Consider the following 57,671-nt stretch of genomic DNA (forward strand, 5'->3'; position numbering starts at 1 on the left):
GAAGCTTTCAAGAGCAGTAAACTGTTGTTTGTTCTTCCTAACTTAACTTCTTTCAATAATATGTCATTTGTTTAGTGTAACAGCATGCAAGGCGAAAGCTGCGCAATAAAGCGAAAAGATATATACTAAATCATTAAAAATATTTAGGTGCCTATATCGGTGGTGTCCACCTCTTCCCATTCCGAACAGAGAAGTTAAGCCCACCAGAGCCGATGGTACTGCGGTAACACGTGGGAGAGTAGGTCGGTGCCAAATCTTAAAGAAAGCCGGTAGTCAGAAGACTATCGGCTTTTCTTGTTTATAGGAATTTTACAGCTCCCGATTCTGCTGGGAATTATTTACCCTATACCTTCCCGACTTTGTAGGATTTTTTATACCCAGGTTCATCTGGAAATGAAACGTTTTAGCCTGATATTAGATTATGCTTAATAGCGTTTATGGAGTTTTGAGAATCGGTACTTGGTAACTGTTTGGTGTCATTAGACAGCTTAATTTGTAGCTGGTGGGGATAATCTACATTTTTTTGATTTTTTAGCTTCATCATTAGCAAGTATGTTTTGTATTTAAAGAATGGGCTATTTTATGTTAAATAATGACACCTTAATTACCTTTGTGATAGGGCGATTATTACGAATAAAATAGTGCTTATGCAATAAGATTGTACTTTTTTTGGTTATCTTTGATACAAAATTTAAAATATAAAACGAATGAGTTTTTTCGCAGAGAAAAGAAGGGAAGTAATGTTACATATCGAGAACTATATGCTCGATATGATGGACACTTACTTAAAACCGATTGATACTAATTGGCAGCCATCAGATTTTTTGCCCGATTCTACAAGCGAAACATTTTACCAGGATATAAAAGGACTACGTGAAAATGCTAAAGATCTTTCTTATGATCTTGTAGCAGTTTTGATAGGTGATACCATTACTGAGGAGGCTTTGCCTACTTATGAATCATGGTTAAGCATGGTAGATGGTATTTCCAGAAATGAGCAAGGTGGTTGGATGAAATGGGTACGTCACTGGACTGCTGAAGAGAATAGACATGGTGATTTGTTGAATAGATATTTATATCTATCAGGACGTGTTGATATGCGCCAGATGGAGATATCTACACAATATCTGATCGCTGATGGTTTTGACATAGGTACAGGTCATGATCCTTACAGGAACTTTATTTATACCAGCTTCCAGGAGTTAGCTACAAATATTTCACATAGAAGGGTAGCATCATTGGCTAAAAAGGATGGTGATACACTATTGTCTAAAATGTGTGGTGTAATTGCTTCTGATGAGGCCCGTCACGCTAAGGCTTACAAGGATTTTATGAATAAGATTTTTGAAGTGGATCCTAACGAAGCAATGATTGCTTTTGAAGATATGATGCGCCAGAAAATTGTAATGCCTGCACACTTCCTTCGCGAAATGGGCTTGAAAATCGGACAAACTTTCGGACACTTCACTGATGCTGCGCAACGCCTAGGTGTTTATACTGCGGTTGACTATGTTGAGATCATGCAGCAGCTGATTGAAGAGTGGAAAATTGAAAGTATGGGTGAATTAAATGAAGCTGGTGAGAAAGCACGTGATTATATCGTGGCATTACCTTCACGCTTGTTACGTGTAGCAGATCGTATGAAGCAGCCTACAATGGATTATAAATTTAGCTGGATACACGCTTAATTAAAATATACAATAAACAAGAAAGCCTGAATAAATTATTCAGGCTTTCTTGTTTTATACCAATATGCGTGTGCATATTTTGATTACATGTTTCTGCGGTATTGCCCACCTACTTCGTATAATGCTTTAGATATTTGACCCAGGGAGCAGATTTTACATACTTCCATCAATTGATCAAATATATTATCTCCCGCTACTGCTGATTTCTGAAGATTCTTTAATGCCATTTCTGCTTTATCTGCATTCCTATCCTGGAATAACTGAAGGGCTTTAATCTGGTATTGTTTTTCCTCTTCTGTGGCACGTATAACTTCTCCTGGTACAATCGTTGGAGAGCCATTTTTGTTTAAAAATGTGTTAACACCAACAATTGGATATTCACCGGTATGTTTTAGTGTTTCATAGTATAAACTCTCTTCCTGAATTTTACCGCGTTGGTACATGGTTTCCATAGCACCAAGTACACCACCTCTATCATTAATTCGTTTAAATTCGAGCAATACAGCCTCTTCAACAAGATCAGTAAGGTCTTCGATAATGAAAGCACCTTGTAAAGGGTTTTCATTTTTAGCAAGTCCTAGTTCTCTGTTGATGATGAGCTGGATTGCCATCGCCCTGCGTACGGATTCTTCGGTAGGGGTGGTTATCGCTTCATCATAGGCATTGGTGTGAAGAGAATTACAGTTGTCGTATATAGCGTATAAAGCTTGTAGAGTTGTACGGATATCATTGAAGTCAATTTCCTGTGCGTGTAATGAACGACCTGAAGTTTGAATATGATACTTTAGCTTTTGTGACCTGTCATTTCCTTTATACTTGTTTTTAATCGCTTTAGCCCAGATACGACGTGCCACGCGACCAATTACCGAATACTCCGGATCTATGCCGTTAGAGAAGAAGAAAGACAGGTTAGGAGCGAAATCATCGATATTCATCCCTCTGCTCAGGTAGTATTCAACAAATGTGAATCCGTTACTAAGTGTAAAGGCTAGTTGTGAGATTGGATTTGCACCCGCTTCTGCAATATGATAACCTGAAATAGATACAGAATAAAAATTGCGAACCTTCTCACTAATGAAATAACTTTGGATATCGCCCATCATTCTTAAGGCGAACTCCGTAGAGAAGATACAAGTGTTTTGTGCCTGATCTTCCTTTAATATATCAGCTTGAACGGTTCCTCGAACAGTGCTAATGGCATGTGCACGTATTTTAGCATATATATCTGCTGGTAACACCTGATCTCCGGTAACGCCCAACAGCATTAGGCCTAGTCCGTTGTTACCTTCAGGTAATGCACCGCTATAACTGGGTCTTTCCTGTCCTTTAGCTTTATAAATTTTTTTGATTTTTTCATCGACTTCTTTTTCCAGGCCATGTTCAATGATGTGTTTTTCACATTGCTGATCTATTGCAGCATTCATGAAAAAGCCTAATAGCATAGGTGCAGGACCGTTGATAGTCATGGATACTGAAGTGGAAGGTGCACAGAGGTCGAAACCTGAATAGAGTTTTTTAGCATCATCAATAGTTGCTATACTAACTCCTGAGTTACCAATTTTACCATATATATCAGGTCTGATGTGCGGATCTTCACCGTAGAGTGTAACGGAGTCGAATGCGGTAGATAAACGATGTGCGGGTTGGCCTAAGGATACATAGTGGAACCTTTTGTTTGTTCTTTCAGGGCCACCTTCTCCGGCGAACATCCTTGTAGGGTCTTCGCCCTCACGTTTTAGTGGAAATACACCTGCAGCATAAGGAAATTCGCCGGGTACATTTTCGGTTAAAAGCCAACGAAGGATGTCTCCCCAATCTTCGTACCTTGGTAGCGATACTTTTGGAATCTGAAGTTTAGATAAGGATTCATAAAACAATGGTTGTTTAATTTCTTTATCCCTTACTTTATAGACGAAATATTCCTGTTTGTATTTTAGCTTGGTTTCCGGCCACTGACGAAGTAGTTTACGGCATTCACCATCTAATTGTTCTTCAAGGTGTTTATACACGTCCTCAAGTGTCTCCGTTAGGTTTTTGCTTGAAGGAACATCTCTGTTTGTGCTTTCTTCCTGAGATAGTTTAATTACGCCTTGTAACTGGTATAATTTACGGGCAATGGTGCTTTGTTTTTCTACCCATTCATTATAAGTCTGACTGGATTCTGCAATTTCTGCTAAGTATCTGATCCTATCTGGTGGAATGATATAGATTTTTTCTGATTGCTCTGCGGTCAGCTCCATTTGTGCATTAAATTTAACACCTGTTTTCTCTTCGATTTTAGACATTAGAGAAGTAAACAGGTTATTCATGCCGGGATCATTGAACTGCGAAGCCATGGTTCCATATACAGGAATTGTTTCGTCTTTAGCGTCAAAGAGATTGTGGTTGCGTTTATATTGCTTGCGTACATCTCTTAATGCATCCAGGGCACCTCTTTTATCAAATTTGTTGATGGCTACAAGATCGGCAAAGTCGAGCATGTCGATTTTTTCCAATTGAGTTGCTGCTCCAAATTCGGGAGTCATTACGTATAATGATACATCGCAATGTTCTGTGATTTCGGTATCAGACTGTCCAATGCCGGAAGTCTCGACAATGATGAGGTCGTACCCAGCTGCTTTGCAGATATCAATGCTTTCCTGTACATTTTTCGATAATGCAAGATTGGCTTGTCTGGTGGCCAGCGAACGCATATACACCCGTGGGTTATTGATGGCATTCATTCGGATTCTGTCGCCTAATAATGCTCCTCCCGTTTTACGTTTAGAGGGGTCTACAGATATAATGGCCAGTGTTTTATCTTTAACTTCCATTAAAAAGCGCCTCACCAGTTCATCTACCAGGGATGATTTGCCTGAACCGCCGGTTCCTGTGATACCTAATACAGGTGCCTGGCTGGATAATGTTAATTTTTTTAGTTCATTTACAAAATCTTGTGCAGCTTCCGGATCGTTCTCTGCTACTGTAATTGCAGCAGCTATGCTCTTTACTTCTTTTTGTGGTATGGTTTTAAGCTCTCCGTTTAATGATTTTGTGGTGATATAATCAGTTTGCTCCAGCATATTATTGATCATGCCTTGCAAGCCCATTTTACGTCCATCATCAGGTGAGTATATTCTTGTGATGCCGTATTCCTGAAGTTCTGCTATTTCAGAAGGTAATATTACCCCACCTCCACCGCCAAATATTTTAATATGTGTAGCACCTCTTTCCTGAAGGAGGTCGTACATGTATTTAAAGTATTCAATGTGACCACCCTGGTACGAAGTCATGGCGATACCCTGAACATCTTCCTGAATTGCGCAATTTACTACTTCATCAACAGACCGGTTATGGCCTAAGTGTATAACTTCGGCGCCTGAAGATTGCAGGATGCGGCGCATGATATTAATCGTAGCATCGTGGCCATCAAAGAGTGCAGCGGCAGTAACAAAACGGATTTTATGCTTGGGTTTATAGATTTCAATTTGCTCCATAATAGGTTTATAAATAGGTATGCAAAGATAACAAAACTGAACGGAGGCTGGTAGGAATAGCCTGATCAAATACACTAAGCTATAATAACAAAAGGCTGTTCCGGTTTTTGTACCAGAACAGCCTTTGTAAAGTTAAAAATGGCTTATTTTATTGATGGGTAAGCTCTGTAATGGGGGTTCCAATACAGCCGCTTGGCATTTGTATGTGTAACATAGCAGCTAAAGTAGCGGCGATGTCTGTCATGTGATAAGTTTTATTGGTTTTTCCCGGTTTTACGTTCCAGCCCATAAAAACACATGGAATGTGCGCATCGTATGGATTCCAGGAACCATGTGTTGTACCTGTCTTCGCACCGGTGAAATAATTTGGTTTTAAAATGTAATAAATGTCTCCACTTCTTTGGGCATAATAACCATAGGTTAGAGATTTTTTTATTTCTTCGGGTAGAGTAGTTGTGGCAAGCTTGGTCATGTCTACAGCATCAGCGACTTCATCTTTAGTTTTTAGTGTTTCGATTATCAATGATTTTATAGCATCAAGATTTGCATTGGCAGTTTTTATACTTGCATGATCGAGGTAAAATTGACCATTTTCTGAAGCTGCTATAGCTTTCTTTACTTTGAAGGTTTTTTCAATTGTTTCGTTTAAACTTTTAAAAACCTTAGCTTCTTCAAAAGTTCCTCCTGGTAGTCTATTCTCATTCATAAATCCAGGAACATGAGCAGCTCCATGATCGGCTGATAGGAAGAATAAGTAGTTTCCTTTCCCAAATTTTTGATCTAAATAAGTAAAGAATTCTTCAAGATCTTTATCTAACCTTAGGAAAGTATCTTCTGCTTCAACAGAATTCGGACCATACTGATGGCCAACGTAATCTGTAGATGAGCAGCTAACGGCTAGAAAATCGGTCGTGTTATTCTGGCCCATTTTTTCCGCTTCGATAGCAGTTTTTGCAAGATCAAGGGTGATTGTATTTCCGTAAGGTGTACTTTTTATGACCTCATAATTTTTGCCAATGTAAAGTTTTAAAGGATGAGGGAATGTTGGTGTCTGTTCACCTCTTGTTTTCCTTTCATAGTTCTTATCGTCGGCTGTACTTTGTGTATAGGTATCAATTGGGTAAAGTGTATTCCAGTTTTTAGCAAAATATAAATCAGCTTTTTTTTGCTTGTTGTAATCCTGAAGCCAGGTAGGTAGTGATTTCATATAGTAGGTACTGGTAATCCAATCACCTGTTTGTCCATCATACCAATAAGCAGCATTGGCTGAATGCCCGGCAGGTAGGATAGAACCACGGTCTTTAAGTGCGACACCTATTACCTTACTTTTAAAATTTGTAGCCAAACGAAGCTCATCAGTAATGGTGGTGGTAAGCATGTTTTTTGGCGACATTACACCTGCCATGGTACTGCTGCCTACAGTAGTTACACTGGTATCTTCGGCACAATACATGTTTCTTTTTAGCTGAGCATCATACCAGTCGTTTCCTACTATACCATTGATAGCGGGAGTAGTTCCTGTATAGATACTGGAGTGGCCGCAAGCGGTAATAGTTGGTGTGTATGGAATCAATGTGTTTTCGGCTGAGAATCCTTCCTTTACGAGTCTTTTAAAGCCGCCAGTCGTATATCGGTCGTAATATCTATATAAGTAGTCCCATCTCATTTGATCAACGACAAGTCCTACAATAATTTTTGGTCTGTTGATACCATTGGTAGTTTTAGGTGCCGTCTTAATACCCTTTTTTTGAGCAGTCGAGACCTGTGCCTGTGTAATCATGGCAAAGACGGTAAACAATAAATAAATTTTTCTCATTGTGTGTTTTTTGTATTGTTTTATTGGGTTTGAGTAGTATTATCTACTCTTTGGTTGGTTTAATCGGTAAGGGTTTTTGATAAGCTAATTTATTTATTAATTATTAGCTTATCAAGGTATTTACTTTGTAGATTTTGAGCCGCAAATATAGAATGTTGATGATAAGTGTACTTTATGTCTATGTAAAGATTTACATCACTTCAGCTACGACAAAAGTACTTCCACCAATGAAAATGAGATCATTAGCTGTAGCACCGTTCTTGGCGGCCTGAACTGCCTCGCCAACTGTATTAAAAACCTGTCCGTGTAAAGAAAATGATTTTGCTTTAGTTGCCAATTCAATTGCAGAGAGTGCCCTTTCTAATTGAGGCTGACAGAAATAATAATAAGCATCGACAGGGAGCAGTGCTAAAACTCCGCTAATGTCTTTGTCTTTTACCATTCCGATAACAATATGTAATCTTTCATAGTCAGTTTTACTGATGTTTTGCATAACTTCAGTAATACCGGCAATGTTGTGTCCGGTATCACAAATGACCAGTGGGTTTTCACTTAATTTTTGCCATCTTCCCTGAAGCCCTGTTAGGGCTTTCACATGGTTTAAAGCGTCGTAAATATGGCTATCCGTTATTCTGTATCCTTTTTCTTTTAAAATGGCTATAGCCTCTAGTACAGTAAGCACATTTTTTAATTGATAGAAGCCGCTAAGGTCCAGCTTAAGATTTTTATAGATGACATTGGTACCTTTATATATCGAAGTGCTGAGGTATTCTTTATCTCTGCTGGTGTTTTCTACATGAAATTTCTGGTCAGCAAAAATAATACTGCTATTGGTTTCTGCAGCTTTTTTGATGAATACCTGCTGAGTTTCCTCTTGTGTTTCTCCGATTACTACAGGTACTCCGGGCTTGATAATACCTGCTTTTTCTATCGCAATTTCTCCCAGGGTATTCCCAAGGATATTGGTATGGTCAAGACTGATGTTGGTGATAACTGATAACTCGGGTGTGATAATATTTGTGGAATCGATCCGGCCGCCTAATCCAACCTCTATGATAGCAATATCCACTTTTTCGCTGGCGAAAAAAGAAAAAGCCATGGCTACAGTGACTTCAAAAAAGGAGGGACTGATTTCTTCGATTAAGGATTGTTGCCCTTCAACAAAATCCGTGACGAAGGTTTCGGGAACCATTTCTCCGTTTATTCGGATACGTTCTCTAAAATCTTTAAGGTGAGGTGAGGTGTATAGACCTGTTTTATAACCTGCCTGCTGAAAAATAGCTGCCAGCATATGAGATGTGGAGCCTTTCCCGTTTGTGCCACCAACATGTATGGTTTTAAATTTATCTTGAGGATTACCCAGGTTTTCGCACATCGCCAGCGTATTGTGCAAATCCTTTTTAAAAGCAACAGCGCCCACGCGTGTAAACATGGGCAGCTTGCTGTATAAATAATCTATTGTTTCTTTGTAATTCATTTGAAAAGCCTGATTAGGCAAAATTACCAAAGCAGATGAACTATTTCACTTTAAAGTTGAAAACAACTACACCTATCTGAACATTAGGTGCAGATTCTGATTGAGTTAAGCGGGCACCCATTACTGCATCCTTGCATTTTTGCCACAATTCACGGTCGTTTAAGGTGGTGCCTTTTACACCCGGTGTAGCATCAATAACTACTCCGCTTTTATTGATCATTATTCTTACTGCGATTTTACCTGTTTTTTGTCCGTCATCCTGAGGGGTAACGAGGTTGGTGAATTTTCTTAAAGCGATTGGTGTTTCTCCAAAACCAGAGCCTCCTTCGCCGTAATTATTGGCTAGTGGATCCCCATTTACACTTCCCTGGTTACCAGGTGTAGCACCCGTACCGTCGCCACCACCGGTTCCTTTATTGGCTTTGCCTTTATACAAAGCATTTTGATTAATTGTCGGCTTGGCAGGTTTCGTTTCTGTTGCCGTAGCTACAGGTGTTGAAGTACTTTTGGTCGTTTTTGTTTTTACGCTGACCGCTTCTTCTGTACTTTGCGTTACAATTTCCTTATCATCGGCTTGAGCAGTAGATGTTTGCGGAGTTGGTTCCTCCGGCACTACTTTATCCGGTGCCTGTTCGTTGGCATTTGGATCGGCGGAAGGTTCTTCTATACTGGTATAATCTGTTCCCATACCCTCTACAGAAGTACCATAATTGACTACCATACCACCCATACCTGCTTCAACTTCGGGTTTGAAGGTGCCTATGACAATAAAAAAGCTTAAGGCCAGCAAAACTGCCATGATGCCTGTTGATATTGCAAGCGCCTTAGGGTAATTATTTTCTTCTTTAGGATAGGTCATTATTTCTTAGGTTCTACAGCAAGTACAACTTTCAGTTTTAATTTGTTTGCAACATCAAATACGAGCATTGTATTTTCGATAGAAACACCCCTTGCAACATATAATACAATAGTTAGATCGGGTGAAGCTTTTTGATAGCTTTCTATCGCTGTTTGCAGCTGCTCCAGGGTTACTTTTTGTTTATCTACAGAATAATTTAGCTTCTCATCTATAGATACAGTAACGGTTTTTTGTGCTGAAGATTGTTGTCCTGATTCAGATCTTGGTAACAATAACTTTACTACTTGCGGATTAACTACGGCCGAAGCCAACAGGAAAAACAGCAGCAGAAAGAACATGATGTCGTTCAGGGCAGAGGTATGAACCTCTACTGTCCCTTTGTTTCTTTTGCGTAGATTCATTATTTACCTGGCTCCTCTAATAGATCAATAAATTCAATTGCATCAGTTTCCATTCTTAAAATGATACGTTCAACCATCATATTTAAGATATGGTACAATACATAGGCAATAATACCAATGATTAGTCCAGTTGCTGAAGTAATCATTTTTGTGTATAGACCGCCAGAAATGGTTCCGATTTCGATAGCTCCTTTAATGGAAACGTCGTGGAAAATCGTGATTACACCAATAATTGTTCCAACGAAACCAAGCATAGGGGCAATACCGGCGATAATTCCAAGTATCCCAATGTTTTTCTCCAGTTTAGATACTTCAAGTTTACCATTGTTTTCAATGGCAGCTTCAATATCTTTAATTGGTCTTCCAATACGCTTTAATCCTTTTTCCAACATTCTCGCCAATGGAGAGTTGTTGTTTTTACATAAGGCAATGGCGTTATCTAATCTTCCGTCATGGATATATTGCTTGATCTGAAGCATCAGATTTGATTCTGTTTTAGATGCTTTTCTGATGGTTAGGTATCTTTCAACAAAAATAACCAAACCCATAAATGCTAAAAAGGCTAATGGAAGCATAACCCAGCCTCCCTTTAGTAAAAGATCAATAAAATGTAGTTCAGGAGTTGGTGGCGTTACGGCCTGATTCAGTGCATTTGCGGTATCTGTAAGCTGTGTAATGGTATCAGTGGCACTTTGAATTAATGCGATCATAATTATTTGGGATTGTTTGTGTGTCTAACCGAGTAAATGTAGATCCCTGGAATTTTTGTTGTTTTCTTCAGGATTTCAAGTTCTTTTTTTGCAGTTTCTTCATCAGCAAAGGAACCTATGCTGATTTTCACTCTTTTGCCTGGCATATTGGCAATTTTAGCCGGAATGCCTTTCTTTTTCATATCCGCAAGAAAGTTATTTGCTTCCTTTTGATTAAGTAGTGATGCAGCGATAATTTCATAAGAAACAGTCGCATCTTTTGTTTTTTCTGCAGTGACTTCTATTGGTTTTTCAATAGGTTTTATTGTTTTAATGGAATCTTTAGCCGAATCTGCAGCAAGAATAGCCTTCTCATTACTTCTTCTAATGCTATCTGCCTGTGTAATGGAATCTATCTTTATTTGTTCGTCGTTTTGACTGGTTGCTGTTGTATCAGGCATTTCAACAGGCTGAACTGACTCTTTTTTAAGGATACTATCAAATAGTTCAGGTTTGGCCATATAGATCACTCCTGCAAGCATTATGATGGCAGCAAGTCCTATAATCACTTTCATATAGGCTGGCATTCCTGATTTCTCCGCTTCCGTGTAATCTAAAGTTAAATGGGGCGGTTGTTCTGATGGAGTTTTGTTGAAAATATTAACCGTCTCATAAACATCATTTAAAGGTTCAGGAGTTTCAATAACAGGGGCCAACGGACTAGTTGGTACTTCAGGAACGCTTACAACTTCAGCAATTTCCTCAAACACTGGTTGCTCATCATTGTTGTCTTCGTCTTCTTTAGTAGTGGGAACTTCAGTACTATCCAGGTGATGTATTTCTTCTGCAGCTTGTTCGTCTACAGCTTCAGTAGTTTCTTCACTGGTACCATCGCCCAGGTCGGCATTGTTGTTTTCAAGTTCTAATTGTTCCGCTGTTACATGTGGCAACTCTTCCTGAAAAAACTGTTCCTCTTCGACAGGTAATTCTTCTTCTATAGACTCCTCCGTTTGCAAAGGTTCTTCATTCAGGACTTCTGCATCTTCAGATTTCAATTCTGCATTTAGCGTCGGTAGTCCATAAAAGTCAAATCCAAAACTACTATCCTGTTTAGGGATAAAAGCCAGGCTTCCTGATGCTGTAGAAAAAGTGCCCAGTTCGCCAAAATCAGATTCCTGATGTCCTGAGAGTTCATCGAGTATATTTTGTGAAAACTGTTCAACAAAATAAGTCGCCGCATCTGTCGAAATATTCTTTTTCTTACTGATCAGATCTGTAAGGAGGCTTTGTTCCCTAAGATCTGAAGTAAAGCTTAATGAATAGCTTGGTGGCAGAAAAGAGTGCGTATCAATATCATACCTCCCAGGAGATTTCATTTTATAAATGGTCCCCAGTCCGGGAATTCCCACTTCTTTATGGGTTTTTATAAGTGTAGTCAGGTATGATAAGATATCCATTCTGGTAAAAATAAATTTTAATTCCGTACCAAGCAATTATTAATTGAAAAGCATTAGAATGAGTAGGCGATACCTCCAAATATATTGAAGCCAATTGCCTCGTAATGTAAATATTTGCTGTACCTGGTATTTAGTAAATTATTTGCTCTTGCAAAGGCTGAAAACTTGTTGTTGATCTTATAAGATGCACCAACGCCAAGGTCAACAAAGCCCTTAACTGTAACAACCGTTTCATTTGCTAAATCAGGAACAAGGTATGGGCTTGCCGGTGCTGCTGTGTAAACTTTAGCTTTGCTATCATCCTGAAGGGCAACAGCTGCATTTATTGTGATTTTTTTATTGATGGCATACATTAAATCAGAGCTTAAGCGCATTTGTGGTTTGAACCAGCTTTGTGTTTCGGCAGCAGGTTTATAATCTTCAATATTCAGTTTACCTGTCCATTTTAAAGCGTCGCTAACCTGAACAGATAATTCGCCTTCAATACCAGTTTGTTTCATTGTACCAAAATCGTAAATCACATCAAACTTGTTAAAGTTTGCAAAGCTGTTTACGAATAGTGGCATATCTTCAATTTGTTTGTGATAAAATCTGGCTTTGTAACCAAATCCAGGTCCGCCATTACCTTTAATACCTCCGCTGATGCTTAGCTTTTCAACAGAGTTTTTGATGGCTATGTTGTTGTTTAAAAATGGATTTTCATCTGTTAGCTGTTTTAAGGAATTGCGATTTACATCACCTTTCAGCTCTCCAAAGATCTCTAAGTAATCTGGTATCAAAGTGAAATCTGCTGTTACTGCAGGGAATATTCTGCTGGAAGAAGCAGTTCCAAATTCCTGTACAAAGTTGATTCCTGCATTAATTTTAACACCACTGGCCTGTAGCTTAATATAAGGGTTTAATCGGAGTAAGTTATTGCCAACATCAGTAAGGGCATCTTTAGTACTGCCAAATTCAACTGAACCGGCAAATCCTAAGTTAAAGCTGCTGATGCGTTTATTCACGTAGCCATTTAATACAATTGAACTTTCTTTCGCATCGTATGCATCGCTCCAGATATAACCATTCATTTTAGCAGCGTAGCTCAATGCATCCGGATCATCAGTGAATTTGTTTACGAGTTCGCCTTCAGCCTCAAGAAAGTTAAAGGTTTGTTTCTCCGGATTAGGGTTTAAAGTTGGGTTGTTCTTATCTATTCCATAGAAAAACAGTCGGTTTCTTTGAAAGTTAAGTCGGCCGCTTAAGGTAACTTCATCACCAATGCTTCTGCCAAATACGCTTAATTGTTGCTGATTTGCGCTTTGTTTGTTCAGACTTCCTGATTGTCCGAAATGCTTGAAAAATGCACCTGCCTGTAATGCTTCATCTCTGCCAATGTTGAGATAGCCTTCAAGAAGTGAAGTTGCTGAAGAGCCAAAGGCACCTTTCACGTAGTTGTTAATCAGCATCGCTTCCTTTTCAGCTGCTACTTGCTGAGCTTGTAGTTTATTGATATCAGAATTCAATTCCAGTTTCCTATCTGTTAAGCTGTAATTGAACTTTGCTTTATAGGTTTTAACATCATTTAAATCTGGACTTCTCCTTAATTTTACAGCTTCAGCAAGAACGGGTTTATAAGGCCTTACGACTTCAATTTCTTCAGTTACTGCTTTTTCTTCCGTTTTCTTCTCTACCGGTTTTTTGTCTTGCGCATTGGTATTTAAGGTGCCCGCCGCAATAAAAAATAGGGTTGTATATATTAATTTGCTCAATCTCATGTCGCTTAGTCTTATTTAATTTTTTCTAATTTCGCTTTGGCAGTAGGCACAATATCATCCTTGCCATCGTAGTTGTCTATAATACTCAATAGCGTACTTTTTGCCTGTAAATTATCTTTTAAGGCTACATAATTGTCGGCCAGTAAGATAAAGGCTTTAGCTACCCAGTAATCATAAGAGGGCATGTTATTAATCAAATCAAAACAAGTTTTACTTGAAGTTTTGTAATCGCGTTTAGCATATTGTACAGCTGCCAGGTTATATTTGGCCTCTGCAGCAGCAAGCGTTTTTGTTTTGCTTACTACATTATTAAATGATTTAACAGCAAGCGTTGTATCAGCTTTCAATAAGTAAGCTTTACCTGCATATAGGTCTACGCTGTTTTTTTCTTCTTCAGAAGCTTTATCAGATTCTTTAACCAACTGCACATATTTCAGCACATCATCCGGCATGTTCAGCTCATTATAAGCCTTTAGAAGATTGTTTAACGAGTATGTATAATGTACTTTGTAATCTGCAGTTGTTTCCAGACGTTTCAAGTACACAATGGCCTCATTGTATTTTTTTTGATCAAGGAACAATTTGGAAATACTAACCAGCGAGCGTTCGGTGTAATCACTTGTCCAGTCATTCAAAATATATTCATAATCAGGAATAGCCTCATCTGGCCTACCTAATTTCACTAATGATTCAGCTCTGATAAACTTGGCTTCCTTATCATGTATTGCTTTGGGGAATTTGTCGAAATAAGCATTGATGGCTTCAAAAGCACCTTTAGCATCTCCTTTTAGGTATAAATTTTTGGCACCCTGGAATAAGATGTTATCCTGTTCAGCTGATGAGTAGTTGCCCAATGGGGTAGTTCCGGCATAGGTGATGAAACCTTGAGAATCTCCTTTATCGACATAGATGTTCTTTATCGATTCAAGTGCTTGCTTTGCTTCTTCAGTACTCGCATAATCTGCGATTACTTTTTTGAAAGATTCAAGAGCTGCATCGTCTTGATCCTGGTTATACTGTACCAAACCAATGGTTACCAGTGCACGTGGCACATAACTGCTATTCGGATATTTACTAATCAAACTGGTTAAGTCGGATTTTGATTTATCGAGATCTCCTTTGTTAAAATAAGTATAGGCCATCTCAAAACCTGCATCATCAGCATAATTTGATGTCGGGAATTGCTTAAGCAAACTCTGCATCGTGCTGATTTTTGCATCATTTTGATTTTCAAGTCCCTGGATCATTCCACGTTGGAATAAAGCGTAATCTTCGCCTGTAGCTCTGTTACCAATAATCTTGTTGTAGTTCAACAGTGCATTGGTATAGCTTTTATTCACAAAATAAGAATCCGCCAACCTGATAGTTGCGTCATTTACTGTTTTAGGATCTTTATCGTTACCTCTTAAAAAGCGCTCAAAATAGGTAGCCGCTTTTCCATAGCGTTCATCCTCAAAAGCCGAATAGGCCAGGGCATAATTTGCAAAATTGTAAACGCCGGTTTTGCTGGCACCTGGCAAATCAAGAAAGGTTTCAAAATGTTTTACTGCTTCGCCAAATTTTCTCAGTTCATAACTGGCTTCTGCTTTCCAGTAGGTATTTAATGCAAGAATTTCATCATCCTGAGGGAATTTTTCTGATCTCAGGAACATAGAAAGGGCGTTAGGGAAAGCTCTTTCATTATAAAACTCCAAACCTCTGAAGTAGGTTACTTTCTGATAAGCTTCTTTGGCTTCAGGAGATTTATTTGGAATTGGCTCCAATATGTCAATTGCCGCCTGGTAGTTTTTACTAGTCAGCAAAATTTCACCTAATAGTGTTTTAGCCTCATTTAATTTACGGGATGTTGGAAATTGCTTCAGGAAATTTTGCGTGGCTTCCAACGCCTGTTGGTTAAATTCAAGCTCATAACTTAGTCTGGCATAATTAATCCAGGCTTCTTCCTGTACTACTTTATCGAAATCAAGTCTTGACGCTCTGAAGAATGCACTTCTGGCTTTTTCTTTATTTTTTAACTGTATAAAGGAACGACCCAGTGTATACATTCCACTTTGCAGGTAAACATCATCTGTGTTCAGTTTTTCCAGTATAGCAACCGATTCACTGTATTTTTTCAATTGAAATAGGGAATAACCGTATTGATAAGTAAAAAGATTATTCTTATTATTCGATTTATCCTTTGCGTAGAAATCTTTGAAATACTTTTCAGCATTTACATAATCAGATTTGGCAAAATAGGAAGCAGCAATCAGACTCAGCATCTCTGCTTCATACTGCTGCTTTGTGGTTTTTAAAATTGGAATTGCGTAATTGAGCACATTATCATAACGCTCATCCAGGTAATACATTGAAGTAATGTAGTATGGATAGCTGGCTTCATAGGTAGGAGATCCCTTTAACTTTTCGAAGTTGCTTAATGCTGTTTTGTATTCTTTATTCAGGTAATTGATATAAGCAAAGTAATAAGTAGCGCTTTCCTGGAAAGGTGATTTTTCTTTCTTTACAGCTTCAAATAAAGGTTCTGCTTTTTCAATGTCTTTCAATTCAAAGTAGGCATAGCCCTGTTTAAACTGATACTCCAGACGTTGTTTCCCAGAAAGGGTAGAAGGGTCGGTTTTTTCAAACCATTCCAATGCTTTCTGATAGTTTTTTTGTGCGAAATATGATTTACCTACATGGAAGTAGGCAAGTTTTGTATTTGGATTTAGCGGGTAATCTTTAATGAATTTTTGAAATAAGCTTTCTGCATCTCTGTTGCCGAGTTCTAAGGCGCATACGGCGGCATAGAATTTAGCATTTTCCTTAAGCATCGACAATTCGGCATTACTTTCTGGTTGAGTACCCGGTTTTTGTCTCAGTTGCTCCACCAGTCTAAACTGTTGTGCTGCTGCTATGTATTTTTCATTATCCAGTAGTTCCAGACCGGTTTGGTAATTCTTGTTCAGGTTCACTAGTACACTGGTTTGTGCATAGCCGGCCGTAAGCCCCCCTGCTAAGAGTAGCGGAATAAAAAAGTATTTTTTCGACATCTGATTTCAAATATGGTTGGTCCTAATATAAAAATAGTATTGCGTCTTATTAACACAAGAAACTAACATGTGTTGATAACACAGGTTAAACGGTTATAAAGGAAAGTTCGTATTGATCCTTTAAAAATATCTTGTGAATATTAATTAAGGCAAGCGCAGGGGATATTTTAGTCGTTCTGGGCAGCTAAAAGATAGAGTACGGCCATACGTACAGCTACACCATTCTCAACCTGTTCAAGAATGATAGATTGTTTGCTGTCAGCTACGTCACTCGTAATCTCCACACCTCTGTTTATTGGGCCCGGGTGCATCACAATGATTTCCTTATCCAGGTTGTCCAGAATCTGCTTGTTTAGTCCGTACATCATGGCATATTCTCTTAATGAAGGAAAATATTTGATGTCTTGTCTTTCCAGCTGTATGCGCAGCATGTTGGCCACATCACACCAGTTTAGCGCTTTAATTAAATTGTGCTCAACCTTTACACCTAAGCTTTCAATGTGTTTAGGGATTAGGGTCGTAGGGCCGCATACCATTACTTCTGCGCCTAGTTTTTGCAGACAAAGTATGTTTGAAATGGCTACTCTTGAGTGTAGAATATCACCAACAATTACTACTTTTTTGCCAGCCACATCACCAAGTTTCTGGCGAATTGAAAAAGCATCTAGTAAGGCTTGTGTAGGGTGTTCATGTGCCCCATCTCCGGCGTTTACAATCTGCGCCTTGATATGTTTGCTCAAAAACTGTCCTGCACCTGCATAGGGATGTCTCATCACCACCATATCCACTTTCATGGCTAGGATGTTATTGACAGTATCAATTAGTGTTTCACCTTTACTTACGGATGAGGATGATGCAGCAAAATTAACCACATCAGCTGAAAGGCGTTTCTCAGCCAGTTCAAACGACAGTTTGGTGCGGGTAGAATTCTCAAAGAATATATTGGCAATGGTGATGTCTCTTAACGAAGGAACCTTTTTAATGGGCCTGTTAATCACATCTTTAAAATTATCTGCAGTTTCGAAGATTAGTTCGATATCATTCCGGTTAATATCTTTGATACCTAAAAGATGTCGGGTTGATAATTTTTCTACTGCCATATTATTTATTGCTTTCTGATATTAAGATAACTTTGTCTTCTCCTTCTGTTTCTTTCCAACTCACTTTTACCTGTTGTGAGTCGAGCGTGTCTACCTGTAAACCAATGTAATCTGGTTCAATAGGTACGTGTCTTGAAAAACGCCTGTCTATGAGCACCAACAATTCTACTTTTGCAGGCCTTCCGTAGGCTAATAATGCATCAAGTGCAGCACGGATTGTCCGCCCTGTCCACAATACATCATCAATTAAGATTACGTTTTTACCTTCTATAATAAAATCTATGGTGTTGCTACTTGCCGAAACCAGTCCGTCTTTTCGTCTGAAATCATCTCTAAAAAAAGTAATATCTAAATTACCTTTCTGAATTACGCTTTTTTTCAGGACTTCCGATAGTTCGTGCTTTACTCTGTCGGCAAAATAACTGCCTCTTGGCTGTATACCGATTAAAACCGTATTAGAAAAATCGTTGTGACTCTCAATTAATTGATGACAAAGTCGTTTAATTGTGATCTGGAATTTTTGACCGTCTAGCAGTGTTCGTTTTTGCATTGACTTAAAGATTATGCAAATATAGCCAAAATTTGGAACCTCAAATACATAAAAGCGCTTTTAAATTCAAAAAATGTAAAATGATGATGTAGCAGCTTGTGCTTAAATACTTTATGAATTTAAATTGTTGTTCCAATATTTACTGACCTATATTCATTAATTTGTTAAATATCGTTTACTATAATTCACCTTCATAAGGTCGTACCTTTCAAACTGGGTTTTTAACCTTTTCTGAAAATCTGTGTAGTTCTTTTTTTCTTTCGGGCTCCACAAGATTTCGCTCAAGGCATCTAATCTTGGGAAAAGCATATACTCAGCTTTGGCTGGATTAGCTATATATTCAGACCATAAGTTGCCTTGTGCGCCCCAGATATATTTGGCTTCTGCTTCATTTAATACGGCAGGTATGGGCTCGTAATCATAAACAGTTTTTAAGGGTAGGTATTTGGCTGCTGTTAATGAATCGTCTTTCACAAACTGGCTATGATTGAAATACATCATATTTTCAGGAGTCATGATTACCTTGTGCTTTTGTTTGGCTGCCGCTATTCCACCTTTTTCTCCACGCCAGCTCATTACAATTGCATTAGGAGCTAGTCCACCATCTAGTATTTCATCCCATCCAATAATGGTTTTACCTTTGCCGTTTACAAATTTTTCTACTCTATGGATGAAATAGCTTTGCAAACCATTTTCATCTTTTAGTCCTTTCTCTTTAATCAGTTTTTGAGAGAAAGCAGATTGTTTCCACCAGATCTTTGAACATTCATCACCGCCAATATGGATATAAGGGGAGGGGAATAAGTCCATGACTTCGGTCAGTACCTCCTCTAAAAAGCTAAAGGTTTGCTCGGAAGGGAGGAGGACGTTGTTAAACTTGTTAAATATGCCCCAGGTTTGTGCTACCTGTTTTTGTTCTTTAGGCGTTGTGCTTAGTTCAGGATAGGCAGCTAAAACGGCCATGTTATGACCTGGCATTTCAATTTCAGGAGTGACGTTTATGTAGCGGTCAGCTGCATATTTAATTACATCTTTAACTTCTTGTTGGGTGTAATAACCACCGTACCTGAGTCCATCATTGCCTGTTCCGGGGTATAAGCCTATAATGGTGCCATTACGCCATGCGCCGATAGCGGTTAGCTTAGGGTGTTTTTTGATTTCTATCCTCCAGCCATGATCATCAGTCAGATGCCAATGAAAGTTATTTAGTTTATGAAGAGCCAGATAATCTATATATTTTTTAATGAAGGCAACATCAAAGAAGTGTCTGCTCACATCCAGGTGCATACCGCGGTAAGCAAAGCGAGGGTAATCTATGATATCAACAGAGGGGATCATTAGTTCGGTTTGTTCGATCGCCGTGACCGGTAAAAGTTGTATAATGGTTTGTACGGCATAGAATATGCCTTGTGGAGATGCGGATCCCGCATTGAGTTGATTTTTTAATACGGAAACAAAGTATTTGTCCGCATTCGTATACATTTGTTTGTTAACAACCAAATTAATTGATTGTGCATTTTTTATATGTTCAGGGCTATTGACTATTTTAAGCTTTAACTTATAATATTTAAAAATATAGTTGGCTAGAAACTGTGCGGAAGGTTTTACAGTGTTGTCGGAAATCAGGATACTAGTATGCGTGTCAATTTTAAATTTATCCTGAGGAAAGAGGCCTGCTCTTAATTCAACCGGCTGTGGAATGATTGCAGGTAGTTGGGCCTGAACTATGCCAGTGCACAGTACAATAAGTGCAAATAGTAAGAAAGATTTCTTCATGCTGCAAAATACTAAAAAAAGAAGGGCAAAAAAAAGCATCCCTGTTAGGGGATGCTTTTCATATATAAGCTTTAAAGATTACTCGCCTTTTTTGGCTTTGTTTTCTTCACCTTCCATTTGTTGCTTTAATTGTGCAAGCACACCTAAATCACCTAATGTAGATTTTTCAACTGAATCTTTAACTTTTTTCACTGCACTGCTAGAAGCTTTAGCTTCTTTTTTCTTAGCATTACGCTCTTCTGCAACAGCTTCAGCTTTAGCCTCTTCCCAGATACGGGCGTGAGAAACAACGATACGTTTAGCATCTTTGTTAAACTCAATGATTTTGAAGTCATTAGTTTCTTCAGCTTTGATGGTACCACCGTCTTCTTTAGCCATGTGTTTAGTTGGTACGAAACCTTCTACACCATATGGTAAAGCAATAACAGCACCTTTATCAGTTACTTTAACAACAGTTCCCTGGTGGATTGAATCTAAAGTAAAGATAGTTTCAAAAGTATCCCAAGGATTTTCTTCTAATTGTTTGTGACCTAAGCTTAATTTGCGGCTTTCAACGTCTAATTCTAATACAACTACGTCTAATGTATCACCAACTTTAGTGAATTCGTTAGGGTGGTTAACTTTTTTAGACCAAGAAAGATCAGAGATATGGATTAATCCATCGATACCTTCTTCGATTTCTACGAATACACCGAAGTTAGTCATGTTTTTAACTACAGCAGTATGTTTGCTTCCGATAGGATATCTTTCAGCAACATTTTGCCAAGGATCTTGAGTTAATTGTTTAATACCTAAACTCATTTTGCGATCGTCTCTGTCTAAAGTTAAAACTTCGGCTTCGATCTCATCACCAACTTTCAAAAATTCTTGTGGGCTGCGTAAGTTTTGTGACCACGACATTTCTGAAACGTGGATTAAACCTTCAACACCTGGAATGATTTCTAAGAAAGCACCGTAATCAGCAACAGTAACAATTTTACCTTTAACTTTAGAACCAACAGCTAAGTTAGTGTCTAAAGATTCCCAAGGGTGTGGAGTCAATTGTTTTAAACCTAATGCAATACGTTTTTTCTCATCATCAAAGTCAAGAACTACAACGTTGATTTTCTCATCTAAGCTTAATACTTCTTTTGGATGCTCTATGCGGCCCCAAGAAATATCAGTGATGTGAAGTAAACCGTCAACGCCACCTAAATCGATGAATACACCGAAGTCAGTAATGTTTTTAACAGTACCTTCTAATACCTGTCCTTTTTCAAGTTTAGATACGATTTCAACTTTTTGGCTTTCTAAGTCGTCTTCAATTAAGATTTTATGAGATACAACTACGTTTTTAAACTCGTGGTTGATCTTAACAACTTTGAACTCCATTGTTTTACCCACGTATACATCGTAATCGCGGATAGGTTTGATGTCAATTTGAGAACCAGGTAAGAAAGCTTCAACACCCATGATGTCAACGATAAGACCACCTTTAGTACGGCTTTTAACAAATCCGTTGATGATTCTGTCATTGTCAAGAGCCTCATTAATAGACTCCCATGATCTTTGGGTTTTAGCTCTTTTACGAGATAAAATTAACTGGCCGTTAGCATCTTCTGGAGCTTCCACGAAAACGTCAACTTTGTCGCCAACTTTCAAATCAGGTGTATCACGGAACTCAGAAGTAGATACCAAACCGTCAGATTTAAATCCTACGTTTAATACTACGTCTTTGTTGTTGATTGAAACAACAGTACCACTGATGATTTCACCTTGGTTGATTTGATTGAAAGTATCGGTATACATTTCTTCAAACTTCTTACGGTCTGCGTCACTGTAATTTCCGAATGCTTTGTCGTCTGCATCCCAGTCAAAATCTTGATCTGGAGTTGCTAATGATGATTTGATCTGTTCGATCGACACTGAATCAGCTTCTGATTCAATGGTTTCTTTCTCAGCCAGACGAGCGTCTGCGCCTTGTAATTCGGCTGTTTTAGCCTCTAGTTCTTTTTCTGCTACTTGTTTTTTAGCCATTAAAATTAAATCTCCTTTTCCCGTGAGGGACGACAAAGATAGAAATTATTTTTTTTACAGCAAAGAAATTATTGATAAATGTTGTTGATTTAGAACTGATTGTAAAGGGAATTGTACAGACGCTGTTAAGTACTGAACAAAAATAAGCATAATTCAGGATCCATCAACAATACTGTCATTTTGATCTTAGTAGGCAGGTAACCAAAGTACTTTTTGAAAGGCCAATTGAATTTTGGTCAGATTCAAAATGTTACAATGTGTGGTGATGAGGTTTTTTGTAGCTGTAGCTCCCTGTTTCTGAGCGTTAATTTTATAATTTATTAATTAGACTGTATCTAAATAATTGTATTTTAGCATCCTTAAATTAATACTAATGCCAATGGAAATGATTCTGTTGGCATTATCTATAAAAAACACATATCACACTACTAAACTAATGACAGCACAAAAAACAAAATCTGCCTGGCAAAAAATCCGGAAATTCTTTAATGACGTCCACTTATGGATCGGTTTGACTAGTGGAATCATCGTTATACTCGTTTGTTTAAGCGGTACTTTGTATGTGTTTAATACTGAGCTTCGCGAAATGGCCTCGCCTGAATTGTATAAGGTGAAGAATGAGAATGGATCTAAACCAATTGCTGTTGAGGAACTCATAGCTAAGGTGAAAGCAAGTACTGGTGGAAAGGTCGCCTCTGTAAAAATACCTTCAGACCCTAACAGAACCTATCAATTTATGGTTCGATTAAAAGAAGAAGGTAAAAAGAAGGCTGAAAAAGGCGAACATAAAGAAAAGGAAAGTCTTGGGGCAGGTGGAAAAGATGGTGCTAAAAAGGGAAAGAATCCAGAAATGGCGAAAGAGGGGGCTGGCGGTGGAAAACGTCCTTCGGCATTTGCGGTTAACCCATACACAGGTGAGGTCCTAGGTAATATCTCTGAATCTAAATCCGCCACGGCAGATTTTATGAAGACGATGTTTAGTCTGCACCGTTGGTTGTTATTGGACAAAATTGAAAAGCCGCTGATTGGAGAATTAGAGAACCGTAAATTGGGTAGTTATATAACCGGAGCTGCAACGATCTTGTTCACGCTGGGGGTAATTACCGGTATGGTTATATGGTTCCCTCAAAAGATCAGAGCATGGAAACAAGGTTTGAAAATCAAATGGAACGGTAGCTGGAAGAGAACAAACCATGATCTGCACAATAGTTTAGGTTTTTACGCTTGTATTTTTTTTTTTTTAATGGGAATAACCGGCCCACAATGGTCATTTTCATGGTATCGTGATGCATTAAGGAAAACATTGGGGACCTATCAGCCGGAGGGATTTGAAGCACCAAAAGATCCAGTATCAAAAATCAGCGATAAAACCACTAAATTAAACATTGCAGGTTATATTGCAGCAGCAGATAAGGTGCTTGATTATAAAGGCGACTATAGCATCAGTTTACCCAAAGACTCAGTTGCAGCCGTTGCTATTACAAAAAATAAAAGTGGCTTTTTTGCTTCCGCAGCTGGTGATAAATTATTGCTAGATCAGTATGACGCCGCCGTATTAAAAACTGAAATATTTAAAGATAAACCATTTAATGAGCGTGTTTCGGGCTCTATAAAAGCTTTACACCTTGGTGATGTTTATGGAATGTTCACTAAGATTATTTATTTCTTTGCCTGCTTAATTGCCACAAGTTTGCCTATTACAGGTACGATGATATGGCTCAATAAGCTTAAAAAGAAAAACAAGGCTGGTAAAAAGAAGGTTATGCAACCCGCGCTTTAAATTTATCGCGGTAGTCTTTAGGTGTCATTCCAGAGCTCTTCTTGAATAGCTGCCTAAAGGCTTTTAAATCATTATAACCCGAATTCAACATCACCTCAAGGATACTTTGATTAGTTTGTTCCAATAGCTTCTTCGCTACTTCTATTCTTGTTTTTTGTAAATACGCGATCATCGTATTTCCCGTAGCGACTTTGAAACGGCGTTCGATATTACGCCTACTTGCGGGTATTTGTTGAAGGATATCCTCCACGGTTGTGGCCGTATTGTACATATTTTCTATGCACAGCTGTGTTTTTGTCACCAGTTCATCCCCATGGTCTCTCGAAGGGATAAAAGTGCCAAAATAACTCTGCTGCCCCCGATTCATATCTATAGCGAATACTTTTGCCATTCTTACTGCAATTTCCCGGTTGCCATAATTATGGATAAGCCTTAGTAATAAATGAAAGGTACTAGTTGCGCCCCCACTAGTATATACACCATGGTCGTAGGTAATTATTTCGTTTGCTCTTAAAAAAACATCAGGATAACTGGCTGCAAATGATGTACTGGCATGGATATGCGTAGTTGCACTTTTTCCGTTTAACAGGCCACTCGCTCCTAACAGAAACGCGCCGGTGCAAAATGAAGCAAGCTCCACACCATTCTCGTGTTGTTTACACAACCATGGGAGAAACTCAAGGTTCTCCTGAATTGCACTTTTTAAGTCAGATGTTCCAAAAGCAGGAATAAGAACCAGGTCATGTTGACCAGCCGATTCTAAGGGTTGTGGCTTATGATCATTAAACGCTGGAATTTCATTGGTGCTGTTTTCAGCATAAAGGACATTTATTTTAAACAATGCTTCCTCATCATTGGTTTTGTAATAGCTATTCACGGTATCAAACACATCCAATATCGCTGCTACACTAAGTAGACGGTATTTATTGGTCAATAATAAAGCTACGTGTGTCATTGTTTTTTGATTAGGGGAATGCAAATTAGAAAAAAATACTGCAAAAAAGAAAGGCCAGCTGTTATGGAACAGATGACCTTTCTTTTTGGTTTTTAACGGATACTTTTTTCTTTTTCCGGCCACGCCAGATCATAAACCCTGTTATGGGGAGACTCGCAGCGATTAAACTAGCTAAGAAAGCTATTATCTTACCAGGTAAACCGGCAATTGCACCAATATGGATGTCATAGTTCATCCTTGCTATCTTATCGGCTAAACTTGCATTTGACAGTTTTCCATAACTATGCGCTACTTCCATCTCTTGTAAACTGTATTGATCATAGTAAAGATAGTTGGCTTTCCAATAGGTGTCGGTATCCGGATTGAGGGCAACTTCTATGGCCGACTTTGCATTTTCAGGTACATGCACTTCGATACCCCCAGTATACCCAGGTAAACCCTTTAGGGTTTTTGCCCATAAGATGTCCATCGCCGGTTTTTTACCTACAGCAGTATTTACTAAAGTTGTATCAGAATAACTTTCTGCATACTGTTTCATCTGTTCGCCACCCGATGAAATCCAGTAGACTGATTTTGCAAACCATTGAAAGCCCATTACTAGGCCGGTTATGGCAATAAAAATAAGAATCCAGGTCATGTAAAAACCCAGCACATTATGTAAGTCATAATTTAAACGCTTCCATTTTGCGTTCCACTTAATACTAAATCTCTTTTTGCTGGCGGCTTTGTTTTTTGGCCACCACAATACCAATCCGGAAATAAGTAAACAAAGAAACATTAAAGTTGCTGTAGCTAGAATCGGCTGACCGACATGGGGAGGGAGCCAAAGGTAATAATGTCCCATAATCACAATCCTGAAAAAGTCATCATCCATATTTTTAACCTTTAATACCTCACCGGTATAGGGGTTTAAAAAAACGATCCAGTAATAGGACGGGTTTTCTGCAAAATAAACTACTTGTGATGCTTTTCCTTGTTGGTAGCCTACACTATGGGCATGTTTGCCAGGCAAGGCTTCCTCAGCATTTTTTTTGAGAGCGGAGGGAGCCAGCATGGCGTGCGTTTCTACTTTTGTAAAACGGTAGGGTTGGGTAATATTTTCAATTTCCTTTTCAAAGGCCAATATACATCCGGTGATACCTAAAAAACACACAAATAGCCCGGATGTTAATCCGAGCCATAAGTGGAGTTGTCCGGTCCAATATTTGAACCTGTTTTTCTTGTTACTCAACATTATTTTTATTAAAATTTGTAAGTAATGCTCAGTCTGAAATTTCTTGGTGCTTCAGTCTGCCAATAATAATAATCACCATAAGAAGCCCCGCTATATAGGTATTTGTCCAGAATGTTAAAGGCATTTGCTGTTAAGCGTACTTTATCCTTTTCCCAAAAAAATCCTCCATCTAATTTGAAGTAACTAGGCATTTCCTGAGTTCCCGAACCTCCCCATGACCATGAGCTACGATCGGCCAGATAACTGAAGCCCCCGGATATTCCGGCACCTTTTAATGTCCCGGTTTGAATTTTATAGCTCAACCATGCATTGGCGTTATGCTTAGCGTAACCCGTTATTTTAGTGCCAACAGGAATAACCTCGCCATAAACTTCAGTTTCTTTACTCACTCTGGAATCTGTCAGCGCATAGTTGGCTACCAGGTTTAATCCAGGTAAAATCTCGCCGCGCAGGTCGAATTCAATACCCTTTGTTGTGCTTTGTCCTAGTTGTAATGAGAATGGAGCGGCAGGTGTACTGGTTGGGTCAGGCGATAGTTCGTTGTTTTTAAGAATGCGGTATGCAGCGATAGTTGTATTCCAGCGTCCATCAAACCAATCTTTTTTTATTCCAAACTCAATATTGTTTCCGGTAATTGGTTTAGGTTGTTCTCCACTTTTAATAGCACCTGTTTGTGGGATGAAAGTTTGGTCAAATAGGCCATAAACAGAAGTCTGATTATTAATAGAAACACTCAAACCAACTCGAGGTGTAAATCTTTTGTCTTCTGTATCCGTATTGTATTCCGATTGTTTTACATAGGTGTATCTTCCAGCTAATGTTAAACGAATCTTGTTTTCCAGAAAACCAAGCTCATCCTGTAGGTACAAGCCTGTGTACGATTGATCCACACGATTATTTGCACCTCTTTGATATAAACTTTTGCTGCGATCAAATTGTGGTATCCCATTTACAGGAGCACCATACACAGGATTGTAAATGTTAAATGGTTTAATGGCATCATCAAGTGGAGATGTTTGTCCCCAGTCGTAATAACGTTCCTTGCTGCCTACATCTAAACCAGCCAAAATGCGGTGGCTAACGCTCCCGGTAGTGGCATGACCATTTAAAAATACCTGACCAAATTTATAATTCAATGCAGCATCAAAGATGTACAAGTCACGAATTATATCGCCATTTGCAGCTACGGATGACGGCCATATGTCGGTTGATTTCTGATTAAAATCTACATAGGCCAACTGCGCCGTAAGTTTCCAATTGGCATTAAAATGGTGCTGCATGTTTAAAAACAAACTATGCTCCTTTGCAATACTAGGTTCTAAGCCCGGCTCAGACATGGTAAAGTCTCTAGGTAGCGTAGCAAAACCATCTGGTGCAAAAACATAGGCTGAACCAAGATCCGATAATTTGACATGCTGATAGTTGTACTCAGCTGTTAATAATGTTTGATCATCAATTTGGTAGCTAACAACAGGGGCAATGCTATAACGATCATTATACTCATACGGCCGATGTGAGTTTTTAGTTTGTCCCATTAAATTTAACCTGTATAACAATTTACCGGATTGATTTAATTTGCCATCCAGATCAAGAGTGCTTCTGTACATATCATAGCTGCCTAATGTAAAGGAGGCTTCGCCATTAAAATCTTTTCCGGTAGGTTTTTTGGTTACTACATTGTAAATACCACTTGGTTCGCCATTCGACATCATAAAGCCAGATGGACCTTTTACAAATTCAATATGGTCTACAAAGCTCATGTCTTCTGTGAGTGGTCCCCAGTCTGAAGTTAAATTTATACCATTCCTGAATGCTGCAGCCCTTGCCCCACGAGTATTTACACGTGTATATATATCACCCCAGTGTTCTAATCTGGTTAATCCGCTTACATTTCTAAGCGCACCATCACTCATACTTGTAATTTGCTGATCGGCAAGTGTAGCAGAAGTAATGATCTGAATATTTTGAGGTGCTTCTAATAGTGGTCCATCCAATCGTAATGAGGAGGAGGGAGCGTCAATTTTATACTTTCTTTTATTACCAGAAACGACTACCTCTTTTAATTGATCGGCACTCTCTGATAAACTAAAATTTACAATAACCGTTTGATTGCCTGAAACAGTTATGGCCCTTTCTGCGCTTTTTAAACCTATGGCAGAAACCCGGATGATGTAATTGCCATTTTTTATTTTTTCAAAACTATAATCTCCTTGGTCATCAGTAGTTACCGCCATCCCTTTTCCCTTCAATCCTACACTAACATAGGCTGCAGCCTGCCCATCGGCCGTTAATACTTTTCCTTTTATGCTATTGTTTTGTTGGGCAATAGCAATCATGGAGAATAAAGAGAGCAGTGTTAATAAATTTAATAGTCGAAGTATATTCATGCGTTTATTTAGATTAATTCTATTTAATGGCAAATATTGCATCTATTTCGTTACAAACAAAATTTATTTAGAATTATTCTAGTTAGTGTGCTGTTCAAGCTGTGGATTTGATCGTGCAGGGGTAGGGATGAGCGTATAAAAAGAAAGGTCGACTAGAACAGACGACCTTAACTAAAATTTAAACGGGTAAAAAAGAAGCGCCGTTAAGCGCTTCTTTTTTCTTTTATTTCCAACCGCCTCCAAGGGCTTTGTATAGATTCACTACTGATTGCAATTTTTGTAGTTTGTCGTTTGTGCTGCTGAGTTGGGCAGCGAGTAAACTTTGTTCTGAAGTCAGTACATCTGTATAATTTGTTGCTGAACTGAAGCGTAATAATTCCTTTGTAAAGTCAACCGCTTTTGTTAACGAAGCGATTTGCTTTGCCCTGGTCGCTTCCTTTTCTGCTGCAGTCTGATAGGCAAATAGCGCATTGGATACTTCCTGTCCACTTGTTAATAGTGTTTGCTGGAAGCTATAAAATGCAATTTGCTGTTGTGCCTCTGCTGTTTTTAATCTTGCTTTATTCTGCCCCTTATTAAATATTGGCTGAGTAATGCCACCTATTAAATTATAGAATAAGGAATTGTCAAAGAAGTTTTTTAAACTCAAACTTGATAAACCCGCATTTGCTGTTAAAGTTAATGCCGGATAGAAGTAAGCTTTCGCGACATTCTTATTTTCAAAAGCAGCTCTGAAAGCTAATTCTGCAGCTAGCACATCAGGTCTGTTTTGCAACAACTGAGCAGATACACCGGTTTGCAAATTGCTATATGCTGTTTGCTGATCAAGTGTCGAGCGATCGATTTTTCCAGCTCCTTTACCTAATAGGATACTTAAAGCATTCTCTGTTTCGCGGATGCTTCTTTTCAAATCAGGGATTGTAACCTGTGCGGCATATAGATTGGCTTCGCTCTGTACCACAGCTGCACCGTTCACCACTGCACCTTCTTTCAAGGATTTCATGGTTTCAACGTCTTTTTCCCTGATTTTAATGGTCTCCTCTGTGATAGATAATTGTTTGTCTAAGGCCAGGAGGTTGTAATAAGCATTGGCAATATTCGCAATAAGTTGGGTCTGTACAGCCCTTTTAGCTGCATCGGTTTGTAATAATGATGCGTATGCTGATCTTTTTGCACTGCTTAGTTTGCCCCAAATGTCCGCTTCCCAGCTTGTGCTCAGCTGGGCTCTGTACGTTTGAGTCTCGGTATTAATATTGATACCGGGAGGGAAGTTTAATGCTGCCCTCGATTGCTTTGCATCAGTTACGGATACGTCGCCAGTTAAGCTCGGCAGCAATGCCGCTTTACTTTGTAATAAAGTAGCTTCAGCAATCTTGATCCTTTCGATGGCCTGTTTCAAGTCAAGGTTTTCGTTTATTCCTTGTTGAATTAAGGATTGTAATCCTGCATCGGCAAATAAGGTTTTCCATGGCAAATCAGCTATAGTTGTGCTGTCCGTAGTGGCATTGTCTCTGTATAAATCATTACTGATTATTGTCGGGCGTTCGTATTTTTTGGTTACGCAGCCCGTTAAACTCAGTACGGAAAAACCGATGATGAAATAATATTTATGATATCTAGTGTTCATGTTCTTAAAATTAATGTTCGCGGACGTCTACTTCTGGGAATTGAATGTCTTCCTGTGGTGGACCATATCCTTCATCAAATGGTGATTTGTTGCTAACCTTTTCCTGTAAGCTTTGGAAAACAATAAACAATGTTGGGATCACAAATATCCCGAATATTGTTCCAATTAGCATACCACCTACGGCACCTGTACCGATAGACTTATTACCAGCAGCACCAACTCCTGTTGAAAGCATCAATGGCAATAGGCCCAGGATAAATGCAAATGAAGTCATTAAGATAGGACGCAAACGAGCCGTAGCTCCACTTATGGCTGCACCTACAATACTCATACCTTTCCTTCTTCTTTCAACTGCAAACTCCACAATCAAGATGGCATTTTTCGCAAGTAAGCCCACGAGCATGATCAGCGTAATTTGGGTATAAATGTTATTGTCGACACCAAATATTTTATCGAAAATAAATACACCTGCTAAACCAATAGGAAGCGAGATCAATACTGCTAATGGCAGTATATAACTCTCGTACTGAGCGCAAAGTAAGAAGTAAACAAATATTATGCAAAGTAAGAAAATGAATATAGTTTGACTTCCGCTCGACATCTCTTCGCGGGATAGTCCTGAAAACTCATATCCATATCCGGTAGGTAAGTGAATGGCAGCTTCTTCCTGTACCGCTTTTAGTGCATCACCAGAGCTGAATCCCGCATTCGGACTACCGGTTACTGAAATAGAAGTAAACAAGTTGAAACGAGATATTGCCTGGGGACCATATACCTTTTTCAAAGTGATGAAATTACTGATGGGAGCCATTTTGCCACTAGAATTTCTCACGTAGATATTATTCAGTGTTTCCTGGTTTGCACGATATGGTGCATCAGCCTGGTACATTACCCTATATTGTTTTCCGTACTTGTTAAAGTTAGAGGCATAAACACCACCGTAATAACCTTGCAATACACCTAATACATCACTAACACTTAATCCTGCTTGTTTTACCGTAGCCACATTTACATCAATCTGGTATTGTGGGAAATTTGGATTAAAGGAAGTTGATGCGTATTGAATTTCAGGTCTTTTACTTAATGCTGCAAGGAATTCATTCCCAATAGTATTAAATTTATTGATATCACCACCGGTTTTATCCTGTAACTGGAATTCAAAACCGCCACTTGTACCAAAACCTTGAATCGTAGGAGGGGCAAAAAAGATTACCCTGGCACCTTTTATACTAGCCGTTTTGGCAAATAGCTCGCCAATAATTGCTTTTACATCACGTTTACGCTCGTCCCATGGTAACAGTTTCCCAATTACCATACCGTACGAACTTCCCGAACCACTGATCATGCTTCGGCCAACCACTGTTAAAGAGTTATTAATTTCGGGAATAGTATGGACAATACTATCAATCTGTTTAATCACTATAGCAGTTTGCTCTGTTGAAGTAGCAGGAGGTAGAGAGATATCAGACATGATGGTACCCAAATCCTCATTAGGCACAAACCCTTTAGGAGTGGTGTTCATGGCCCAGACTAATGCCACTGTGAAAAGTGCAAGACCTAAACCGGCCAGCCATTTTTTTCTGGCTAAAAAGCTTACAGAACGCTTATACCTGTTGGTCATCAGATCAAAAGACGTATTAAATGCAGCATAAAAACGTTGCATAAAATTCTTAGGCTTTCCATGATCTTCGGCGTGCGGTTTTAGTAATAAGGCACAAAGTGCAGGACTTAACGTTAAAGCGTTAATTGCCGAAAGGATAATGGCAATAGCAAGTGTTAAACCAAACTGCTTATAGAATACACCTGATGAACCCTGGATAAAACTTACCGGGATAAATACAGCTGCCATAACCAATGTAATGGAAATGATGGCACCTGTGATGTCTTCCATGGCATCAATAGTAGCTTTTTTAGCCGATTTATAGCCATGGTCGAGCTTGGCATGGACGGCCTCGACGACTACAATGGCATCATCCACCACAATACCAATGGCTAGTACCAATGCAAAAAGCGTAAGTAAGTTAATGGTGAAGCCAAATAAGCTAAGGAAAAAGAAGGTACCTATAATAGCTACCGGAACACTAATGGCCGGAATTAAGGTCGACCTAAAATCCTGAAGGAAAATGAATACAACGATGAAAACCAGAATAAAAGCTTCTATCAAAGTATGGATTACTTTTTCGATTGAAGCATCAAGGAAATCATTAACATTTACAAGAGAAGTATAGTGTACGCCTTTAGGGAAGGTTTTTGAAGATTCTTCCAATACTTTTAACGATCCTTCAATTACGTCTTTGGCGTTAGAACCTGCCGTTTGATTGATCGCAATACCTAAAGCTGGCTTTCCATTAAAGCGTACTGTATTGGCGTAACTTTGTGCACCCAATTCAATTCTGGCAATGTCTTTTAATCGTAAAAGCTGACCGTTTTCAGCCGTTCTGATGATGATGTTGCTAAACTCAATTTCATTTTTTAAACGTCCTGAGTATTTTAAGGTATACTGGAACGATTGCTCACCCTGCTCACCAAACTGGCCGGGAGCAGCTTCAATATTTTGTTCAGCAAGTGCTACACTTACATCACTAGGTACTAGGCCATAAGTTGCCATTACGTCTGGTTTAAGCCAGATACGCATGGTATAATCCATTAAACCAAATGCTGTAGCATCACCAACTCCATTGATACGTTTGATCTGTGGAACCAGGTTGATATTGGCATAGTTTTGCAAAAATGTTTGGTCATAGGAAGCACTGTCACTATAAATACCAAAGATCAAAACGTTACTCGCCTGTCTTTTTGCTGTAATTACACCTGAACGGGTTACCTCAGCAGGTAGTAAACTACTAGCTCTCGCTACCCTGTTTTGCACGTTTACTGCAGCAAGATCGGGGTTGGTTCCCAGTTTAAAGTTAATTGTAATGGTAGCTGTACCATCGTTACTTGCTGATGAGGTCATGTAAGTCATGTCCTCAACACCGTTAATCTGTTCCTCAAGTGGGATAACCACACTGTTCATTACCACATCGGCATTGGCACCCTGGTAAGAAGCTGAAACTTGCACCGTTGGTGGCGCAATTTCGGGATATTGTGATACGGGCAATGTAAATAAGCCCAATAGTCCTAGAATTACAATGATAATGGATATTACCGTTGATAAAACTGGCCTTTCTATGAATTTCTTAAACATACTATTCGATTTGGGATTTTTGAATGCGGTTTACAATGCTTATTTATTGATATCACTGTAAACCGAGTCAGCACTTTGTTCTTCCGGTTTAATTTCTGCCCCGTCTTTTAATGATTGGAAACCTTGCAATACGATTTTATCACCGGCCTTTAGCCCTTTGGTTACCACAAAGAAATTGCCTTTGGTTAATTGCATCGTCTCAATTTCAGTGTTTTTAACTGTTCCTTTTTCATCCAGTACGTAAACGAATTTTTTACCCTGTAAATCGATGGTAGCAGTTTGAGGGATAAGAATTACATTTTCCAGATGTTGTGGAATGCGTATCGATGCACTTGCGCCACTTCTTAAAAGATATAAGGGGTTTGAAAAAGTAGCCCTTAAACTTACAGAACCTGTACCTGTATTGATCAAACCATTTATAGATTCAATTTTACCTTTTTCTGTGTAAGCTGATCCATCTGCAAGTACCAGTGAAACAGCTGGAATGTTTTTCAATTTTGCTTCAAGACTATTGCCTTTATATTGACGTGAAAATTCTAAAAGCTGTTTCTCATTTAAAGAGAAGTAAGCATATACCTTAGATATATTAGACACTGTTGTTAAAGGGCTTGTGCTATTGCTGCTTACCAAACTTCCGGTTTTGAAAGGAATACTTCCAATAACGCCATCAACGGGACTGGTGATATGGGTATAACCTAAATTCACTTTAGCATTTACCAATTCTGCTTTGGCTTGTGCGAGTGCTGCCTTTCTGCTTTGCAGTGTTAAAAGGGCGGCATCCAGATCATACTTACTGATGATGTCCTTTTCAACCAATGGTTTGGTTTTGTTCACCTGTAATTGTGCTGCATTTACTTCGGCTTGAGCACTGCTAATTGCAGCACTTGCTGTTCTAACCAGCTGCTCATACTGAGGTGCATTGATGGCGAAAAGTAGCTGACCTTTCTTAACGGTAGCACCTTCATCTACAAATATTTTTTCAATAAATCCATCAACTTTTGGTCTGATGTCTACATTCTGAATGCCTTCTAATGTCGCCGGATAATCAGTTTCAAGAGAGGTCGATTGAGTTGCTAAAGCCAAAACTGGGTAGGATTGTACCTGGGCAGGGGGAGGTCCAGCTTTTTTTGGATCGCTGTTTCCACAGGATGCGATGATCAATAATGCTGGGAGTAATAAATAGAGGGACTGAAATCTAGTTTTCATCTTACGTAATTGTGTTTTTTAGTGGATGAGCTATCATGAGATTTTATTGGTTTAAATCATATAAAATCATGATGGTTCATATTTTGGATGTATTGTCGTAGTTAAAGGAATATTATTTCAAAAATTAATTGTTTCCGCTCTTCCATCAATGCGCTGTAGTCCTCATCATTCATGCCAAATAGTATCCTATTTAGTGGGGCAGTAACCAGCGGATAAGCCATTAGAGAAAAAAGATTAATGGCAAAATGTCTAGGGTTCATAGTTTTTATGGTCCCTTTGTCCATCTCCAATTGAATCTCTTCCAGAAATGTGTTAACCTTTTGTATCCTTGCTTTTTTCGCATTGATCACATCATGTCTGTTCATCTCTGTGATGATAAATAATTCGCGATAAGGGAACTGCATGGCCTCTTTTAGGAAGACGGAAATGAGGTTTTTTATCTTCTCTTTGAAAGGCATGTCGGACTCAAAAACATCGTCTAGCGTCTGAAAAAGGTCTTCTTGTGCTTCATTGAATACTTGATCAAACAAGATGTCTCTGGAACGGAAGTAATAGTTAACAAGTGTACGATTTACACCTGCTGCATCTGCAATCTCTTGTGTAGTAGCATGCAATTTACCCTCAGCAAAGAATAAATGCTTAGCCGTATTTTTAATTAATTGCTCGGTACCGGTATCTCTGGAACTCATATACTTTAAGTTTGACAAAATTGTTAAACAAAAGTATTAAACTCATATTTTAATTAAAACATAGAAATGTAATGTTTATGTTAAGCGGGGAATTGTAACTAAATATTTGCAAAAATAAAATGCAGTAAGTAGTTTAATAAAGCTTCAAAAAAATGCTTAAGGAAGATGCTGATGTACCATATCCAGTGCAAAGTGAAGCTGCTCTGATTCAGTAATATTGGTATTATCCAGGATAATTGCATCTTCAGCACGTGTTAACGGGCTTTCCGCACGCGTCGTGTCGGCATAATCCCTGTGTGCTAAATTCTCAAAAACCTCTTCCAGCGTTGTAGTCGTATCTCCTTTGCTTTGTAGTTCTTTATATCTACGTTCTGCCCTGATCTTTGGGTCGGCAGTCATGAAAAACTTAACCTGTGCATCTGCAAATACTGTGGTACCTATGTCGCGTCCATCCATTACTATGTTTTTGGATTTCCCCATACGCTGCTGTTGCTTTACCATTTCCCTGCGCACTTGCTTATTCGCCGAAACCTCACTTACAGTTTCCGAAACCGGCATTTGTCTGATCTCTTCAGATACTTCTTCACCGTTAAGGGTAATGTGCGACTGATAATCGCGGGAATGAAAATTGAGCTCTATCTGCTCAAGGGTATTCTTCACCGCTTCAGGATCATTTACATTGATATGATTACGGATAAAATATAGTGTTACAGCACGGTACATGGCACCGCTGTCGATATAAATAAAGCCGAGTTTCTTGGCAAGCGCTTTTGCTAAAGTGCTTTTTCCACAAGATGAATAGCCATCTATAGCTATAACGAGGTTTTTTCTCATAGGTGAGCAAAGTTAGTATTTTGAAGAATTGTTTAATATGAAATCTTTATTAAATGCTCAACATATGTTTATGTTTGTACCATGGTCCCCAGCAGAGAAGATATATTAAAGTCAGTTACCTTCAAAACTTCACGTAGTGGGGGTAAGGGCGGCCAAAATGTAAACAAGGTTTCCAGTAAAGTAGAACTCATTTTTAACCTGGAGACAGCAGCTTTTTTAACGGAGGAAGAACGGGCTTTGATCACAGAAAGGCTAGCCAACCGTTTAGACCAGGAAGGTAACCTTCATGTGGTGTCACAGGAAGACAGGAGTCAATTGTTAAATAAGGAAAAGACCATTGCTAAATTGGTCATTTTGCTGAAATCTGCGCTCCATGTACAAAAAAAGAGAAAACCCACCAAAATTCCCAAATCTGTAATCAGAAAAAGGTTAAAGGATAAACAAACTGTAGCTTCTAAAAAAGAGGCCAGGAAGCGACCTCAGCTGGATTAAATCAATTTGAAGCCCATGTGCTAAGCTGTACTAGTTAAACCTGTAAAACATACTGAGTGATCCATATTGATGCGCTTTCGCAGTGCTCTTTATTTCTTTGGTTTTAAAGATCATTCCAAAATCAACAGTAAATCGTTGTGAGCTGTAATTGAAGCCAATTTGCTGGGCAAACACAATCGGTTTTGTGTCAAAAGTAACCGGATCATTGTTATTAAACATGCTGCCCTGGATGGTCGCATCATAAGCAATAAAATTTAATTGCGGTTTCGCGTAGAAGAATACCTCTCGTTTGACAAGTGCTTTGGTTTTTGCATTATTTCCAATAACTGCGTTAGTATAGGCAGAATTGAAAAGCTGATTTAAACCACCTGCTCTAAATAAAATGCCTGCTCCAGCTCCGCTAAATGTAGTTCCTGCATTGGCATAGCCTTCAAAAGAGAAGTCTGTGGCTTTGTTCGATGAACGATGTAGCAATCGGGTGTATTGAGCAGAGAGGTTTACAGCAAGCGCATTTTTTATCTGATAATCCCAACCACCAAGCTCATAAAATCCTACTGTATTGTGTAGCAAATCCTGCCCGCTTTCTGCAAGGGAATTCGGACCGGTAGTTCCTAATTCAACACTGGTTTTTAAAATACTTTCGTTGGTGTAAAACCAGCTTAAGGCTCCTCCGGCATACAGATAACCGGCAAAAGGCCTGTCGTGTCTGGCGGGGTCGGGCGCAGAGCCGGAGTAAGGATTGTATATCTCCTGACCGGCGCTAATTTCATATATCTTTTTTTCCAAACCCTCTTTTAAAGTTTCCTGGTTAACTGCCCGCCTAAAGTGAATAAATAAGCCATTGGTATAATAACGGTCTGAGCCCTGAGCAAGGTAGGAGTCGTTATCGCTGCGGAATCCAAATTCATTTTTAAAAGTTTGGGCAATTGAAGCGCTTGCAGTTAATAAGATTATTGCAGCTGTAAGTAAAGGTTTGGTCATTGTTGAATAAAAAAAACTCCGGTTGATTTACCGGAGTTGAAGATAGTATTTTATAATTAAAACGTATAGCCTAGACTAATCCCGCCGTAATAAGGCATAAAGAAATCACTGCTGAATACCGGACTTAACCCTGCTCTGAACGAGAAACCATCGTCCGCTGGTTGTACACGATAAAAGAAACTCATAGTTCCGACCAGATTGCTCTCGTTTTTATTAAATAGTACCTCACTGTCACCACTGGTACTTAAATAAGTAGCACCTAGTCCTAATTCGAAAAATTTGTTTCCTTTTCCAAGTAAGTAATTTAATGAAAGTGGTACTGATGTGATTTTGTCACCATCCACAGAGAAATAACCAATACCCGCTCTTCCACCCAGTCCATCTCTTCTATTAGAGAACCTGGAATCATAATTAGCAGTGAAGGTTAAGCCTTGGCCCCCTAATTCAATAAAGATGTTTTGTGCACGTTTTACAGTTGGCGCAGTCTCCTGCGCATTAACTTTTTGGTAGCCTAGTGTGGTGATAAGAAGGCTAACAAATAAAGTGAATCTTTTCATTAGTCGTTTGTTTGTTAAAATTATTTGGAGTTTATATTAAATTAATACAATTAGTGCGTTGTTGTTTTCGGATGTACCGTTAAGTCTTGTGCGTTTTTAACCTTTTCTTTAGTCAAAGCAAGGTCAATCACTTCTTTCATTTCATTAACATAATGGAAGTTGAGATCTTTGACATAACTCTCTTTAATTTCCAGAATGTCTTTATGGTTTGATTTGCTCAAGATGATGTCTTTGATATTCGCACGTTTAGCAGCAAGTATCTTTTCCTTTATTCCACCAACAGGTAGTACCTTGCCTCTAAGGGTAATCTCACCGGTCATAGCCAGGTTTGATTTTACTTTACGTTGAGTAAAGGCCGAAGTTAATGCCGTGAGCATAGTTATACCTGCAGAAGGGCCATCTTTAGGGGTAGCACCCGCTGGAACGTGAATATGTACATCACGCTGATCAAACAATGCATATTCAATACCAAAAATCGCTGCGTGTGCACGTAAATAAGCAAGGGCAATAATGGCCGATTCTTTCATTACTTCACCTAAGTTTCCGGTGAGCGTTAGTTTCCCTTTACCCGGGCTTAAGCTAGCCTCAATAAATAGTATATCACCACCAACCTGCGTCCAGGCTAAACCTGTTACTACACCAGCAACTTCATTGCCTTCATATAGGTCTTTGTCGTAAATTGGGGCACCTAAAATACGCTCTACATCAATCAGACTAAGGTTTGGATCATAAGTCTCCTCAAGGGCAATTTTCGTAGCTACGCCACGCACCAGTGAGCCAATCTTTTTTTCCAGCCCACGTACACCTGATTCTCTGGTATAGTCTTCAATTACTTTTTCAATTAAAGCGCTTTTTAGGACAATATCTTTAGTTTTTATACCATGTTGCTCTTTTTGTTTTGGCAACAAATATCTTTTTGCGATCTCTATTTTTTCTTCAATAGTATAGCCATTCACTTCAATAATCTCCATACGATCAAGCAAAGCAGGATGAATAGAGCTTAATGAGTTAGCGGTGGCAATGAACAGTACGCTAGACAAATCGTAGTCAGTCTCAACGTAGTGGTCATTAAAAGCACTATTTTGCTCAGGGTCTAATACCTCAAGCAGGGCAGAAGAAGGGTCGCCCCTGAAATCCGATCCTACCTTATCAATCTCATCCAGTACAAATACAGGATTAGAAGCTCCTGCTTTTTTGATCGACTGAATGATACGACCTGGCATAGCACCAATATAGGTTTTCCTGTGTCCACGGATTTCAGCTTCATCTCTTATTCCACCTAGTGCCATACGCACATATTTACGGTTCAGCGCTTTGGCAATTGATTTCCCAAGAGAGGTTTTTCCAACTCCCGGAGGCCCTACCAGGCAAAGGATCGGCGCTTTCATATCGCGTTTAAGTTTTAGTACAGCCAGGTATTCGATAATACGCTGCTTTACTTTTTCTAATCCGAAATGGTCTTTATCCAGTACACGCTGAGCACGCTTAAGGTCAAAATTGTCTTTTGTGAAATCACCCCACGGCAAGTCCAGCAATAATTCAAGATAGTTGATCTGAACAGAATAATCAGGAGCTGCAGGATTCATACGCCCTAATTTTTCCAGCTCTTTATTAAAGTGATCAGAAACATGAGCCGACCATTTTTTCTTTTTCGCGCGACTTTCCAACGCTTCATACTCCAGGTCTGATGAGTTACCACCCAATTCTTCCTGTATGGTTTTAAGCTGTTGATTTAAGAAATAATCCCTTTGCTGCTTGTCTAGGTCTGTACGTACTTTTGACTGGATCTGGTTTTTAAGTTCCAGCATTTGAAGTTCCAGCGTAAGTAGTTCCATCACCATCATAGCACGTTCGCGCAGGTTGGTCATTTCCAGCATTTTTTGCTTATCTGCAACATCTGCATTCATATTAGAAGAGATGAAGTTGATCAGAAAAGAAGTGCTTTCTATGTTTTTCAGCGCAATACCCGCTTCGCTTGGAATGTTTGGCGATAGCTGGATGATCTGACTGGACATTTCCTTTATGGAGGCTACAAGCGCCTTAAATTCCTTATCCGCTTTATGCTTTTTCTCTTCGAATTTACTGATCGTTACTTTAATATAAGGTTCAGACTGTACTTCCTCTATTAGACGGAAACGCTGTTTACCCTGTATAATTACAGTAGTGTTGCCGTCAGGCATTTGAAGCATTTTAATAATATGGGCTACCGTACCTACACTGTTTAATTGTTCAAATGTAGGATCTTCGATAGAAACATCGCGCTGAGAAACAACACCTATGATTCTGTCACCTTTATAAGCTTCTTTAATTAGTTTTATTGATTTATCTCTGCCAACAGTAATCGGAATTACAACTCCCGGGAAAAGTACAGTGTTCCTTAATGGAAGTATGGGTAAAACCTCTGGAGTATCCTCATTATTCATCTCATCCTCATCTTGTTGAGACATTAAAGGGAAAAATTCAGTGTCTTCATTTATGATAGGTAGTGCATTGCTAAAATCGAAGTGATCTCGTTTACTCATTAAATAAGTCTTTCTAAAATAAAAAACGACAATCTGACAGCATGTCGTTTAAATGATTATTAATTGTATTGTATAGTGATAATTTCAACTCCTGTGCCAAAAAAATAATGACTGCTTTTCCCTGTTAAAAAGTCATGCTTCAATAATAATTAATTAATCAATCATAATTTGAATTATTTGACGTTTAAGTTAGATATTTGCAACTGGTATGATAGTTGACAGTATCCACATTTTAAATATATTTATTTTTTTTAAATAGAAGTTAATGAACTATTTCAAGCAAACGATTCTGTTTTTATTTGTTTTTTCTGCGAGCACCACATTTGCGCAAAATAGTGGTTATGATAAGTTAGGCATGCAGGCCATGATGAAGGGTGACTATAAAGGCGCTGTTAATCAGCTTGCTAAGGCCGATGCGAAAAATCCAAATAATGCTAATGTGTTGAAAATGCTAGGGTATTCCTATTTTCAGTGTGGCGATTTCGAAAATTCTATAGATACCTATAGCCGTTTGATCGTTTTAAAACCTTCAGATTATTCTGCTTATTATTACAGAGGGAAGGCCAGGCAAAATGTGGCCAACGATCCGAAGGAATCTTTAAACAATATGCGGGAAAATTTTTACCTGGCTTCTATTAAAGACTTTACAAAGGCGATAGAAATCAATGGGGAAGAGGATACTCAGTTGTTACAAAACAGGGCATTGGCTTATAAAGACTACGCTATTTACAAATCTTATAAAATCAAAACTAAAGCCGAAAAAGCAGCCTGCGTAGCTTTGTTTAACAACTCCATTGCTGATTTCCAAAAGGTACTGGTTGTTCAGCCACAGCGAAAAGATATTCTTTCACTGATTGATTATGTTAAAGCGCAGGTAACCAGTCTGAAATAACCGATTTTATTTAAAGCTTCCCGTAATACTGTATTTCTTTTCAGACAGTAATTTGATGTGCTGGCTTTTCTTTATCTGATACAAGCTGTCAGGGTAATAGGAGAGGGTATCAGCAGAGCTATATAATGAATTGCTACTCTTCATCACAATCCGGATACTTTGCAATCTGTGATTCTTCCTGGCAATGGAAATTTCTTTTACAGGGATTTTTTCGTCATCTGAAGTATATATATCCTGCTCTTCAGTAAGATTTGTTTTAAACAAGCCTTTCCATGCATTTCGGTTAATATCCGCATCAGAAAAAATGGAAAGCTCCTTAGACCAGTCTGCAATACGAATCTTTTTAGTTTCTGACGAATCATTTACCGTTACCGTCTTTATAAATTCAGGATTGCTTTTTGTAAGACGCGCCGCCTCTTTGTTAAAATAACCTTTGAGGTCAAAGTAATTTAAAGCATTCTTTTGATTTTTTACGGCCGGATTGCAGCCGTAAAAAATCAAAAGAATACCAGATACGAATAAAGTTTTCTTCATTATACTAAACTATTACCGGTCATAATAGCCGGCTTAGGAATATCCATTATGCTTAAAATTGTAGGGGCGATGTCACCAAGTTTACCATCAGCTAAACTTGTATAGTCCTTATCTATCAAAATGCAAGGTACCAGATTGGTTGTATGTGCAGTATTTACTGATCCATCATTATTGATCATAAATTCAGAGTTGCCATGATCTGCCAGGATGATAAATGAATAGCCATTTTCAAGACCTTTATTTACAACCACCTCTGCGCAGCTATCTGCCGTCTCAACAGCTTTAACAACGGCATCAAATACACCTGTGTGACCAACCATATCAGGATTAGCAAAGTTTAAGCATACAAAATCAGGCCATCCGGTTTCCAGTTCTTTGCAAATAGCTTCAGTAATTCCTGCTGCGCTCATCTCTGGCTGAAGGTCGTAGGTAGCTACTTTTGGAGAAGGAATCATAATCCTTTTTTCATTTTCAAATACCTGTTCACGACCTCCGGAGAAAAAGAAAGTTACATGTGGGTATTTTTCGGTTTCCGCAATACGGATTTGATTTTTATGATATTTTTCTAATACTTCACCAAGTGTTTCCGACAAGTCGTCCTTAGTAAAGATCACTTTTACATTGTTGAAATTCTCATCGTAGGTGGTCATGGTCACATAGTACAAAGGTAGTTTGTGCATTCCAAAATCAGGATAGTCATTTTGCGAAAGTGCCGCAGTGATTTCCCTGCCACGGTCTGTTCTGTAGTTAAAACAAATAACTACATCATCAGGTTGTATCGTCGCAATCGGTTGTCCGTCTGGCTGAGTTACAACAATAGGTTTTATAAATTCGTCGGTTACTCCGTCTTTGTAAGATTGTTCAATAGCAACTGCCGGATCAATTGTTGGTTGTCCAACACCTTTGGTAAGTAAGTCGTAGGCCAGTTTAACCCTTTCCCATCTGCTGTCCCTATCCATTGCATAATAACGGCCTATAACACTGGCAATTTTAGCAGTTGTGTGTGGCAGGTGATTGTTCAGCTCATGAATAAAGCCAAGGCCTGAATTTGGATCAGTATCTCTTCCATCCATAAATGCATGTATAAATACGTTTTTTAATCCTTCTTCCGTAGCCGCATCACATAAAGCTTTTAAGTGATTGATATGTGCATGCACGCCGCCATCTGAAGTTAAGCCTATAAAATGAACAGCTTTATTATTGTTTTTAGCATAATTAAATGCCTCAAGTAGTACCTGGTTTTGATGAAGCGTTCTGTCGCTGATAGCTTTATTGATTCTACCCAATTCCTGATAGACAACCCTGCCTGCACCAAGATTCATGTGACCCACTTCAGAGTTACCCATTTGTCCGGCTGGTAAACCTACGGCTTCACCCGAGGCTTCCAGTTTAGAATTTGGGTATTTGTTGATTAAAGAATCAAAAAAAGGAGTGTTGGCAACATAAACTGCATCAGAATTATCTTTCTTTCCGTATCCCCAGCCATCAAGAATCAGTAGTACTATTTTTTTGTTGTTCATTTGTGGTTCGTTTTAATTTTTATTGTCAATGAGCTTAGCAAATATAAGCCTATTGCGCCTTTTTTTTGAACCAATTTCTTTTTTATGATCTATTAATGGCATAATTTATGTGGACTCCTTGTATTAGCTATATAGAGATGATAAAGCCCTTACTGTTTATTTTTTTATTTTTCACTCAATTCCCTTCCTCTTATACGCTTCAAGGCGATATTATAGATAATTTATCTGCACATTTTAAAGCCGGCAATGCAAAAGAGATTGCAGCAAGCTTCGCTTCTTCTGTAGAGTTAATTATCATTGATGATGAAGATGTATACTCTAAAGCTCAGGCTGAGCAAATCCTAAGAAATTTTTTTACTAAGTATCCGCCGGTTAAATCTTCTGTTATTCATCTTATTAATACCAACCCAAATTTCAGATTTGGTATACTTTCCCTTCACACTAAGAATGGTAAATTCAGGGTGTCCATCACCATGAAAAAATCCGCCAGTGCTTTTTTTATTACAGAATTAAGGATAGAGCCTGATAAATAATAGTAAAAATGCTATTTTTGGATTTAAATATTAATTTTGGATATACAAGTCATAGATAAATTCATAAAGAATGCTATTGCCGAAGATCTGGGTGATGGCGATCATACTTCTCTTTCTACGATCCCAGCGAATGCTCAGGGCAAAGCAAAATTGCTAATTAAAGAGTCAGGTATAATAGCCGGGGTAGAACTTGCTCTCGAGATTTTTAAACAGGTTGACGCCAGCCTTACTACTGAAGTGTTTATTAATGATGGTGCTGAAGTGAAATATGGCGATATCGCCTTAACTGTTTCAGGAAGCTCGCAATCTATACTGCTCGCAGAACGTTTGGTGTTAAACTGCATGCAACGCATGAGTGGTATTGCAACTAAAACGAATCACATTGTTAAGTTACTTTCAGGATACCATACTAAACTGCTGGATACCCGTAAAACTACACCTGGTTTAAGGTACCTTGAAAAATGGGCCGTACGTATCGGTGGGGGAGTAAACCATCGGATTGGTCTATACGATATGATTCTGATCAAAGACAATCATGTTGATTATGCAGGAGGGATTGCAAATGCCATTAATGCATCAAATCAGTATCTGAAAGATAAAAACAAACAATTAGAAATAGAGATCGAGGTTAGAGATCTCTTGGAGCTCGATCAGGTGCTCGAAACTGGAAATGTAAATCGAATTATGCTTGATAATTTTAGTTTCGATGATTTAAAAGAAGCTGTTCGAAGGATCAACAAGCAATATATTACAGAAGCATCCGGAGGTATTACGGAAGAGAATGTGGCAGCGTATGCTGCTTGTGGCGTGGATTATATCTCTATGGGCGCATTAACGCATTCTGTGAAGAGTTTAGACATGAGTTTAAAAGCCTTTTAGGTTATGATTTCTATCTATTCTATTTCGGCTCTTCTTTTAGCCTATTTATTTGGCTCAATACCTACCGCAGTGTGGTTAGGACAGGCATTTTATGGTGTTGATGTAAGGGAATATGGCAGTGGAAATGCAGGTGCAACAAATACTTTTAGGGTTCTAGGGAAGAAGGCAGGTATTGCCGTAATGATTGTAGATATCGGAAAAGGATACACTGCAACCAAACTCGCCTATTTTATAGGTCTCTCCGTTACCGGTCCGCAAAATTCAGCACAGTTTGTAAATTATGAGCTGGCATTGGGTGTTACGGCAGTTATGGGGCATTTATTTCCTGTATTTGCAGGATTTAGAGGGGGAAAAGGCGTAGCTACACTTTTTGGAATGATTTTGGCAGTTAATTTCCCGGCAGCAATGCTTTGTGTTCTGGTATTTGTTACGGTCTTGTTGATTACAAAATATGTGTCATTAAGTTCAATATGCGCTGGCTTTACCTTTCCATTAAGTATTGTGTTTTTGCTGCATTCGTCAATAAAATCTGAGGTTTTGTATGGTATGTGCGTATGCGTATTGATATTGGTAACACACCAAAAAAACCTGGAGCGACTGTTAAAAGGCAAAGAGTCTAAGGTGTATTTGTTCAAGAAAAAATCGAATTAATCTAAAACTTATGAAAAGAGTATTAATTGTAGGCTTAACCACTATCGGATTAGCTTTGTCTTCCTGTTCTACTGTTCCGTTAACAGGAAGAAGCAGATTAAATCTTGTTAGTGATGATCAGGTCTTGCCAATGGCTTTCCAGGCCTACAGCACATTTTTAACCGAAAATAAAAATGCAGTATTGTCTGCCGCTAACCCACAGGCATCGAGAGTAAAAAGCATCGGCAACAAGCTTATTGCTTCTGTGAAAACTTATATGAACAACAATAACTATGGAGATCTGATTAAGGATTACCAGTGGGAAGTAAATGTTGTTGAAAGTAAAGAATTGAATGCCTGGTGTATGCCGGGAGGTAAAATCGTAGTATATACCGGAATATTGCCGGTAACTAAAGATGATGCCGGTTTAGCAACAGTGATGGGACATGAGATTGCCCATGCCATTGCCGGACACAGTGCAGAGCGGATGTCTCAGCAAATGGTTTCTCAGGGGCTCGGATCCTTAGGAAATGCAGCGTTGTCCCAAAACCCTAAAACACAGTCTATATTTAATACCTTGTACGGGGTAGGTACACCTTTGGCAATGCTAAAATATTCGCGCAATCAGGAACTTGAAGCAGATAAAATGGGATTAATTTTTATGGCTATGTCGGGGTATAATCCGCAAAATGCTACTGCATTCTGGCAAAGAATGGCTTCCGCTGCAGGGAGTGGTCAAAAACCACCGGAGTTTTTAAGTACCCACCCTAGTGATGCTACACGTATTGCTCAAATAGAAAGAGCTATCCCGGAAGCAATGAAGTATTACAAAAAGTAAAATACATAAGGAATTCATCAATACGAGGCCACATGATGTGGCCTTTTTTTATGGTTTAAGTGTTTGAATAATGGCGGAGGCTTTTAACATGCACTCTTGATACTCTGCTTCTGCGTTAGCAGCAAATGTAATGGCTCCGCCAACCTGGAAAGATAGGTACTGTTTCGCTGCATCATAAAGGAGGCTACGGATGATCACATTGAAATCAAAATCAGCCTCAGGTGTGATATAGCCAAATGCACCTGAATAGACCCCACGTTTATTCAATTCGTATTCTTCAATCAAAGCCATTGCTTTTACCTTCGGAGCGCCTGTCATCGATCCCATCGGAAAAGTCTCTTTTATGGCATCTATGAAGTGTACATCTGGACTTAGCTGACAACTAACGGTCGATATCATTTGGTAAACTTGTGGGAAACCGTAAATTCCAAAAAGCTCATCCACTTTTACACTCCCTTTTATTGCGCTTTTTGTAAGATCATTACGTACCAGATCTACAATCATTACATTCTCAGCCTGTTCCTTCTCGTTTTTTCTTAAAGCATCTTTTATTAACAAATCTTCTTCGGCATTTATGCTTCGTTTTGCAGTGCCTTTGATCGGTTGTGAGATTAATTTGTTTCCCCTTTTACAAAGGAATCTTTCCGGACTGGCAGATAGGATGTATTGGCTTTTTATTTTAAAAAAGCCGGCAAATGGAGTAGGGGAGACTGCACATAATTTATGGTATATGTCTACAGGATTGATGGCTGCATTTTCAGCAAAAAACTCCTGGCAAAAGTTAACTTCATAGATGTCGCCACGCACAATATGTTGTTGCAAGGCTTCAACTGTTTTAAGGTATTGTGTTTTTGAAATCCTGCTTTGAATCTGTATTCCTCCTTCATGGTCTGTGTTTTTAGCAGGACTGATATCGAGCTCAACATCAGTAATGATATTCATCACATCTGGGTTCCCGATAAGCACCGTTGCCTCGTCTCCCTTAACCGTAATGAGGTATTGGGGGATAAAGAAATAAAGTTCGGGAAAATTAAGGTGATCAGGATTCAATGAACTAAGCTGTTCTACCTCGTTTTTAAGGTCGTAACTGAGTAAGCCGAACATCCAGTTCTGATGTTGTTCATAAAAAGCTTTCAGCGCTGTAAATTTAGAGGCAGAAAGTGCATTTAGTTCTTCCTGTACGCCAATCGCCAGAAGCAGATCATATTTTCCGTAAGGATCCGAATAGCCATTTGAGTCGAGGATACAACATACTTCAAAAGAAGTTGCCCATTGTATCGCTTTTTGTTTAAAAGATGGTAGGTCCTGAACTCTCATTTTAATTTGCGCAAATGTAACGCATTTATATATACTTGTCTGACTTGAGGGCATAAAAAAAGGTGATATTCTGTATAGAATACCACCTTTTTAAATAGGATTAAGAACCTTAGTTCAATTCTAATGTTTGTACTCTGTCTGGTCCTACAGAAAGGAATTTAACAGGTACTTCCAGCTCTTTCTCAAGAAACGCAATGTAAGCGTTAAGATTAGCAGGGATTTCTTCTACCTTAGTTACTTTCGTTACATCTGTTTTCCAGCCTTCAATAGCTTTCAATACTGGAGTTGGTTTCACAGAGATAATGTCGTATGGCATATAGTCGATGGTTTCACCATTGTGTTCATAATGAGTACAAGCGTAGATGGTATCAAAACCGTCTAATACGTCTGCTTTCATCATGATCAGCTCAGTAACACCATTCAGCATGATTGCATATTTTAATGCCGGAATGTCAATCCATCCGCAACGACGCGCACGGCCGGTAGTTGCACCGAACTCATGACCAACCTGACGTAGGTTTTCTCCAACTTCATCATCCAGCTCAGTAGGGAAAGGACCACCACCAACACGGGTACAATAGGCTTTAAAAATACCATAAACATGACCGATTTTGTTAGGCGCAATACCTAAACCTGTACATGCACCAGCAGTTGTTGTGTTTGATGAAGTTACAAAAGGATAAGATCCGAAATCTACATCCAATAATGTTCCTTGTGCACCTTCAGCCAATACCGTTTTTCCTTCTTTAAGGAAACCATTTACATAGTGCTCACTATCTACATGCGGTATGGTTTTGATGAATTCAATCGCTTCAAAGAAAGCAGCTTCTTTTTCAGTAAGATCATATTCAAACTCGTAATGAGAAAGTATTTCTTTATGTTTCTCAACCAGTTTATTGTAACGGTCTTTAAAATCAGGAAGGGTGGTGTCACCAATCCTCAATCCATTACGACCAGTTTTGTCCATATAAGTAGGACCAATTCCTTTTAAGGTCGAACCGATTTTATCTTTACCCATTTTTTGTTCATTTGCTGCATCCAGCAATTGGTGGGTAGGTAAAATCAGGTGAGCTTTGCGGGCTATTACCAATTTACCATTGGCAACCGGATCATGACCTGCTTTTTTAAGGTTATCCAGTTCCCTTTTTAAAATGATGGGATCAATTACCACACCATTTCCAATCAGGTTCATTGTCTTTTCGTTAAAGATACCAGAAGGAATAGTGTTTAAAACAAACTTTTTGCCATCAAACTCTAAAGTATGTCCGGCATTCGGACCGCCTTGAAAACGAGCTATCAAATCATATTGCGGACTTAGTACATCAACAATTTTTCCCTTGCCTTCATCGCCCCATTGCAGGCCCAGAAGCACGTCTACTTGCGTCATTATTTAAATTTAAAAATGGAAATATTTAATTGGTTAACTTGCATGTTTAATGTCGTTATTCTGATTGTTCATTGCCGCTTTAGCAGAACAATCGAAACAAACGCCATAAAGATTTAAAGAGTGGTGTTTAATCTCAAATTTCAATAGCTCACCAACCATACTTTGTATTTGCTGAATACGTGGGTCGCAGAATTCTACAACCTTTCCGCAATCAATACAGATGGTATGATCATGCTGATGGTAGCCATAAGATTTTTCAAACTGAGCCATGTTTTTGCCAAACTGGTGCTTGGTAACAAGGTCACACGAAACCAATAACTCTAATGTATTGTATACTGTAGCCCTGCTCACACGATATTTTTGATTTTTCATGTGGATATAAAGGGTCTCTACATCGAAATGGTCATCTCTTGAGTATATTTCTTCTAAGATGGCAAAACGTTCCGGTGTTTTTCTCAGACTTTTATTTTCGAGGTAGGCTTCGAATATTTTCCTAACCAACTCGCTGTTGTGGTTTGTCGACATAGTTTTTAAACTCCTTTCAAAGGTATCAATTTTTTATATAAACCCTACGGTTTATTGTTATTTTTAGGCGTCAAAACGGGTAACACCCGTTACACCTTTAACTTCTAACAGATTTTTAATCAGGTTGTCAAGGTGCTCCTTGTCATTCACAAAGATCATTATTGATCCATCAAAAATTCCATTATCTGTGTCTACAGTTATAGAACGCATATTTACCTTAAAATCGTTTGATATAACTTTAGTTATATTATTGATCAGGCCAACGTCGTCGATACCTATAATGTGCAGACCAGTTAAGAATGTAAGTTCTTTCTGACGGTTCCATTTGGCCTTAACCACTCTGTAGCCATAATTGGCCATCAGCTGGGCGGCATTCGGACAATTGGTACGGTGGATCTTTATCCCTTCATTAACAGTAACAAAGCCAAAAACGTCGTCACCGGGGATAGGGTTACAACAAGCCGCCAGCGTATAGTCTATTTTTTGAAGATCCTCGCCAATCAACAGAATATCCGATTCCGGACCTTTTACCTTGTGTAACAAGGCATCAATCTGCTGATTGTCACTTTTGTCAGCACCCCGGTTTTCTATCTCTTTTTCACTAGCCAGGTAATCCTTCAGATCCTTTAATTCTATTTTCCCTTTTGCTACCGCGATGAAAAGCTCCTGGGTAGAAGGTAGTTTAAAGAAATAGCTCAGTTTATTTAAATTATCGGTATTGTAGGTGATCTTGAGCGATTTCATTTTACGTTCCAGCGCTTCCTTACCCAGTTCGGCAATTTTTCTCTTTTCTTCTTTTAATGAAGATTTGATTTTGGATTTAGCTTTGGCGGTAACTACAATGTTCAGCCAGTCCTCCTTAGGAGATTGTTTGCTGGAAGTGATGATCTCAACCTGATCTCCATTTTGCAGTTTGTATGATAAAGGAACCAGCTTGTGGTTTACTTTTGCACCTATACATTTAGCACCTACATCGGTGTGAATCTCAAATGCAAAGTCTAGTGCCGTTGCCCCCAGAGGTAACTGTAACAACGCACCCTTCGGTGTGAAAATAAAAATCTCATCTGAGAAGAGGTTCATTTTAAAGTCGTCGAGGAAGTCCAGGGCGTTGGCCTCAGGATTATTCAGCATTTCTCTTACCTTCATAATCCATTGATCCAGACCATTGTCATTGCTCGATTCCTTGTATTTCCAGTGTGCCGCAAAACCTTTTTCCGCAATTTCATTCATCCGTTGTGTACGGATTTGTACTTCAACCCACTGTCCTTTCGGCCCCATTACGGTAGTATGTAAGGATTCGTATCCGTTTCCTTTTGGTGAAGACACCCAGTCGCGTAAGCGATCAGGGTTAGGGCGGTAAAGATCAGTAACAATTGAATAAGCTTTCCAGCAGTCGGCTTTTTCATTTTCAGGTGCACTGTCCAAAATGATTCTGATGGCGAAAAGGTCATATACTTCCTCAAATGGAATATTTTTGCTTTTCATCTTGTTCCATATCGAATGGATAGATTTCGGACGGCCATAGATATCTGCCGCCAATCCCTGTTCAGCTAGTATTTCATTTATAGGCTCAACAAACCTTTTAATAAAAAGTGTCCTTTCTGCTTTTTTCTCATTCAGTTTGGTCGCGATATATTTATAGGTATCCGGTTCCAGATATTTCATGGAAAGGTCTTCCAGTTCAGATTTAATCGTATATAAACCTAAACGATGCGCCAAAGGAGCATAAAGATAAATGGTTTCAGACGCAATTTTAAGTTGCTTTTGTCTGGGCATAAAATCCATGGTCCGCATGTTATGCAGTCGGTCGGCCAGTTTAATCAGGATTACCCGTACGTCATCCGCAAGCGTAAGCAACATTTTTCTGAAATTCTCTGCCTGCAGGGAACTGTTGTAATCAAAAACACCGGAGATTTTGGTCAGTCCATCAATAATTTTTGCTGTTTTTTTGCCAAATTCACGTTCAATATCTTCCAGCGTGATGTCGGTATCTTCTACAACATCATGTAACAGCGCGCATACAATTGAGGTGGTGCCCAGCCCAATCTCTTCGGCTGCAATTTGCGCAACCGCAATTGGATGGTATATATAGGGTTCGCCGGATTTTCTCCGCATATTTTTATGGCTTTCCAGGGCCATATCAAAAGCTTTTCTAATCTCTTTTTTGTCTCCCCGCTGCATGGTTGGTTTACAAGCACGCAAAAGAGCACGGTATCGTTTCAGTATTTCCTGCTTCTCTGCTTCTAAATCTATGACTAATGCGTTCTTCATCGTATTCTCGTTATTCCCTTAATATAAGTTTTTTTACAAAGACTGGAGCTAATATGAACAATAATTCTACCAAATAATTGTTTGTCATATGTGGGCAGGATCATTTTAGCTCTATTGTATTATTTACGTAAAAAATATACCTATTTATGGGCAAATGGGTATATTCGATTAGCAAAGAAACAAAAATATAAAATTAGCCCTAACTTTACAGGAGTTATAAAATTATGAATTTTTACAGGTTGTTTATTCCTCTAATTGTCATTATTACAGCCGCTTCTGCAGAAGCGCAGGTGAGTTCATTGCCTGTAAAAATGCCGGTTATGGGGAAGAATGATACCATTCGGGTAGCTTCAACCAACGAGAACGGAGAGATGATTCCCTGGATACCGCTAAATGAAGTGGTTATCTATGGAACCAGGATCTTCAAGTCGCCGGCCGATCAGGCAGCTTTTAACCGTTTACGTTATAATGTAATGAAAGTAATGCCGTATGCGCTGTATGCCAAAAGAAGATATGAGCAACTGGAACGTGAACTGGCGGTAACGGGCGATAGAAAAGAACAAAAGAAATTGGTTAAACAATGCGATAAAGAAATTAAAGACATGTTTAACCGCGAAATAAAGGAATTAACAATTACCCAGGGGCAGATTTTAACCAAATTGATCGACCGGGAAGTGGGTAGGACAACCTACGATATTGTGAAAGAAACAAAAGGAGGGGTTACAGCATTCTTGTATCAATCCGTAGCAAGAGTAGTAGGCCATAATTTGAAGAGTACATACAGCCCGCAGGACGATAGAGACATTGAGTCTATTATCACTTCATCAGGGTTTTACCAATAAAAACGATGTCTGAACAATCTAATAGTGTGCACCAGTTTAAGGTGAGGTTTATTAATGGAGCTGAAAAGAACTTATCTGAATACAAAAATAAAGTACTACTTATTGTAAATATTGCATCCGGTTGTGGGTTTGCGCCTCAATTGAAGGAATTGCAGGAATTGAGAGAACAAATTGGTCATGAGGAATTCGAAGTGCTAGGCTTTCCTTCCAATGATTTTGGAAGGCAGGAGCCTTTGGAAGGTGCAGCCATCGGTAGTTTTTGCGAAGTAAATTACGGGGCTCAGTTCCCTGTATTTGAAAAAATCATGGTGCGCGGAGAACATGCACATCCGCTATTCAAATTTCTTAATAAAACTTCCACACCAAGGTGGAATTTTCATAAATACCTGATTAACAAAGATGGAGAAGTAGTGGATTACTTTTTTCCCTTTACAAAGCCGCTTTCTTCTAAAGTAAAGAAGAAAATTCAGCGGTTAATTAATTTTTAATTATTATATGAAGTTAGATATATTGGTGCTTGCCGTTCATCCGGATGATGCAGAGCTGGGATGTTCAGGTACTATTTTAAAACACATTGCGCTGGGAAAGAAAGTTGGAATCATTGATTTTACCAGAGGAGAGCTGGGGACCCGTGGAACAGCGGAGATCAGAGATCTGGAAGCTGCTGATTCGGCAAAGATCATGGGCCTGCATGCCCGAGAAAATCTGAGATTCAGAGATGGCTTTTTCGAGAACAATGAAGCCCATCAATTGGAAGTAGTCAAAATGATTCGCAAGTATCAGCCTGAAATTGTATTAACCAATGCATTGCATGATAGACATCCAGATCATGGCAGGGCTGGAGATCTGGCTAATGATGCCTGTTTTTTGTCGGGTTTATCCAAAATAAGTACGCAACTGGAAGGGGGAGAGCAACAGGCCTGGAGGCCAAATCTGGTATTGCAATATATTCAGGATCGCTACATTAAACCTGATGTGATTATTGATATTACCCCTTATTTTGAAACAAAGATAGCCTCTATTAAGGCCTTTAAAACGCAGTTTTTTAACCCTGATCTGGATGAGCCCGATACTTATATCTCTTCGCCGGAGTTTCTTGAAAGTGTGATTGGCCGTGCCCGCGAATTTGGTAAAGCCATTGGCGCAACTTACGGGGAGGGCTTTACTTCACGCAAGCTTTTGGGGGTAGATAACTTGTTTAATCTGATCTAACAATTAGCCATAATAACTGTTTTATTTTAAACTGTTATTATGGCCAATTTCTTTTCGTCCCTAAAAAATGCTTATACACTTTTTAAAAGTGTAGATTTTCAAAAGCTTGATGCACTTTCCAAAAAAGTAGATCTTACTAAAATGGTAGATTCTGTTTCGAATCTTGATGAGACCCAGTTACAGGGGCTCATGAAAATGATGGGAAAACAGGATGAGAAAAGAGAATTGCCTCCTATTGAGGGTGATTTTTATCACCTTGGCGAGGAAGCTTTAAAAGATGAAGACAGAGCATTGCAATTGAAGGTGCGTGCTTTCCTTGAAAAAGAGGTGAAGCCGATTGTAAATAAATACTGGCTGAAGGCAGAGTTCCCTTTTGAACTTATCCCAAAAATTGCTGAATTGAATATTTGCGGCCTTACCTACCAAGGCTATGGCTGTCTCGGTAGATCGAACTTAATGGAGGGGATACTGGCGATGGAAATGGCTAGAATTGACACGTCTGTTTCTACTTTTTTTGGTGTACAGAGTGGTCTGGCTATGGGCTCTATTTATTTGCTCGGCTCTGAAGCACAGAAGCAAGCCTGGTTGCCAGATATGCAGCAAATGAAGGTAATAGGCGCTTTTGGATTAACGGAGCCGGAGGTGGGATCGGGAGTAGCTCTGGGTTTAACGACCACTGCAAAAAGGCAGGGCAACAAATGGATCCTTAACGGTCAAAAAAAATGGATAGGTAATGCTACGTTTTCGGATGTCACTATAATATGGGCCCGGGATCTGGATGATAATCAGGTTAAAGGTTTTTTGGTTAGAAAAGGAACGGAGGGGTTTGCTGTAGAAAAAATGCAGGATAAAATGGCCTTGCGCATTGTCCAGAATGGACTGATCACTTTAACCAATTGTGAGGTTGATGAAGAAGACCGTTTGCAGCATGCAAATTCATTTAAAGATACCGCGAAGGTATTAAAGATGACCAGGGCAGGCGTAGCGTGGCAGGCTGTGGGTTGTGCAAGAGGTGCCTACGAAAGTGCTTTAAACTATACCAGGGTAAGAAAGCAGTTTGGTAAGCCTATTGCATCTTATCAGCTGATCCAGAATCACCTGGTTGAAATGTTGTCTAACCTTACTGCGATGCAAACACTTTGTTTCAGACTTTCGCAATTACAGGATCAGGGTTTGCTGACTGATGAGCATGCCTCATTGGCAAAAGTATTTTGCTCCATGCGTACCCGGGATGTAGTAAGCCGGGCCAGAGAGGTTATGGGCGGTAATGGCATTTTACTTGAATACGATGTAGCCCGTTTTGTTGCTGATGCTGAAGCGATTTATTCTTATGAAGGCACAAAAGAGATCAACACGCTTATTGTAGGTCGCGCCATCACTGGATTCTCTGCCTTTGTTTAACCATCAATTAAAAGGACGCTTTTCCATACTTGTATTGCCCATTGCGGTTTTTTCGTAAAGGGCAATGCAATTCTGATTATACTGTGGATCAAAGTTTACTTTTCCGGCGTAAAGCTTGTCGGGTACCTCAGTTCCCTCTAAAAAGAAATAGACTTTGGTGTTTCCTCCTTTATGGTGGGGCATGAAATTACCATAAAGTTCCATTTCTGCTGCAGTAGTATCTTTAACGGTAACCGAAAATACATGTTGTATGGGGCCTGTATTGTTTTCGTTTCGATAGTGTGCTATTTCCTTGAATCCCCCCTTGAGATCATTAACTCCAGGTTGCATAAAAGTGCCTTTGACCATCCAGATGATCAAAGCTAAAATCAGAACGGCTAAAACCGCGTTAAGTCTTTTCCCCATTATCCCTTATAAAGCAGGTAATATACGATTCATAACGGCTAAGCCCTCATCAATATGTTTTTTTTCAATACATAAGGCTGGTCTGAATCGAATAGTTTGATTGCCGCAACCAAGGAACATCACGTTGTTTTCCATGCCTTTTTGGATAAAGGTATCGCGCATCGCTTTGTTGCTGAAGTCGAAAGCACAAAGTAAGCCCTTCCCGCGTACATTGCTCATTTTGTCGTATTTGGCCGCCAGTTTCTCCAAACCTTCTTTTAAATATTCGCCAACTACAGCCGCATTCTCGCAAAGATTATCTTCGGCGATAATGCGCAGAATCTGTGAGGATCTCACCATATCAACCAGATTGCCTCCCCATGTAGAGTTGATGCGTGAAGGAACTTTAAAAACATTTTGTTCTACCTGCTCTACTTTGTTGCCTACTAATATGCCGCATACCTGCATTTTTTTTCCGAAAGCAATAATATCAGGACGGGCTTTTTCGCTGAAATGCTGGTGACACCAGAACTTTCCTGTCAGGCCTACGCCTGTTTGTACCTCATCGTAAATTAGGAAGGCCTCGTGCTCATCTGCAAGTGCTTTTAGTTGGATTAAAAACGCTTCACGTAAATGATTATCGCCACCTTCGGCTTGTATCGGCTCGATTATAATTGCACAAATATCATCCTTATTGTCAGCAAATGCCTGTTTAATCTGGGCAATGGAAACAGCTTCTGTATCTATCGCTATTTTTAGGTTCTCATCCTGTAATGGGAATTTAACTACCGGTACAGATACCCTTGGCCAGTCGAATTTGGCAAACCATTTCGTTTTATCAGGAAGCGTGTTGGTTAAGCTTAGCGTATAACCGGTACGTCCATGAAATGCTTTCTCGAAATGCAGCACTTTAAAGCCCTTCTCTTCTTTGTATCCTTTTGCAAAGTTTTTCTGAACCTTCCAATCCATCGCTACTTTGATGGCGTTTTCTACAGCTAAGGCTCCGCCGGCAATGAAAAAAGCATGTGGAAGGTAGTCTGGAATACCGTGTTTAGAAAAGGTATCTACAAATTCAGCATACTGTTGGGTATATACATCAGAGTTTGAGGGGTTAGTTAAAGCTGCTTCTAAAAGGTTTTTTTTGAAGGTCTCATCGTTAACCATTTTGGGATGATTATAACCCAGCGGTACTGAAGCAAAACAGGTGAAAAAGTCGAGCAGCGTACGTTTGTTTTTTGAGTCGTAAATATATGTACCCTGACTTCGTTCCATGTCGAAAGTCAGATCAAAGCCATCAGCTAAAATGTGTTTACTTAGGGTTTCATTTACTTTGTCTGGAGCTACAGTGAGTTGATACATGATTTCCTGATTTGATCTATCTCAAATGTACTGAAAACCACCAAATTATTTTTAAAACTTCATCACATTTTGATGCCGGTAATGAATGTTTTTTTGATAAGTGTTTTGTGTTTAACTGTCTGTTGTATAAGTGTTTATTTAGGTTTTGTTTATGGGAAGCATGACTTTTATATGAGTCTGATATGGCTCTGTATGAGTTTAGGTCATTTAAAATCCAGTTTGAAGACGTTTTTTAGCTCAGTGATTTGTCGAGTGCCGTCTTTATCCGGAAAAGTGATTTGTTTTAACGCCGGTAACTCCTGGTTTGATCATAAACAATCCGCCGCTGTTTGGATATAGTTTTAATTCTTCTTCCGATGTTTTGGTTCGGGCGGTAGTGATATAGAGGGTGTCCAGGTTTTTTCCTCCAAAAGCACAAGAGGTCACATTTTTGGAGGCGACTTTTACCTTGCACAGCAATGCTCCGGTTTTTGGGTTCCATCTGGTTACCGCATAGCCTCCCCATAGGGCTATCCAGATCATACCTTCCGAATCAATGGTGGATCCATCAGGTTTTCCCATGTCATCTGGAATAATGATCGCATCGGCGGGGTTTGATATTTGTC

The 57,671-nt window shown here is 39.0% G+C and carries 45 protein-coding genes and 1 rRNA gene (1 of these 46 running past the window's edge); 13 read left to right on the forward strand and 33 right to left on the reverse strand.

Annotation, left to right across the window (positions count from 1 at the left end):
- Positions 1 to 143 precede the first annotated feature (143 nt).
- Both rrf and B9A18_RS00010 read left to right on the forward strand, forming a co-directional pair.
- Positions 144 to 255 (forward strand): 5S ribosomal RNA (gene rrf / locus B9A18_RS00005).
- A gap of 452 nt (positions 256 to 707) precedes the next feature.
- Positions 708 to 1,688, forward strand: a complete 981-nt coding sequence (locus tag B9A18_RS00010) for an acyl-ACP desaturase (protein ID WP_084286621.1) — start codon at positions 708 to 710, stop codon at positions 1,686 to 1,688.
- 83 nt (positions 1,689 to 1,771) lie between these two features.
- Here the strand turns inward: B9A18_RS00010 and B9A18_RS00015 are convergent, their stop codons facing one another.
- The 13 genes from B9A18_RS00015 to rpsA form a co-directional block, all read right to left on the reverse strand.
- Positions 1,772 to 5,164 carry a methylmalonyl-CoA mutase family protein gene (locus B9A18_RS00015; RefSeq protein WP_084286622.1) on the reverse strand — a complete coding sequence of 1,131 codons (3,393 nt, stop codon included), beginning with the start codon at positions 5,162 to 5,164 and terminating at the stop codon, positions 1,772 to 1,774.
- 148 nt (positions 5,165 to 5,312) lie between these two features.
- The gene (gene pafA / locus B9A18_RS00020) at positions 5,313 to 6,980 is read right to left on the reverse strand and encodes an alkaline phosphatase PafA (protein ID WP_144009327.1); all 1,668 of its coding nucleotides are present in this window, start codon (positions 6,978 to 6,980) and stop codon (positions 5,313 to 5,315) included.
- A gap of 190 nt (positions 6,981 to 7,170) precedes the next feature.
- A complete protein-coding gene (locus B9A18_RS00025; RefSeq protein WP_084287402.1) occupies positions 7,171 to 8,457 on the reverse strand; it encodes a bifunctional folylpolyglutamate synthase/dihydrofolate synthase in 1,287 nt (428 codons plus the stop codon).
- A gap of 40 nt (positions 8,458 to 8,497) precedes the next feature.
- Positions 8,498 to 9,316, reverse strand: a complete 819-nt coding sequence (locus B9A18_RS00030) for an energy transducer TonB (RefSeq protein ID WP_084286624.1) — start codon at positions 9,314 to 9,316, stop codon at positions 8,498 to 8,500.
- Positions 9,316 to 9,717, reverse strand: a complete 402-nt coding sequence (locus B9A18_RS00035) for an ExbD/TolR family protein (RefSeq protein WP_084286625.1) — start codon at positions 9,715 to 9,717, stop codon at positions 9,316 to 9,318. The genes B9A18_RS00030 and B9A18_RS00035 overlap by 1 nt, the downstream gene beginning before the upstream one ends.
- Entirely contained in the window at positions 9,717 to 10,427 is a 711-nt protein-coding gene (locus B9A18_RS00040; protein ID WP_144009328.1) for a MotA/TolQ/ExbB proton channel family protein, read from the reverse strand. Before B9A18_RS00040 ends, B9A18_RS00035 begins: the two co-directional genes overlap by 1 nt.
- A 2-nt stretch (positions 10,428 to 10,429) precedes the next feature.
- Positions 10,430 to 11,863 carry an HU domain-containing protein gene (locus tag B9A18_RS00045; RefSeq protein ID WP_144009329.1) on the reverse strand — a complete coding sequence of 478 codons (1,434 nt, stop codon included), beginning with the start codon at positions 11,861 to 11,863 and terminating at the stop codon, positions 10,430 to 10,432.
- A gap of 53 nt (positions 11,864 to 11,916) precedes the next feature.
- Positions 11,917 to 13,620, reverse strand: coding sequence for a porin family protein (locus B9A18_RS00050; protein ID WP_084286627.1), 1,704 nt, complete (start codon positions 13,618 to 13,620; stop codon positions 11,917 to 11,919).
- Between the two features lie 11 nt (positions 13,621 to 13,631).
- Positions 13,632 to 16,649, reverse strand: coding sequence for a tetratricopeptide repeat protein (locus tag B9A18_RS00055; RefSeq protein ID WP_084286628.1), 3,018 nt, complete (start codon positions 16,647 to 16,649; stop codon positions 13,632 to 13,634).
- A gap of 167 nt (positions 16,650 to 16,816) precedes the next feature.
- Complete coding sequence (locus B9A18_RS00060; RefSeq protein ID WP_084286629.1) at positions 16,817 to 17,749, reverse strand: aspartate carbamoyltransferase catalytic subunit; 933 nt, start codon at positions 17,747 to 17,749, stop codon at positions 16,817 to 16,819.
- Between the two features lies 1 nt (position 17,750).
- A complete protein-coding gene (pyrR, locus tag B9A18_RS00065; protein ID WP_084286630.1) occupies positions 17,751 to 18,299 on the reverse strand; it encodes a bifunctional pyr operon transcriptional regulator/uracil phosphoribosyltransferase PyrR in 549 nt (182 codons plus the stop codon).
- 156 nt (positions 18,300 to 18,455) lie between these two features.
- Positions 18,456 to 20,075 (reverse strand): beta-N-acetylhexosaminidase, encoded by a 1,620-nt coding sequence (locus B9A18_RS00070; RefSeq protein ID WP_084286631.1) that lies wholly within the window; start codon positions 20,073 to 20,075, stop codon positions 18,456 to 18,458.
- A gap of 78 nt (positions 20,076 to 20,153) precedes the next feature.
- Complete coding sequence (gene rpsA / locus B9A18_RS00075; protein WP_084286632.1) at positions 20,154 to 22,091, reverse strand: 30S ribosomal protein S1; 1,938 nt, start codon at positions 22,089 to 22,091, stop codon at positions 20,154 to 20,156.
- Positions 22,092 to 22,527: 436 nt separating this feature from the next.
- Here rpsA and B9A18_RS00080 point away from each other — a divergent pair, with 436 nt between their 5' ends.
- Positions 22,528 to 23,871: a PepSY-associated TM helix domain-containing protein gene (locus B9A18_RS00080; protein WP_084287405.1), complete on the forward strand. Its 1,344-nt coding sequence runs from the start codon at positions 22,528 to 22,530 to the stop codon at positions 23,869 to 23,871.
- Here B9A18_RS00080 and B9A18_RS00085 read toward each other — a convergent pair.
- The 8 genes from B9A18_RS00085 to cmk form a co-directional block, all read right to left on the reverse strand.
- Positions 23,852 to 24,826: a GlxA family transcriptional regulator gene (locus tag B9A18_RS00085; protein ID WP_084287404.1), complete on the reverse strand. Its 975-nt coding sequence runs from the start codon at positions 24,824 to 24,826 to the stop codon at positions 23,852 to 23,854. The two genes, B9A18_RS00080 and B9A18_RS00085, sit on opposite strands and share 20 nt — an antisense overlap.
- Positions 24,827 to 24,887: 61 nt before the next feature.
- The gene (locus tag B9A18_RS00090) at positions 24,888 to 26,060 is read right to left on the reverse strand and encodes a PepSY-associated TM helix domain-containing protein (protein ID WP_084286633.1); all 1,173 of its coding nucleotides are present in this window, start codon (positions 26,058 to 26,060) and stop codon (positions 24,888 to 24,890) included.
- 8 nt (positions 26,061 to 26,068) lie between these two features.
- Positions 26,069 to 28,447: a TonB-dependent siderophore receptor gene (locus tag B9A18_RS00095; protein ID WP_084287406.1), complete on the reverse strand. Its 2,379-nt coding sequence runs from the start codon at positions 28,445 to 28,447 to the stop codon at positions 26,069 to 26,071.
- 223 nt (positions 28,448 to 28,670) lie between these two features.
- Positions 28,671 to 30,074, reverse strand: a complete 1,404-nt coding sequence (locus B9A18_RS00100; protein WP_084286634.1) for an efflux transporter outer membrane subunit — start codon at positions 30,072 to 30,074, stop codon at positions 28,671 to 28,673.
- A 10-nt stretch (positions 30,075 to 30,084) separates the two neighbouring features.
- The gene (locus B9A18_RS00105) at positions 30,085 to 33,261 is read right to left on the reverse strand and encodes an efflux RND transporter permease subunit (protein ID WP_084286635.1); all 3,177 of its coding nucleotides are present in this window, start codon (positions 33,259 to 33,261) and stop codon (positions 30,085 to 30,087) included.
- 39 nt (positions 33,262 to 33,300) lie between these two features.
- The gene (locus B9A18_RS00110) at positions 33,301 to 34,467 is read right to left on the reverse strand and encodes an efflux RND transporter periplasmic adaptor subunit (protein WP_084286636.1); all 1,167 of its coding nucleotides are present in this window, start codon (positions 34,465 to 34,467) and stop codon (positions 33,301 to 33,303) included.
- 101 nt (positions 34,468 to 34,568) lie between these two features.
- On the reverse strand, positions 34,569 to 35,156 hold the full coding sequence (locus B9A18_RS00115; protein ID WP_084286637.1) for a TetR/AcrR family transcriptional regulator: 588 nt from the start codon (positions 35,154 to 35,156) through the stop codon (positions 34,569 to 34,571).
- Positions 35,157 to 35,312: 156 nt separating this feature from the next.
- The gene (gene cmk, locus B9A18_RS00120) at positions 35,313 to 35,990 is read right to left on the reverse strand and encodes a (d)CMP kinase (RefSeq protein ID WP_084286638.1); all 678 of its coding nucleotides are present in this window, start codon (positions 35,988 to 35,990) and stop codon (positions 35,313 to 35,315) included.
- Positions 35,991 to 36,071: 81 nt separating this feature from the next.
- On the opposite strand from cmk, the gene arfB reads away from it, so the two are divergent.
- Complete coding sequence (gene arfB, locus B9A18_RS00125) at positions 36,072 to 36,482, forward strand: alternative ribosome rescue aminoacyl-tRNA hydrolase ArfB (protein WP_084286639.1); 411 nt, start codon at positions 36,072 to 36,074, stop codon at positions 36,480 to 36,482.
- A 30-nt stretch (positions 36,483 to 36,512) separates the two neighbouring features.
- On the opposite strand, the gene B9A18_RS00130 is transcribed toward arfB, so the two are convergent.
- From B9A18_RS00130 to lon, 3 genes are read right to left on the reverse strand one after another with little or no spacing between them, the layout of a single operon-like run.
- Complete coding sequence (locus tag B9A18_RS00130) at positions 36,513 to 37,463, reverse strand: lipid A deacylase LpxR family protein (RefSeq protein ID WP_084286640.1); 951 nt, start codon at positions 37,461 to 37,463, stop codon at positions 36,513 to 36,515.
- Positions 37,464 to 37,519: 56 nt separating this feature from the next.
- A complete protein-coding gene (locus tag B9A18_RS00135) occupies positions 37,520 to 38,020 on the reverse strand; it encodes a hypothetical protein (protein ID WP_084286641.1) in 501 nt (166 codons plus the stop codon).
- Positions 38,021 to 38,070: 50 nt separating this feature from the next.
- Positions 38,071 to 40,542 (reverse strand): endopeptidase La, encoded by a 2,472-nt coding sequence (lon, locus tag B9A18_RS00140; protein WP_084286642.1) that lies wholly within the window; start codon positions 40,540 to 40,542, stop codon positions 38,071 to 38,073.
- A 265-nt stretch (positions 40,543 to 40,807) separates the two neighbouring features.
- Here lon and B9A18_RS00145 point away from each other — a divergent pair, with 265 nt between their 5' ends.
- Positions 40,808 to 41,434, forward strand: a complete 627-nt coding sequence (locus B9A18_RS00145; RefSeq protein WP_084286643.1) for a tetratricopeptide repeat protein — start codon at positions 40,808 to 40,810, stop codon at positions 41,432 to 41,434.
- Between the two features lie 6 nt (positions 41,435 to 41,440).
- Here the strand turns inward: B9A18_RS00145 and B9A18_RS00150 are convergent, their stop codons facing one another.
- Both B9A18_RS00150 and gpmI read right to left on the reverse strand, forming a co-directional pair.
- Positions 41,441 to 41,968 carry a hypothetical protein gene (locus tag B9A18_RS00150; RefSeq protein ID WP_084286644.1) on the reverse strand — a complete coding sequence of 176 codons (528 nt, stop codon included), beginning with the start codon at positions 41,966 to 41,968 and terminating at the stop codon, positions 41,441 to 41,443.
- Positions 41,968 to 43,488 carry a 2,3-bisphosphoglycerate-independent phosphoglycerate mutase gene (gene gpmI, locus B9A18_RS00155; protein WP_084286645.1) on the reverse strand — a complete coding sequence of 507 codons (1,521 nt, stop codon included), beginning with the start codon at positions 43,486 to 43,488 and terminating at the stop codon, positions 41,968 to 41,970. Before gpmI ends, B9A18_RS00150 begins: the two co-directional genes overlap by 1 nt.
- Before the next feature lie 137 nt (positions 43,489 to 43,625).
- Between gpmI and B9A18_RS00160 the strand changes: the two genes are divergently transcribed.
- From B9A18_RS00160 to B9A18_RS00175, 4 genes are read left to right on the forward strand one after another with little or no spacing between them, the layout of a single operon-like run.
- Positions 43,626 to 44,021, forward strand: coding sequence for a DUF4783 domain-containing protein (locus tag B9A18_RS00160; RefSeq protein WP_235005199.1), 396 nt, complete (start codon positions 43,626 to 43,628; stop codon positions 44,019 to 44,021).
- Between the two features lie 36 nt (positions 44,022 to 44,057).
- Positions 44,058 to 44,900 (forward strand): carboxylating nicotinate-nucleotide diphosphorylase, encoded by an 843-nt coding sequence (gene nadC, locus B9A18_RS00165; protein WP_084286647.1) that lies wholly within the window; start codon positions 44,058 to 44,060, stop codon positions 44,898 to 44,900.
- A gap of 3 nt (positions 44,901 to 44,903) precedes the next feature.
- Positions 44,904 to 45,551, forward strand: coding sequence for a glycerol-3-phosphate 1-O-acyltransferase PlsY (plsY, locus tag B9A18_RS00170; protein ID WP_084286648.1), 648 nt, complete (start codon positions 44,904 to 44,906; stop codon positions 45,549 to 45,551).
- Between the two features lie 10 nt (positions 45,552 to 45,561).
- Entirely contained in the window at positions 45,562 to 46,368 is an 807-nt protein-coding gene (locus B9A18_RS00175) for a M48 family metallopeptidase (protein ID WP_084286649.1), read from the forward strand.
- 48 nt (positions 46,369 to 46,416) lie between these two features.
- Here the strand turns inward: B9A18_RS00175 and B9A18_RS00180 are convergent, their stop codons facing one another.
- The 4 genes from B9A18_RS00180 to B9A18_RS00195 all read right to left on the reverse strand — a co-directional run bounded on the left by B9A18_RS00180 (position 46,417) and on the right by B9A18_RS00195 (position 51,868).
- On the reverse strand, positions 46,417 to 47,685 hold the full coding sequence (locus B9A18_RS00180) for an anthranilate synthase component I family protein (protein WP_084286650.1): 1,269 nt from the start codon (positions 47,683 to 47,685) through the stop codon (positions 46,417 to 46,419).
- A gap of 109 nt (positions 47,686 to 47,794) precedes the next feature.
- A complete protein-coding gene (locus tag B9A18_RS00185) occupies positions 47,795 to 49,072 on the reverse strand; it encodes an adenylosuccinate synthase (protein ID WP_084286651.1) in 1,278 nt (425 codons plus the stop codon).
- Between the two features lie 33 nt (positions 49,073 to 49,105).
- Positions 49,106 to 49,597: a Fur family transcriptional regulator gene (locus B9A18_RS00190; protein WP_084286652.1), complete on the reverse strand. Its 492-nt coding sequence runs from the start codon at positions 49,595 to 49,597 to the stop codon at positions 49,106 to 49,108.
- A 63-nt stretch (positions 49,598 to 49,660) separates the two neighbouring features.
- The gene (locus tag B9A18_RS00195; RefSeq protein ID WP_084286653.1) at positions 49,661 to 51,868 is read right to left on the reverse strand and encodes a RelA/SpoT family protein; all 2,208 of its coding nucleotides are present in this window, start codon (positions 51,866 to 51,868) and stop codon (positions 49,661 to 49,663) included.
- Positions 51,869 to 52,092: 224 nt separating this feature from the next.
- Between B9A18_RS00195 and B9A18_RS00200 the strand changes: the two genes are divergently transcribed.
- From B9A18_RS00200 to B9A18_RS00215, 4 genes are read left to right on the forward strand one after another with little or no spacing between them, the layout of a single operon-like run.
- Positions 52,093 to 52,710 carry a DUF4294 domain-containing protein gene (locus tag B9A18_RS00200; RefSeq protein ID WP_084286654.1) on the forward strand — a complete coding sequence of 206 codons (618 nt, stop codon included), beginning with the start codon at positions 52,093 to 52,095 and terminating at the stop codon, positions 52,708 to 52,710.
- 5 nt (positions 52,711 to 52,715) lie between these two features.
- Positions 52,716 to 53,198, forward strand: a complete 483-nt coding sequence (locus tag B9A18_RS00205; RefSeq protein WP_084286655.1) for a glutathione peroxidase — start codon at positions 52,716 to 52,718, stop codon at positions 53,196 to 53,198.
- Positions 53,199 to 53,205: 7 nt separating this feature from the next.
- Positions 53,206 to 53,922 (forward strand): bacillithiol biosynthesis deacetylase BshB1, encoded by a 717-nt coding sequence (gene bshB1, locus B9A18_RS00210; RefSeq protein WP_084286656.1) that lies wholly within the window; start codon positions 53,206 to 53,208, stop codon positions 53,920 to 53,922.
- A 39-nt stretch (positions 53,923 to 53,961) separates the two neighbouring features.
- Entirely contained in the window at positions 53,962 to 55,323 is a 1,362-nt protein-coding gene (locus B9A18_RS00215; protein ID WP_084286657.1) for an acyl-CoA dehydrogenase family protein, read from the forward strand.
- Positions 55,324 to 55,326: 3 nt separating this feature from the next.
- On the opposite strand, the gene B9A18_RS00220 is transcribed toward B9A18_RS00215, so the two are convergent.
- The 3 genes from B9A18_RS00220 to B9A18_RS00230 all read right to left on the reverse strand — a co-directional run.
- Complete coding sequence (locus B9A18_RS00220) at positions 55,327 to 55,728, reverse strand: hypothetical protein (protein WP_084286658.1); 402 nt, start codon at positions 55,726 to 55,728, stop codon at positions 55,327 to 55,329.
- 6 nt (positions 55,729 to 55,734) lie between these two features.
- Positions 55,735 to 57,066: an L-lysine 6-transaminase gene (gene lat / locus B9A18_RS00225; RefSeq protein ID WP_084286659.1), complete on the reverse strand. Its 1,332-nt coding sequence runs from the start codon at positions 57,064 to 57,066 to the stop codon at positions 55,735 to 55,737.
- A 261-nt stretch (positions 57,067 to 57,327) separates the two neighbouring features.
- On the reverse strand, positions 57,328 to 57,671 hold the end of the coding sequence (locus B9A18_RS00230) for an SMP-30/gluconolactonase/LRE family protein (RefSeq protein ID WP_084286660.1). The gene runs 556 nt beyond the window's last position; only the last 344 of its 900 coding nucleotides appear in the window; its start codon lies off the right edge, out of view; the stop codon is at positions 57,328 to 57,330.

The organism is Pedobacter nyackensis (genome assembly GCF_900176505.1).
Classification (GTDB): Bacteria; Bacteroidota; Bacteroidia; order Sphingobacteriales; family Sphingobacteriaceae; genus Pedobacter; species Pedobacter nyackensis.

Excerpts from the sequence above, each read along its gene's own strand:
- B9A18_RS00205 (WP_084286655.1), top strand. The coding sequence starts at position 52,716 with ATGTCTGAACAATCTAATAGTGTGCACCAGTTTAAGGTGAGGTTTATT.
- B9A18_RS00095 (WP_084287406.1), bottom strand. The coding sequence starts at position 28,447 with ATGAATATACTTCGACTATTAAATTTATTAACACTGCTCTCTTTATTC.
- B9A18_RS00150 (WP_084286644.1), bottom strand. The coding sequence starts at position 41,968 with ATGAAGAAAACTTTATTCGTATCTGGTATTCTTTTGATTTTTTACGGC.
- B9A18_RS00010 (WP_084286621.1), top strand. The coding sequence starts at position 708 with ATGAGTTTTTTCGCAGAGAAAAGAAGGGAAGTAATGTTACATATCGAG.
- B9A18_RS00220 (WP_084286658.1), bottom strand. The coding sequence starts at position 55,728 with ATGGGGAAAAGACTTAACGCGGTTTTAGCCGTTCTGATTTTAGCTTTG.
- B9A18_RS00195 (WP_084286653.1), bottom strand. The coding sequence starts at position 51,868 with ATGAAGAACGCATTAGTCATAGATTTAGAAGCAGAGAAGCAGGAAATA.
- B9A18_RS00100 (WP_084286634.1), bottom strand. The coding sequence starts at position 30,074 with ATGAACACTAGATATCATAAATATTATTTCATCATCGGTTTTTCCGTA.
- B9A18_RS00080 (WP_084287405.1), top strand. The coding sequence starts at position 22,528 with ATGACAGCACAAAAAACAAAATCTGCCTGGCAAAAAATCCGGAAATTC.
- bshB1 (WP_084286656.1), top strand. The coding sequence starts at position 53,206 with ATGAAGTTAGATATATTGGTGCTTGCCGTTCATCCGGATGATGCAGAG.
- lon (WP_084286642.1), bottom strand. The coding sequence starts at position 40,542 with ATGAGTAAACGAGATCACTTCGATTTTAGCAATGCACTACCTATCATA.
- B9A18_RS00110 (WP_084286636.1), bottom strand. The coding sequence starts at position 34,467 with ATGAAAACTAGATTTCAGTCCCTCTATTTATTACTCCCAGCATTATTG.
- B9A18_RS00085 (WP_084287404.1), bottom strand. The coding sequence starts at position 24,826 with ATGACACACGTAGCTTTATTATTGACCAATAAATACCGTCTACTTAGT.
- B9A18_RS00055 (WP_084286628.1), bottom strand. The coding sequence starts at position 16,649 with ATGTCGAAAAAATACTTTTTTATTCCGCTACTCTTAGCAGGGGGGCTT.
- B9A18_RS00105 (WP_084286635.1), bottom strand. The coding sequence starts at position 33,261 with ATGTTTAAGAAATTCATAGAAAGGCCAGTTTTATCAACGGTAATATCC.
- B9A18_RS00160 (WP_235005199.1), top strand. The coding sequence starts at position 43,626 with ATGATAAAGCCCTTACTGTTTATTTTTTTATTTTTCACTCAATTCCCT.
- B9A18_RS00215 (WP_084286657.1), top strand. The coding sequence starts at position 53,962 with ATGGCCAATTTCTTTTCGTCCCTAAAAAATGCTTATACACTTTTTAAA.
- lat (WP_084286659.1), bottom strand. The coding sequence starts at position 57,066 with ATGTATCAACTCACTGTAGCTCCAGACAAAGTAAATGAAACCCTAAGT.
- B9A18_RS00130 (WP_084286640.1), bottom strand. The coding sequence starts at position 37,463 with ATGACCAAACCTTTACTTACAGCTGCAATAATCTTATTAACTGCAAGC.
- B9A18_RS00035 (WP_084286625.1), bottom strand. The coding sequence starts at position 9,717 with ATGAATCTACGCAAAAGAAACAAAGGGACAGTAGAGGTTCATACCTCT.
- B9A18_RS00090 (WP_084286633.1), bottom strand. The coding sequence starts at position 26,060 with ATGTTGAGTAACAAGAAAAACAGGTTCAAATATTGGACCGGACAACTC.
- pyrR (WP_084286630.1), bottom strand. The coding sequence starts at position 18,299 with ATGCAAAAACGAACACTGCTAGACGGTCAAAAATTCCAGATCACAATT.
- cmk (WP_084286638.1), bottom strand. The coding sequence starts at position 35,990 with ATGAGAAAAAACCTCGTTATAGCTATAGATGGCTATTCATCTTGTGGA.
- B9A18_RS00045 (WP_144009329.1), bottom strand. The coding sequence starts at position 11,863 with ATGGATATCTTATCATACCTGACTACACTTATAAAAACCCATAAAGAA.
- gpmI (WP_084286645.1), bottom strand. The coding sequence starts at position 43,488 with ATGAACAACAAAAAAATAGTACTACTGATTCTTGATGGCTGGGGATAC.
- B9A18_RS00070 (WP_084286631.1), bottom strand. The coding sequence starts at position 20,075 with ATGAAGAAATCTTTCTTACTATTTGCACTTATTGTACTGTGCACTGGC.
- B9A18_RS00180 (WP_084286650.1), bottom strand. The coding sequence starts at position 47,685 with ATGAGAGTTCAGGACCTACCATCTTTTAAACAAAAAGCGATACAATGG.
- B9A18_RS00175 (WP_084286649.1), top strand. The coding sequence starts at position 45,562 with ATGAAAAGAGTATTAATTGTAGGCTTAACCACTATCGGATTAGCTTTG.
- B9A18_RS00185 (WP_084286651.1), bottom strand. The coding sequence starts at position 49,072 with ATGACGCAAGTAGACGTGCTTCTGGGCCTGCAATGGGGCGATGAAGGC.
- pafA (WP_144009327.1), bottom strand. The coding sequence starts at position 6,980 with ATGAGAAAAATTTATTTATTGTTTACCGTCTTTGCCATGATTACACAG.
- B9A18_RS00135 (WP_084286641.1), bottom strand. The coding sequence starts at position 38,020 with ATGAAAAGATTCACTTTATTTGTTAGCCTTCTTATCACCACACTAGGC.
- B9A18_RS00025 (WP_084287402.1), bottom strand. The coding sequence starts at position 8,457 with ATGAATTACAAAGAAACAATAGATTATTTATACAGCAAGCTGCCCATG.
- B9A18_RS00015 (WP_084286622.1), bottom strand. The coding sequence starts at position 5,164 with ATGGAGCAAATTGAAATCTATAAACCCAAGCATAAAATCCGTTTTGTT.
- B9A18_RS00145 (WP_084286643.1), top strand. The coding sequence starts at position 40,808 with ATGAACTATTTCAAGCAAACGATTCTGTTTTTATTTGTTTTTTCTGCG.
- B9A18_RS00040 (WP_144009328.1), bottom strand. The coding sequence starts at position 10,427 with ATGATCGCATTAATTCAAAGTGCCACTGATACCATTACACAGCTTACA.
- arfB (WP_084286639.1), top strand. The coding sequence starts at position 36,072 with ATGGTCCCCAGCAGAGAAGATATATTAAAGTCAGTTACCTTCAAAACT.
- B9A18_RS00060 (WP_084286629.1), bottom strand. The coding sequence starts at position 17,749 with ATGGCAGTAGAAAAATTATCAACCCGACATCTTTTAGGTATCAAAGAT.
- B9A18_RS00115 (WP_084286637.1), bottom strand. The coding sequence starts at position 35,156 with ATGAGTTCCAGAGATACCGGTACCGAGCAATTAATTAAAAATACGGCT.
- B9A18_RS00200 (WP_084286654.1), top strand. The coding sequence starts at position 52,093 with ATGAATTTTTACAGGTTGTTTATTCCTCTAATTGTCATTATTACAGCC.
- rpsA (WP_084286632.1), bottom strand. The coding sequence starts at position 22,091 with ATGGCTAAAAAACAAGTAGCAGAAAAAGAACTAGAGGCTAAAACAGCC.
- B9A18_RS00190 (WP_084286652.1), bottom strand. The coding sequence starts at position 49,597 with ATGTCGACAAACCACAACAGCGAGTTGGTTAGGAAAATATTCGAAGCC.
- B9A18_RS00050 (WP_084286627.1), bottom strand. The coding sequence starts at position 13,620 with ATGAGATTGAGCAAATTAATATATACAACCCTATTTTTTATTGCGGCG.
- plsY (WP_084286648.1), top strand. The coding sequence starts at position 44,904 with ATGATTTCTATCTATTCTATTTCGGCTCTTCTTTTAGCCTATTTATTT.
- B9A18_RS00030 (WP_084286624.1), bottom strand. The coding sequence starts at position 9,316 with ATGACCTATCCTAAAGAAGAAAATAATTACCCTAAGGCGCTTGCAATA.